Below are 57,671 nucleotides of genomic sequence, written 5' to 3'. Positions count from 1 at the left end.
AAAAGTTACGTTGTATCTTATTTTCAACAAGCGAATGTTAGATTACTGTCGCTCAGCTGCCAGATAAACCACTTAAACAGGCTACTATTTCATGTTTAAATTTTGATCTATCAAACAGTTATATGAATATATTTGGTGATTAGGCAATCAAATGCTATGCATTCAGGTCTCAGCTATGAATTAAAGTGTTAACATCAGGCAATTTTGTAAACTAGGTGTTTGATATGTTGCCTAAACTTTATAAGTTCAGATCCCTCCATGATAGAAACATACAGTCGATTGCCGAGTGTTCGCTGTGGTTCGATTATGCTAAAACTTTCAATAACCCTTTTGAATCTAACCACATATTCAAGAATGAACTTCAAAACAATTTCAAGGTTATGTGTTTTTCTCAATCCAGCGACCACCCTATACTATGGTCTCAGTATGGCGACAACTTTAAAGGTATGTGCATCGAGTATGACCTCAACTGCTATAACGGTGAGGCCAATCTCAACTGTTTCGAAGTCCAATACGAAGATGAGCCAAGCATGTTCCACTCAGTATCGTTGGGGGAATTGCAAGGATCTGAATTGGGATCTGAAATGTTCAAGGTTAAGCACTCTAATTGGTGCTACGAAAAGGAATACCGTTGGGTGCTATCTGATGAGGAAATGATCGGTAATAAGCTCTACCTTAATAGAGAATGCCTAAGCTCGGTGATTCTGTCAGAGCACGCTCCTGCCGACAGGAAGTTGAAAGTTCTGATGACTTGCCAGCGCCTTGGTATACCCGTTAAGCATGCAATTGCCAAGCAGGAGTCGTTTACATTCGAAGTGGTCTGTTAAACGGTATACAGCAAGATTTACAGGCGCTTTCATTACGTTACAGTGCAACAAAAAAGAGAGCCACATTTAATGTGGCTCCCTTTTTACATGTTCGTCGTCAGTTTTCCAGGCACTTGATCTTGCATCTGCTCAATCGTCGCTATAGACATTTGAACAGTTGAAAACCAATAAGGTCGGTGCTTAACGTTAAATAACTCACTATTCTCTAACGCTTCGAAAACAGAATACTTCCTACCTTGAGCCAAAGCTGCCCCATAAACCGTTCGCTCAAGTACAGGAGTGTCATTCACTTCCTCTAGAAGTGCCCTCTTTATGAACTGGTTTCCAGGGCTCCAATCTATAAACTCAACGAGGTTTTTTAGTAGTTTAAGCTCTAACTGCTCGACCATCGCTTCGAGAAACTGTGTATTTGGCATCACCTCAGTACAAGCATAATATTCGTCATGTTTGTCACTTGCTTCACGATAACCAAGCATCGTTTTTACCAATGCGTCTTCAAACGTGGAAGAAAAGTGGTTACAAATTAGAAACAAAGGCAGAACTCGCAACACGCCAAGTAAAATTCCTACGTTTGGATCTTTAACCGACGTTTCTTGAAGTCGAATTCGAGTCGCATTTGACGTCACGACCAAGTGCTGCCAAACCTTAGGTGTGATGTGTTTAATATTGCCATCATTCCACTTGATCAGCTGTTGACTCATTAACAATGGGAACAATAAACGACAATTTTCAATACCTATCTGTCGTGCTGCAATTTTTGGATCGAGAATCACCTTAGATTTCTTTCCATATTTATCTGCAAACTCTTGATTGGAAACAAACTCAATTAAACTTGAGCTCAATGGCCTACTTTTCGCGGATATTTCATGGAGTTTGGAAAAGTTTAAAGATGGCGAATACGCAACACTAGCGAATTGATTGTAATCGGGTAAGTCTGAAAACAACGAACTTATTAAGGTACCTTGAAGCTTCTCAAGCATTAGCGCAGAAGCGGCATTGCTGACATCATCGATAACGTATCGTAAGGTTTGTTGCTTCGCGTCGACTTTCTCGCGATGAGCATTGACTCTATCCTGCTCGCAGCGCAATAAAATACGTTGGTTGTGAGATATGCGGTCAGATTCATCAAATATGACGCTATCACAATACCTATTTTCCAAACTTAGTAACGTGTCTACTGTAGATTGTGCGAGCTTATATTCAGGTGAGATTAACCATCGATTAAAGCGAGCTTCAACATTGATTGAGACCTTCCTTGAGATCTCAACGACTTCAGGGGTATAACTTTTATTTGCTAACAACAACCGTGACTTTCCTTTGCCGTAAATGCTCTTGTATCGGCATATCCTGCCTTTATAACAAAACTAATATTAATAGAAATTAGAGATTGGTTCACGAAATTGTTTCAATAAAATTAAGGATATTTAGTTATAGTGCGTTGAGAGTGGTTAGTGTGTGATATGTAGCCGGATATACTTTTCTGGAAAGCTGTATTTGAACCTTTTCTTCGTCGGTAGATTTTTTTTTGCCTGCTTGCAAACTTTACTATCTCCAGACGTTCTCACCTTTTTGATTCTTGCGTAACCTTTAGAGTGCTTCATCTCAATCATCAGATCGCAATACCCCTCGAAATCAACATTACTCTTGTTGAGCCCTTTCATGACGGTGACTTTTATCTTTTTGGCTACAGGATTAACCAATGCATCGTCGGGAAAAGCGACTGGGGATAAAAAACATAATAGTAATACTAGGTATCTCATACTGCTCTCTCTTTGTTGAGGGTGAGAACAGTATGCGGAGATTTAAGAGAAATGAAGGATTAACTTAGTATGAAGATTGACTAGCTAGCGCGTAACTCTCAACGATTACGCTTTCTTTGAGCCTTTAGACTTAAAACCATTATGCGGGAACACGTTACGAATACGTTGCTGTACGTTTTTAGGCACATCTTTAGTGAACTTGAGATTGTAGCCAGAACGTTTTGCATACACTTTTAGCTCACCTTTAAAGGTATTGTTATGACCAATCTCTTGAAGGTTATGCTTAAAGCTCGGTGGAAGATGCCCTTTAACTTGTTCGATCGCCCCGTCACTAAATTTAATTTTCAACACCGGTCGATCGACTGCTACTAACCAAAAAACTAATACCGCACCGATTAAGATTACGTACATCATAATGTCACCACTACTGTTGATGGTTATTTATCGTCAGAAAGGAGTTTGCTTAAGTCTTCTTTAAGGCTAGTCACCGTCTTGCTGGCCTGTTCACTACGAGACGCTTCGCTAACCAAATACTCGATGGCGTCGGAAAGCGTACAACCTAGCTCGTTCGCTCGTTGAGATAGTTTTTCCCATACACGATAATCAAGGTCGATTGATTTCTTTTTGGTGTGAACTTGTTCAGCATTGAAGTGGCGCTTTCGCTTAGCTCTGATCGCTTGTTTAAGCTTGTTATCGAGCTCAGGAGACATGTTGTTAGAGATCCACTCAAGAACACCCGTAGGCTGGTGTTCCAGCTTCAATAAGGCTTGAACAGCAACATCAGCTTCACTTGAATCAATATGGCAAGTGATCGATTCACCTTCTTTCCATTTTTTGACCAGATAGTTCCATTTCCAACCACATTCCAAGTTTTCAAGTTGCTGATATTTCATGTCTAATCTCGAGAGTTAATCCTAGTGACAGCGTAACCCAAAATAGGCTATTTAACAATTATTGTCTTGAAAGAATAGACCAAGATCATACTTATATTAGCTTAGTGATTAGTAACTACCACATAGAGCTACAAGCGAGATCGGTTTTTCTATATACTCCCTACCTCATTATCATAATCAGAAACTTAAATGACTCAAGTAGATTGGCGACATGTTACGCCTCAGTACGACGAATATAGCGCTCAATTAGAGCAATTCCCTGACATCTCGCCTTTCCCGTTTTCAGATATTCAACATAGATTCAAAGATGCGCTAACCCGCTTTGTCCGTTTGTCTAACCTTTCGCGTGTTTTACTTGTAAACGCTCCGGACAATTCGATCTATCGTCAAATGATTGTTGAATCTCTGGTCACTGCTTTAGATGATCACACTCTACCGGTTATAAAAACTGAATCTTTAAATGCTGCCTCTCTTTTTGACCAAGTTCAATCGAAAGACGGTAAGGTTGTTGCGACAAAACCTGGCCTCCTGGCTAGAGCAAACAACGGTTATCTGATCGTTTCAGCAAACTTGATCTTAGCAAACCCAGGAAGCTGGTTACTGCTTAAATCTGCGCTGCTTGGTGAAGCCGTAGAACCTATCAGTAGCAATCCTGAGCACTTGAACCAATCTCCAACTTTGCCTCTTACCTACAACATTAAGTTGATTGTGGTTGGTGATAGAGCTCAATTAGGTGACCTTGATTATCTAGACAGCGATATTCAAACCGGTTTTTGCCTATTTAGCGAAATTGAGCAAGATATCAAGATCTCTGAAGAGAATTTGACTCAATATCTTGGTTACCTTAAGTGGCTTCAACTACGCTATGAACTGCCAACCATCACGCAACAAGCGTTGACGGGCATTCTTACTGCCGGAGCAAGAGAGACTGAAGATCAAAGCTATACTCCATTATGCCCTATTTGGCACAATGCGTTATTGAACGAAGCTTTGATTGAAGCTAACAATGGTGAGATTGATATTCACCATATCCAACAAGCTCAACAACACAAATACAACCGAGAGTCGTACCTACCAGAACGCGCTCTTGATGATATTCGAGATGGCCAAGTCATTATTGAAACTGAAGGTGAACAAGTTGGTCAGGTTAATGGCCTAACAGTCATCGATGTTCCTGGACACCCGATATCGTATGGTGAACCTGCACGAATTTCCTGTGTTATTCACTTTGGTGATGGTGATATTGCCGATGTTGAGCGCAAAGCCGAACTTGGTGGTAATCTTCATGCAAAAGGTATGATGATCATGCAAGCATTTGTGAGCAGCGCACTCAACCTTGAAGATCCGCTACCTTATGCCGCTTCTGTGGTATTTGAGCAATCGTATTGCGAAGTAGATGGCGATAGTGCTTCTCTTGCAGAGCTTTGCTCTTTGGTGAGTGCTTTGTCTGAATACCCTATCAATCAACAAATTGCGGTTACTGGTGCAGTGGACCAATTTGGTCGTGTACAAGCGGTTGGTGGGCTAAACGAGAAAATCGAAGGCTTTTACCATGTGTGTAAGCACAATGGCTTAACTGGCGAACAAGGTGTGATCCTTCCAAGATCGAATTTAAGGCACCTCGCACTGAAGCCAGACCTTATTGAAAGCATTAAGAATGAAGAATTCCATATTTGGTCTGTGTCTAATGTAGATGAAGCAATTCCTCTCATTATGAACAAACCATTTAGAGACGATGAACAAGAAAGCGTTCTGAGCAAAATCGCGGAACGTATTGAAAACTTTGAAAGACATGAGCACCCTATTGGAATCGTTGGACGCATTAAAAACTGGTTTGTCTAGTACTGATCGGACTTGTTTAGCGTACACCTGTTCACTAATATGCACCTATCAAAAATCGGAGTAATTGATAATGCAAAACAAACGTGATTCTTACACTCGCGAAGAGCTTCTAGCATCAAGCCAAGGCGAACTATGGCCACAAGGTCCTCAACTACCAGCACCGAACATGCTAATGATGGATCGCATCACTAAAATGTCTGAAACTGAAGGTGATTACGGTAAAGGTTTAGTTCTTGCTGAGCTGGATATTACTCCTGACCTATGGTTCTTCGATTGTCACTTCCCAGGTGACCCTGTAATGCCGGGTTGTTTAGGCCTTGACGCAATGTGGCAGCTTGTTGGCTTCTACCTTGGTTGGGTTGGCGGCGAAGGTAAAGGTCGAGCTCTAGGTGTTGGCGAAGTGAAATTCACTGGTCAAATTCTGCCAACAGCGAAAAAAGTAACTTACGAGATCCACATGAAGCGTGTTGTTAACCGTCGCCTAGTTATGGGTCTTGCGGATGGTCGCGTACTTGTTGATGGTAAAGAGATCTACGTTGCTAAAGATTTGAAAGTTGGCCTTTTCCAAGATACGTCAGCATTCTAATCTAACTATTAGATTTTTAATAAAGCAGCCCATGGCTGCTTTATTTTATTGCAATAAATTTAGTTATAGTGCATTAAGGTATCACATATTAACCTTGAAACAGGATAAATCCACCAGCGATACGCTTATGATAGCGAAACTAGAATGCTACATAGCTCTAGGAGTCTTTGTGTTGTTCTGAAACTAACAAGGCTCCAGCCGTTGTAATCAACAGACAATGGAGCCCTGACCTTGAATTCTTTGCGCCCTATCTACTTATAGAGACCTGATTGCTTATCATCTTTGGCATCACGCCAACCACCTAACCAATAAGACCGAGAGTCCATTTGGCTATATGGGCAAGCTTCTTGCGACCTACCATTTAAACCAGCTTTGTAGCCTTGAGATTGTGCTCGTTCTAGTCGATCACGCTTTTGTCTCTTCATAGTGCAGTCCTCATACGGGTGTTCCATTTACTAACATACAATGATTACAACTTTGCGGAGTTTTTGTGACTCCAACTTTAAGAATCGATCAGATTTTCACTTTTCTCAAGGCGAAAAAAAGCCCGAGTTCAGAATTGTGAACTCGGGCCCAAGAGATAAATTATTTAAATTTTCTGCGGAACCCTAACAGACCAAGCACAGTCAAAGTTAACCAACCTAGGCTACCACCTTGACGATCAACTTTCTCTGAGTCGGCACTACGAGTTTGGATATCAGCTTTAGTTGCACCGGCAATTGGTACAAGCTTAACTGCAACAACCTCTTCTACCGCGTTAGATGACGCGCCACCACAGTATGAGTTGTGAGACGTTGTGTCATACGGTTGAGTCGTTCCTCCAACTGTACATTTGATAGCAGTAGCAGAGATCACACCAGCATCGTTAATGTCAGTAGCATCAATAATTCGGAACTTGTTGTTCTCTCCGGAAACATTACCATCATTTGTTAGATCATCTAACCACCAAGCCTGACCGTTAAAGATGTCTACACGACGAGCTTCAGTTGATGAAGACACGTTATAAGGATATATAAAGCCTCTGTGTCTTCTTTCACTACCATCAACCTCACGAGTGGTTTCTGCATCTATTTGGCCAACAAACTCATTAAAGTTGTTAACTGCTTTAGCTTCACCGCTCGAACCACCAAAGAAGATACCACCAGACAAGTACGTTGCTGTTGGGTTTTTGGCATCGGTTACAACGAAAGGCTTATTACCTGCACTACCACTCTCTGGTACATAACCATTACGCTTAGAATAACCAACAGCGAACAAATTATCGTTGATGTCAGTCGCTACAGAGTTACTGTATCTAGCATCGTCGTTAGACGAGCCTGACTTAACCTCTGCACCGCTAATCTGTGTAGTCGTCCATGTTGCACCAGTAAGATCTAATGAGTCACTCACAAAAACACTGGCGTTCATGTCTTGTAGGTCACCATTACCATCTGCAGTATTATAGCCAACACCGTAAAAACCAGAACCTGATTCAACGATTGAACGCATACTGCCTTGAGCAAAGTAATCACCTTGTTTAGCGTCACCGCTGCGAATCCAATCGATTTCTTTGGTCGTAGTACCGTCCCAGATCGCCGCTTTAGAAGCATAGGCCTTATCTGGTTCTGATGTATCAGTCGGAACAAACTCTTCAGAGACACTACCTACATTATAAACAGTACCGTTGCTTGCCTTAATCGCTTTCCATGCACGAGTTTCAGACGTACCAGTAGGCCCAGCCGTCGTCGTAAACATCGCGTTATTGCGAATATCACCTTTAGATTTAACACCTAGTGGTTGAGCATTGTCATCTAGAGAGTTAATTACCGTATTACGAGTGTCAAATGTAGCGCCACCTTCGACAAAGGCTTTAGCATTGACGTGAGTAAGGTCATTTCTTTCCTTGCTCCAAGTATCATTCCAACGGTTTTGCGCCCAGCTTTCACATGTAGAGTATCTTAGCTCTCGGTAGCAATAGTTTTCGAAATCATCGAACTCTTGGATGTATTGGAACGGAGCGTCCATAGCGAAAGGCACTTCTTCACGATAACTTACAGCTTCGACTGTATTGCGAGTTTCACCAGCCAATTTGAAGCTGTCACACGCAACACCACCGACAGTACCAGTAGTAAAACAACTTTCAGTGTCGGTAACTGTAGCTGGCTGAATCGCAACACCAAAGATCTCTGACGCGCCAGTAATCGAAGGAGTAACTTCCACTACCTTATAAAGCGCAGCATTCGCATTAGTTGCAGCAAAAACTAATGCTGCAACTGTTGTTAATTTAAATTTAGTACAAGTCATTATTACTTCTTAACTTTCCTGTTGTAGTGCCTCGAGCTCTTCCCAGCGCTCAAAAGCAACTTCAAGCTCCTGCTCTGCTGCAGATAGCTTATCTAATACTGGTTGTGTCTGCTCTACAGATTTTGAAAAGAAGCTTGGATCGTTGACTTCTTCCTGAAGAGTTTCAATTTGAGTTTCCAATTCTTCTAAACGCATTGGTAGCGCTTCTAGTTCTCGTTGTAGCTTATACGATAACTTCTTAGGTTTAGCTTTAACTGGCGCAGTTTTGGGAGTTTCCTCAACTACTTTCTCAGGCTTTGATGGCTTTTCAACCTGTCGGTACTCTAATGCTTGTTTTCTTTGCTGCTGAGCATCGTGGTAACCACCAACAAATTCTTCAATAACGCCATTACCTTCAAAGATCCAACTTGTCATAACCGTGTTATCAACAAACTGACGATCGTGGCTCACTAAAAGAAGCGTACCCTGATAGTTGGCAAGCAAATCTTCTAAAAGTTCCAAAGTTTCGATATCTAGATCGTTGGTTGGCTCATCGAGAATCAATAAGTTGTTCGACTTAAGGAAGATACGAGCTAGTAACAGACGGTTTTTCTCACCACCAGATAGTGCTTTAACAGGAGTACGAGCACGTTTTGGAGAAAATAAGAAATCTTGTAAGTAGCTTAGTGCATGACGCTCACGGCCACCTACAGTGACTTCTTGCTTACCATCCGCTAAGTTATCGATTACAGACTTCTCAGGATCTAGAATTTCACGATATTGGTCAAAGTAAGCGACTTCAAGCTTAGTACCACAATGTAGACGACCTGAATCAGGCTTAAGCTGATCAAGAAGCAGCTTGAGTACCGTACTCTTACCACAGCCATTCGGGCCAATTAGAGCGATACGATCACCACGCATGATGTTGAAGCTGAAGTCTTTAACAATCTCTTTGCCTTCGAAGCCAAAGTTAATGTTTTCAGCTTCAAATACAATCTTGCCTGAACGCTGGCCATCATCGATTTGGATAACAGCTTTACCCTGCACTTCACGACGGTTCAAACGTTCTTCACGTAGCTTCTTAAGCGCACGTACGCGGCCTTCGTTACGAGTACGACGAGCTTTAATACCCTGACGAATCCATACTTCCTCTTGAGCAAGCTTCTTATCAAATTCAGCGTTTTGCATTTCTTCTACACGAAGCGCTTCTTCTTTTTCAACTAGGTAGTTTTCGTAATCACCAGGGAAAGAGCTCAACTTACCGCGATCAAGATCGACGATACGTGTTGCCATCGATTTAATAAACGCACGGTCGTGCGAGATAAAGATGATTGAACCACGGAAATCTTTCAGGAAGCCTTCTAACCATTCAATGGTAGCAACATCCAGGTGGTTAGTCGGTTCGTCTAGTAGAAGCACGTCAGGGTCACATACAAGCGCACGAGCAAGCGCCGCTTTACGTTGCCAACCACCAGATAAATCAGTCAGCTTTGTTTCAGCTGTCAACTTAAGTGCAGCCAATACGTTGCTTACGCGATCTTCAAAGCGCCATGCATTCGCATGATCCAATTGCTCTTGAACACGAGTAAGACGATTTAGGTTCTTTTCACTAGGGTCAGTACCGATGAGATCCAGAAGATCATGATAGATCTTCAGCTGTTCACCGATTTCCGCTAGGCCACCAGCAACGTAATCATAAACGGTACCTTGCTCATTGCGCGGTGGATCTTGCTCAAGGCGAGATACAACCACATCTTGTGTGATTTGCATCTTGCCGTCGTCCATGATGATGTTCCCAGACAGGATTTTCATCAACGTAGACTTACCAGCGCCATTGCGCCCTACTAAACACACACGTTCGTTTTCTTGCAGTGCGAAGTCCGCACGATCTAATAACGGGTGATCGCCAAACGCTAATTGCCCATTATGAATTGTAAGTAATGCCATTCTTCTTTAACCAATCATTAAGTTCTAACAAGCCAAATGGCCAGTTAAGCTCTGAGCTTTGAGAAAGATCAGAGCTTTCAAGTTTGAGCACCGGAATAGTGACCCCGTAACGGGAAAAGAGCTCATCATCGAATGCAATGTCGACAACGTTGACGTGATGGCTAATATTTAACTGTTCCGTGAGTTGGAATGCCATCTCACATAGATGGCACCCTTCTGTACTGTAGAGAGTCAGCACTATATATCCTTATACAATCTCTTAACTACTTGTGAGTAATCAACCAGCAGTTATGAATGTGCTTATTGCGAGAGAAGTCCAATGGAAGTGTCTTAGCAGAGATGTTCTGAGCCTTAAGACCTAATTCATCCAGAGCTTCCAAGTCCATTTTGAAGTGACGCTTGTTGTTAGAGAACACAATCGTGCCTTCTTCACGAAGAAGACGCTTAAGGTTTTCCATCAATTGAATGTGATCACGCTGAACATCAAAAGATTGATCCATACGCTTAGAGTTTGAGAACGTAGGTGGATCAATAAAGATCAGGTCGTAAGAACCCTGCTCTTTAACCAACCACTGTAAGCAATCAGCTTGCACAAATTGATGTTGACGACCAACACGGCCATTAAGCTCCATGTTCTGTTTTGCCCACTCAAGGTAGGTATTAGACATATCAACCGTTGTTGTAGAACGAGCGCCACCTACAGCAGCATGAACAGATGCACTGCCTGTGTAAGCGAACAGGTTTAGGAAATCTTTACCTGCGGCCATCTCACCGATACGACGACGAGTGATCTTATGATCTAGGAACAAGCCTGTATCTAGGTAATCATGAAGATTAACAATCAGCTTAACGCCGTATTCGTTCACTTCTAGGTTAGATGAGTCTTGAGCCATCTTCTGGTATTGAGAACGGCCTTTCTGCTTCTGACGAACCTTAAGCACGACGTTGTTTGCTTCAACGCCTGTTACTTGAATAGACGCACGAATAATATCGGTTAAACGACGCTTAGCTTTATCTTCCGGAACATCTTTAGGCGCTGCGTATTCTTGAATCACAAGGTGACCTGGGTATACATCAATCGCTACATTGTATTCTGGTAAGTCAGCGTCGTAGATACGGTAACAATCTAATTGCTCTTTCTTAGCCCACTTGCCAATTTTACCGATGTTCTTTTTAAGTCGGTTTGCAAAGTCAGGAGCAATCAGCTGTTCTTGCTCGCCCGTTGGACGTTCTGACATCGGACGATCTGAAATTGAGTAGTTCTTTTGGTGACACGGTAACGCACCGTTATTCAATTTGAACTGTTTGTCTGCACGCATGCGTAAGCAGCTAAGTAGTTCGTCTGAACTAGAGAAGATAGACGCGTTACAACCGCCAAATTCAGCTTTAAGCTGTGCGCCGAATGCCGTGTACAGTGCAATTAGGCCAGGCTCTGTACCCAGACGCTCACCATAAGGTGGGTTAGAAACAATCACACCATCAACAAATTCTGTAGGGCGTTTAAGCTTTGCAGCGTCACCTACTTCGAATTCAATCAACTCTTCAACACCAGCACGACGAGCATTGTCGCGCGCTGTTTTGATCATGCGTTCATCGTTATCGTAACCATAGAACTTACATTCTACTTTCTTAACGCCACGACGACCTTGAACGTTCGCTTCAGCTTTAACTTCAGCCCAAAGCTCTGGTTCGAAATCTTCTAGTGATTCAAAACACCACTTCTGGCGTTTAACACCAGGAGCCATGTTTGCAGCCATCATTGCCGCTTCAATCACTAACGTACCTGAACCACACATAGGGTCTAGGAAAGGCTTAGTTGCATCCCAACCACTACGGAGAAGAATCGCTGCAGCAAGCGTTTCACGCAGAGGTGCGCGACCTGATTCTGGACGGTAACCACGTTGATGAAGACCGCTTCCCACCATATCAACACCAAGAATCGCTTTATCACGGTGTAGACGAACGTGAATACGAACATCTGGGTTCTCTTTGCTGATAGAAGGACGAGGCAAAGACTTCTTCTCGAAGCAATCAACAACGGCATCTTTTACTTTCATCGCACCGTATTGGCTATTACGGATTTCGTTGTTCGTACCATTGAAGTCAACAACAAAACGCTTAGAGCTATGGAATTGATTTACCCAGTTAACCGCAGTGGTTGATAGGTACAAATCCATGTCGTCCATACAAGTGAATTCAGAAAGGACACGTACAAATCGAGAAGCCAAACGGCTCCACAAACAACAACGATAAATTTGCTCATTGGTCGCTTTGAATTTAACACCTGCTTGAACAGGTTTTGCGTTTGTAATCCCTAGTTGGGTTAGTTCTTCAACTAATAAATTCTCAAGGCCGTTTGAGGTAACCGCTAGATATTGATTCATAGTGTTCTTTTATTGATAAAAATGAGTTCGATTATACCTGAATTTGTAACTAGAGCATCACACTAAACACGTCTTTTCATTGAATCTTTCGACTAACTGGCTAGCAAATGCACAGTCTTGAAGCGATCGCTTACCCACATCCCCTTAGAACATAAGACCTATCAAACCAACTTCATTTCTGACCACTTATTAACCAAAGTAGCAATGTGAATTTATATTCATCTCAAATCTGGTATATACCAAATGAGATTTATGGATGAAATTTAGCTACAAAAGACCAAAAACAGGGAATAAAGATGGACAAATTACACTTCTAGCGATGAAAACAGGCTGAAATTAAGGCGAAAAAATAGTCGTAAGTTCACTATTTAAATGGTTAAGCAGTGATGTATTTATCAAGATGAGGTTTTTTAGGCACAAAAAAATCGGCTATTGAGCCGATTTTGGGAAAGGTTTGACAGGTTTACGCGTTGCGATGTGTGTGAGAAATGATGGACTGAATAGAAGGCTAACCGACCATCGCAATGTGCGTTTGATGAAGAATAGCGTTCGCGTCTATCATTCTATCGTGCATGACCTTAATCGAGTCGCCAAAGCGTAACCCTTTTGAAGGTGTAAGCAGAAACTCTTCTAGGTCGACAAATGCACATAGGCTCGCGCACTCTCCCACTTCTAATACAATGAAATACCCTAAGCTATGCTCGTTATTCATTTGTACGATATCCCCTTCTTGAGGATATTCATGCCCAGCGCCCTGTGAGTCGAAGAACCAACTCTTAGGCTGTACAGGCTTATGGAAGCGTTTTGCTGCCACACAATAAAGCGCGAGTTCAGCTTGGCGAGGCTCAGACAGTTCTAAGCCAGAAATTTGTTCTTTGAAGGTTTGGTATGAAGATGCGTCATCAACGGTGAATTCATTATCTCTAAACGCGCAGTCCACCAGCTTATTGCGGACCAGATTCGTTTTGAAAATCATATCCTCTCCGAGGTTTAGCATTAATGAACATTGCTGCTCATCGTAATACCAACTCCATGTATCGCTAGGTTTAAGCATCATTTCGTCTCACACTGTTGAACCATTCCATTAGGTAAAACGCAAAATTACCTTCAATTACAGTAATTTTACTGAGCAATAGGCAAAAAAAAAGAGGAAATGAATTCCTCTTTCTTATCGCTTTTCTCTACAACTCAGTGAGTTACAGTGTCTCTTTTAGTAAGACGATGCCAGATTGTCGCTTTTCAAGAATAAAAGCAATTTTCAGCTTATATTTTTTACAGCTTATAAATTTTTAACGATGTCGCCAACTAGGCCTGGACCTTTGTAGATGAAACCAGAGTAAACTTGTACAAGCTTCGCGCCTGCCATCATTTTCTCTTTTGCAGCAACATACGAGTCAACACCACCTACTCCAATGATCGGCAGTTTGTCACCAAGCTCTTCGTGAAGTTTGCGAACTACTTCAGTGCTGCGAGATTGAACTGGACGTCCACTTAGGCCACCCGCTTCATCGCAATGTTTCATACCTTCAACGATTGAACGATCCAATGTTGTATTTGTTGCGATCACACCATCGATCTTATTTTTGATCAATGATTCACAAATTTGGCTAATTTCGTCGTCACTTAGATCCGGAGCAATCTTAAGAGCAAGAGGAACATATTTACCATGCTTCTCTTCCAGTTCAGATTGTTTGGTTTTAAGTTCAGACAACAGATCGTCTAGAGCTTCGCCGTATTGTAGAGAACGAAGTCCTGGAGTATTTGGTGAAGAGATGTTCACAGCAATGTAACCAGCGTATTGATATACCTTCTCCATACAGATCAAGTAATCTTCAGCGCCCTTTTCAATTGGTGTGTCTTTGTTCTTACCGATGTTAATACCTAAGATGCCATCGTAGTTCGACTTCTTAACATTCTCAACAAGGTTGTCGACGCCTAGGTTGTTAAAGCCCATGCGGTTGATGATACCTTCAGCTTCAACAAGACGGAATAAACGAGGTTTGTCGTTACCCGCTTGTGGACGTGGAGTCACTGTTCCTACTTCTACGAAACCAAAACCCATAGCGCCAAATGCATCAATACATTCGCCGTTTTTATCTAGGCCTGCCGCGAGGCCAACTGGGTTTTTAAAAGTAAGACCCATGCACTCTACAGGTCGATGAGGTAATTGTTGGCGATACAAAAGATCAATTGGTGTGCCTGTAAAGCGTTTGAAATTTTGAATTGCAAGATCATGTGCCTTTTCGGCATCAAGTTGGAAAAAGCCAGTTCTGGCTAGACGGTAAAGCATTGTGCCTCCGATAGAAAAAAGCCCCGTGTAAACGGGGCGATATTATTTACTTATTTACCCAACTATTCAATCTATTACTGTCTGTAAGGGTAAGATAATCGAGTTTGCTAACGAATGAGGTTCATTATTAAGCAAACGTTATCGTTTCTTCAGGTTATTAACCCATTTCTAATCTCAACCTTAGTACAGCCACCAACTCACTTAACAACAAACAACGTGTCCGTCGAGGTTGGTCCTTCAAAAATCGCTAGTTCTATTGATCCCACTTTACCGAAACGAAAAAGGCAGACCTTGTGGCCTGCCCTTATATTTTTCGTTTTATCTAGTGACTAGTCTTTCGACATGCAGTTTAGATTCAACAACATCAATTCACGTAACGCCACTGAGAACTTAGCAAACTCATGAACAGAACCCACTTTGAATTCGTTCAAGATGCTCTCCCAACGATGCAGAGAAACAGAGTTACTTTCCATCCAGTCATCAAGCGCTTTAATCACATCGATGTCTGAAGCACAGCCACAGTTAAGTACTTGGCCAGTTAGCTGACGTTGTTGCCAATCCAGATCTTCTCTGAATGCAGCACGTGCCAGCGCTTGCCAGTTGTTGTCTACAGCTTGGCCATTAATTTGCTTCAAGAACCAATGCAGTGACAAACGGTCGCCAAGGTTGAAGTAAAGCTTAGACGCTTGTTGGACTGTTTTACCTGTTTCACGAGCTACTGTGGATATATCCAGTGCTGAGTACAGGCTAGACAAACGAGCCACTGAATTAGCCAGCTCAGCATTTACACCTTGATCAATCCATAGTTGAGCCATTGCTTGATGCTCTTCTACTTCTGAAGCTACTAAGTTTTCGTCCAGTTTTTCAGTAATCGCAGCCACATCACCTTGGTAAAGCTCAATCAATGCGTTCACTGACTGTTTACCCGTACGGTTTCTTAGCAACCAGCGTGCTAGGCGACGAAGCGTACGACGCACATGGTAAAGCAATTCGTATTGAGCTTCAGAACTTGAGATGTTGTCCAGTTCACGGATGCTCTTTAGTACCTTACCTAGACCGTAGATTTCACGTGATGCCGCGTAAGCATTCGCAATATCAACAATGTTCGCGCCCGTCTCTTCTTGCAAACGAGTCACAAAGTTACAGCCCATCTCGTTAACCATTTGGTTAGCAAGCGCAGTTGCAATGATCTCGGCACGTAGTGGATGGTTATCCATGTGCTGGGAGTAGTTACGGCGTAACTCTGTTGGGAAGTATTGCATCAGTTGTTGAGCATGGAACTCATCATTCGCAATATCATCACTTACAAGATCTTCTTTTAGAACCATTTTACCGTAAGCGATCAATACTGATAGCTCAGGTCTTGTTAATGCTTGGCCTTGCTTCTCACGCTCTAGCAGCGTTTCGTCATCTGGGATGTATTCCAAACCACGGTCTAAATACCCTGCTTTTTCCATTGTGTGGATGAAGCGGATTTGCTCTTTCACTAAGCCAACACCTTGATGCTCAGTCACAGAGATGGACTCAGCTTGGCAGTACGCATCATCTAGTACGATTTCACCAACTTCATCTTCCATTGACTCAAGCACTTGGTTACGTTGCTTAACGGTTAGATCACCATTAGACACTAAGCCATTCAAGAAGATCTTAATGTTAACTTCGTTATCCGAGCAATCTACACCACCAACGTTATCAACAAAGTCAGTATTTACTCGACCGCCCGTTAGAGCGTATTCAATACGACCCAATTGAGTCATACCCAAGTTACCGCCTTCACCAACAACCTTAGCTTTTAGGTCACGTCCATCAATACGTAGCACGTCATTTGCACGGTCACCCACATCAGTATGAGTCTCGCTAGAAGACTTAACGTAAGTACCAATACCGCCATTCCAAAGTAGATCAACCTGCATAGACAAGATCGCTTTGATCAAGTCATTGGGTGCCATAGAAGCTTTCTTGGTACCCAGCATTTTCTGAATTTCAGGTGTTAGGGAAATAGACTTCGCTCGACGAGAGAAGATGCCACCACCTTGAGAAATCAGGTCTTTATTGTAATCTTCCCAGCTTGAACGAGGCAGATTAAACAGACGGTCACGCTCTACCCAGCTTGATGCCGACTCTGGATTCGGGTCAATGAAGATATGCATGTGGTTAAACGCAGCTTGTAAGCGAATATGCTTAGATAGCAGCATACCGTTACCAAATACGTCGCCCGCCATATCACCTACACCAATTGCAGTGAAGTCTGTGCTTTGACAGTTGATGCCCATTTCACGGAAGTGACGTTTAACAGATTCCCAACCACCTTTCGCCGTGATACCCATAGCTTTATGGTCGTAACCGTTAGAACCACCAGAGGCAAACGCGTCACCTAACCAGAAGTTGTACTCTTCAGCTACCGAGTTCGCTAGATCTGAGAATGTCGCGGTACCTTTATCGGCAGCTACAACCAAGTACGGGTCATCTTCATCGTGACGAACAACACTCTTAGGTGGGATAACCTCACCTTCAATGATGTTGTCTGATACGTCTAGTAAGGCACGGATGAAGCGCTTGTAACAACGTTGACCTTCAGCAAAGATCTCATCTCGGCCAGACATAGTGTGTTGACGCTTACAAACAAAACCACCTTTAGCACCAACCGGAACGATAACCGTGTTCTTAACTTGTTGCGCTTTAACTAGACCTAGAATCTCAGTACGGAAGTCCTCTTGACGGTCTGACCAACGTAAACCACCACGTGCTACTTTACCGCCACGTAGATGAACACCCTCAATATCTGGTGCGTATACGAAGATCTCAAACGCAGGAACCGGCGCTGGGATATCTGGAATCTCGCTTGGTCTCATTTTCAGAGCCAACCAAGGTTTAGACTGCTTGTTTTCGTCTACTTGGTAGTAGTTCGTACGAAGCGTTGCAGTGATCATTTCCATGTAGCGACGAATGATACGGTCATCATCCAAGCTCTCTACATGATCCAACTGTTCAGTGATCTTCTTAATAAGATCTTGTTGGCCTTTCACGCTGCCCTTCAGTTTAGGATCGAAACGCTTGCCGAATAAGCTCACTAGCCCTTTTGCTAACTCTGGGTAATGAGACAATGTGTCTTCAATGTATTGTTGGCTGAATGGGAAACCCACTTGACGCATGTAACGAGCATAAGCACGTAAAATTGAGATTTCACGGCCAGAAAGACCAGCGCCAAGTACCAAACGGTTGAAACCATCGCTGTCTAACTCACCCGCCCAAATTGCTGCGAACGCTTGTTGGAAAAGATCGCGCGCTTCGCGAAGATCGATAGTCTTATCGCTCTTGTGCAACATCGAGAAATCAAGGATCCAGTATGTCACACCATTAGTTTTACGCACTTCATAAGGTGATTCACCGATAACGCGTAGGCCGAAGTTTTCAAGCATTGGCATAACATCAGAAAGGTGAATTGGCTCATCGCTGTGGTAGAACAACTTCAAACGAACTGCTTTAGAATCTGCCGCCTCTTCTTGAGGACGGTAGAAAAGCATACCCAATTTATTGTCTTCACTTAGTGCTTCTAAACGTTCAATATCCGCAACTGCAGAACCTGGCATCATGTCTTCTTTGTACGAACGTGGGAATGCACGCATGTACTCTTTCGACAATGGAAGCCCTTTGCTCTCACCGAAGTTTGCAATGATTGATTCAGACAGGCGGTCATCCCACGTAGACGATACTTCCATTAAATTTTGCTCAATTGTTTTCACGTCCACATCCATGTTGTTGTTATCAACACGAACAATATAGTGCGTTCTCGCCAGTGGGCTTTCAGAGAAGTAAGTTGTGAATTCAACCTCTTCTTCACAACCAAAGTACTGCTTCAAGATGCGTTGTGTTTGGCGACGAAGCTCAGTGTTGTAACGATCTTTTGTTACGTAAACCATGCAGCTAAAGAAACGGCCAAACGGGTCTTTGCGAACGAACAGACGCAGAAGATCGCGATCTTGCATTTGTACTACGCCAGTACCCACTTCAAGTAACTCTTCTTCTCGAGCTTGAAGCAGTTCATCACGTGGGTAGTTTTCAAGAATGTTGTGCAGTGCTTTGTAAGAGTATGAACCCTCACGGTAACCACTCGCGTCTAAGATTCGGTCTACTTTCTCACGAACAAGAGGAATCGTTTCAACGGTTTGGTTATAAACAGCAGACGTGTAAAGACCAGTAAAGCGGTGCTCACCAATGACCTTACCGTTCTTATCGAACTTCTTAATACCGATGTAATCGTTGTAAGCTGGGCGGTGAATGCGTGAAGCCGTGTTGCCCTTGGTTACAATAAGTACATAAGGCTTTTTCGCTTCAAGGCGTGCCGAATCAGAAAACTCAGACAACTTAACGTTGCGTACACGATCTGAATTCGCAAACAAACCAAGACCTTGCTCCTTGGTCGGTTGCAGTTCAGTGTCGCCGTTAACTGAAACTAGGTCATATTCCTTATAACCCATGAATGTAAAGTTGTGTTCACCTAACCAACGAAGAAACGCCAACGTTTCATCAAAACGTTGGCCATCTACAGGAATGCTCTCTTTCTGCTTTTCTACTTGATTGGTTACTTCTTCAAGTCTTTCAACCATCTTCAACCAATCGTTCACAACTAAGCTAGTATCGGTAAAGATATCCAGTAGCTCCGTTTTAAGAGCTGTCATTTCAGCTTTACTGCTAAGACGGTCTACTTCGATATGGAAAAGCGATTGGAATGCACCTTCGTTATTGCTAACACCGACAACACTGCCCTTATCTGAGCGAGAGATTTGTGTTGGGTTATGAAGCATCAGGTGAGAAGAAAGGTCTAGGCGAGTAAGTGCCATTTTTACAGAATCAACAAGGAATGGGCTGTCTGGAACGACTATCTCAACGATAGTGTGAGTAGACTGCCAACCTTGACGACTTACCGTCGGGTTGAAAACGCGTACAGAGATTTCGTCGGCTTTCTTTTCATTGATGTGATGCCATAAGCTAACTACAGCACCATATAAATCGGATTCGTTTCTCTGAGTCAGATCGTCGTGAGAAACGTTACTAAACAAGTGTTGAGCAAGTTGAGTTACGAGAGGTCGATGAGCAAGGTCAAGTTTGTCTTGAATCAGCTTGTAAACTTTTTCAAGTAAAACTGGAACCACAGTTTCACGTGCGGTCATAGTCACACTCCACAATTAGAATTATATTTTATTATTAGGGGGATCACTTAAGCTAGTGTTTGAAACGTGCCGCTGAGCGCTTTTCTACTAACGAGTTAAGCAAAGGTAATGCATTCATTTATTGTAAAAGCATTATTGAAAAATAGTTAATTGTTTTGGAGGTGGTAAGAGGTGAAATGTTTGATTATGTGATTAAGATTCCTTTTAACTCACTAGGCACGCCAAGGTTTACAGAGCTTCCAACTTAATAAACTTATTTTTTTGGTCAGTTGTCAGCCTAAACTGCCCTCTAACCCCTATTTGTGTAAGAAATGGTCTGAATCGAGTTGCAGGTAACTGTAAACGTAAACCTGTTGTTGTTATCACTTGAACTTTACTTGCCGCACCAGAATAGCTGGCTAAAAACTGCTGATATGAGATGTTAAGTTGGAAAATATAGCGATTCATACGATACCTGTATAGACACACAGTGCCAGTATTTTTTGGCACTTGACGATGTCTGACTGTGAAACCTAGCTTGAAACTGAACTTGAAACTGCTCTAGCTTATCGAAAATTCGATGAACCAGAAACAAAAAATCAGTGGCAGATATTCTCTACCACTGACGACTTTTCTTGATAAGTAAACAGATTTAAGTAAACCGTTAATTGAGAACGTTTAACTTAAGCTTCTAGTGCCTTCGTTACTTTCTCAAATAAGTCTTTAGCTAGGTTGTCCATCCCCTTTAAAGTCTCAAGTTCTTTCTTGATCAGAGCTTGGCGTTCATCATCGTACTTACGGAATTTAAGAAGCGGGTCAATCAGACGTGAAGCCACTTGCGGGTTACTGCTGTTAAGCTCACGTAAGATCTCGCCAGCAAACTCATAGCCCTGACCAGACTTATCATGGAACTGTACCGGGTTCATGTTTAAGAATGAACCAACCAAGTTGCGAGTTCGATTCGGGTTCTTCAAACTAAACGCTTGATGTGACATTGATGCTTTGATCACTTCAAGAGCATTGGAACTTGGGTTTGTACCTTGTAGAGCAAACCACTTATCCATAACAAGACCATCGTGTTTCCACTTGTCGCTGTAATCCGCCATCAAGGTTTCACGACATGGTAGTTGCGCACTGTTTGCCGCACCCATTGCTGCCATTGTATCGGTCATGTTGTTTGCTTGTTGGTACATTGCAACAACCAAATCGTTACCCTGTTCTGTGTGCGCTAAGTAACTTAGGCAAACTTTACGTAAAGTGCGCTTACCAATCGAATCGTGATCGATTGTGTATTCAGTGAGAGCATTGCTGTGATAAACCGCAGCTAACTCGTCTTCAAGTTCAGCAGCTAATGTTACTTTCATTGAGTTAAGAACAGATGCGACCGCATCAATATCAACACGCTCGTACCAACCTGATACTTCATTATGGCTTGGCAGTGAAAGCATTTCTGCGATAAACGCAGGCTCTAGTGAATCACTCAGCAGTACGCCACGGAATGCATCAACAACAGAACCAGAAAGCTCAAATGCTTGACCCTGTTGAACCTTCTCAACGTTGCTGCGAATGTACTTCGCCAATAGCATTTGACCAGCATCCCAACGAGAGAACTCATTGCGCGCATTCACCATCAAGAAGATAAGCTCTTCATCTGAATAGTCGTACTCCAATTTCACTGGCGCAGAGAATTCACGAAGTAGTGATGGGATTGGTTGTTCAGAAACATTTTCAAACACGAAGGTTTGTTCCGCTTCTTTGACATCTAATACGTTATGAACTGGCTTTCCGTTACATTGTAACTCAACAACATCACCTGAAGCCGTGTACAGCTCGATATCCAGAGGGATATGCAAAGCCTGCTTTTCAGTTTGCTCATGCGTGGGTGCCGTTACTTGGCGAGTTGTTAACGTGTATTGTTTCTTTTCTGCATCGTAATGACTTTCAACAGACAGCGTCGGCGTACCAGACTGGCTGTACCATAAGCGGAACTGAGATAGGTCAACGCCAGATGCATCTTCCATTGCCGCGACGAAGTCTTCACATGTTGCAGCCGTGCCATCATGACGTTCAAAGTAAAGCTTCATGCCTTTTTGGAAACCGTCTTCACCCAACAATGTGTGGATCATTCGGATCACTTCGCTGCCCTTTTCGTAAACAGTCAATGTGTAGAAGTTATTCATTTCTATCACTTTTTCAGGACGAATTGGGTGTGACATTGGGCTTGCGTCTTCAGCGAATTGTGGACCGCGAATCATACGAACGTTGCTGATTCGGTTTACTGCGCGAGAGCCAAGATCAGATGAGAACTCTTGATCGCGGAATACCGTTAGGCCTTCTTTCAAGCTCAGCTGAAACCAGTCGCGACAAGTCACTCGGTTGCCGGTCCAGTTATGGAAATATTCATGACCGATTACTGCTTCAATACCAAGGTAATCTGTATCCGTTGCAGTTTGGTCGTTTGCTAGAACAAACTTAGAGTTAAATACGTTCAGGCCTTTGTTTTCCATCGCACCCATGTTGAAGAAATCAACGGCTACGATCATGTAGATGTCTAAGTCGTATTCAAGATTGAAACGCTCTTCGTCCCACTTCATTGAGTTAATCAAAGAAACCATCGCGTGGTTTGCACGGTCTAGATTGCCTTTATCAACAAAGATTTCTAGGTCAACTTTGCGACCCGATTGTGTAGTGTATACGTCACGAAGTACATCGAAGTCACCCGCAACTAAAGCAAATAGGTATGCCGGCTTGGGATGTGGGTCTTGCCACTTAACCCAATGACGACCGTTTTCAGCTTCGCCTTCATCTACACGGTTACCATTGCTTAATAAGAATGGGTTTTCTGCTTTGTCTGCGATTACTGTGGTGGTGAATTTCGCCAACACATCTGGGCGATCCATGTAATAAGTAATACGACGGAAACCTTCGGCTTCACACTGAGTACAGAACGCACCACCCGACTTATACAAGCCTTCAAGTGCGCTATTCCCTTCAGGATTCACTTCAGTAACGATGGTTAGAGTAAATTCTTTTGGAAGGTCATTCAGCGTCAGTTGAGTTTCAGACTGCTCGTACTGAGTCCATTCGTTGCCTTCAACCGAAACAGAAACCAACTTCAAGCCTTCACCATCAAGTACTAATGTCGCGCTGTCTTTCTCCTGCTTAACACTAGAAACAGCCGTAACAATGGATGCTGAATCGTATAAATCGAAAGTAAGATCGATATCAGAAATAGTGTGAGATGGTGATTGATAATCTTTACGATACTTGGCTTGAGGTGTATGTGCCATGACGGGTTCCTTTTGATCGTTATACGTAATTATTTGTTAACTGTATATATCTAAAGGTTGAACGCCAAGAACACAAGAGGAATATTAAAAAAAGGAGGCATTGTAGGAAAATGCCTCCATGTTTTGCTATTTTATCAATCAAATCAGAAAGGAACGGCTAAGAAATGAACTGTGTACCATATTTTCAACAAGCCGATGTTATGGCTAAAACTCTTACTTAACGTATGCGATTAAGCACTGCGAACATGTCTCCCTCTTCACCTTGCAGCGTCAAGACATCGCTATTCAGTGTATATCGAGTACCGTGTTCACCGTTCTCATAAAGTAACACTAGCTGGTCGCCTTCGGTGTAATACACACCGCGACGAATGACTTCACCGCCTTCTTCATCTGATACTCGAAACATGAAGATAAAATCAGGTTGAAGCACTAAATCCATTTTTTGAATGTTACTCGCACGCAAATCGCTTCCAGACAGTTCGGCGCTTGACCAAATTCCAGCCAGGGCGTTGGGCAAGGCTTTGGTGAACATAACACCATTAAGATTCAGCATATTATGGTTGCTGCTGTACGCGTAAACCTGGGGCTCAGAAGTATTCAAACCCAAAATAATCGTATCTTCATTGGCGTTATACAAACCTTCCCAATGATCAACACTATAGTCTTTCTTTTGGATATCGATAGTGAATGAGTAATTTGAATCGAGAGTGAGTTTGATTGCTCTAAAGTTTTCAGTACCTTGCTCAGGATCTGGATTCATCAAATACCAATCGCCAAGCAACAAAGGAAGGTCAAAATGAGATAGATTACTATCACTTTTTGATTGTTGACTGTTCGAAGCAACCTCGCTCCCAAAAGCAACAAAACTTAAACAAGATAAAATTAGTAGAATCCATTTCATACGCGCCCCCTCGTTTTCTTTAAGCTTAGGCTCGTAATGATTAGAAAGCGAAAAATATGATCCAAGTCACTAAATTTTAAGTGCGAAGTAACTTAAATGTCATTATTCAACGAAAAACAGAGCTAAATGCCCCTTAATATTGCGTGTTCTTTACGACAATCTCAACGGTTACAATCAGATATTCCTGTCAAATCATAGACACAAAAAAAGCGAGCCTAAGCTCGCTTTTTAAAATAGTACGTCTTTAAACAATCACCTTTTAACAGGCATTCTGTTTATTTCTTGATCATATCCAGCATGATAGCAACTGATTCATCAAGATAAGCATCCGGGGCTTCGTAGTCTTTTGGAATATCATCCAACGTTTTAAATGCCTCTAATTTAGCGGCTTTTTGACGTTGGTTAATACGCTCTAGACGAAGCGCATCCGCATCATCACTCTCTTGTTGACGAAACTTTTCATTAAGAGAAAGGTCGTTGTCGTCTTTATCTGCCTTATATTTTTCAATATCTTGCGCGATAAAGCCAAATTCCATGTCTGTTGCGATACGAGCTTGGTGTTTAGCCGTCAACGCTGCGATTTGCTCATCGTTACTCTGTAACACTGAGTACTTCGCTTTGTCGATGCTGTCCCAAGGAAGAGCATTGTCTTCAACACTTTCACCAGTATCGGCAGGATCAATTGGCGTTGGGTAAGCAATATCAGGCACTACGCCCTTGTTTTGCGTACTACCACCATTGATTCGGTAGAATTTCTGGATTGTGTATTGAACGTAACCCAACTCTTTATCGAACAAATCATAAATATGATTCAAAGAGCGATGCTGTTGCACCGTACCTTTACCGAAAGAGTTTTCACCCAAGATAATTGCACGACCGTAATCTTGCATCGCTGCTGCAAAGATTTCAGATGCTGAAGCACTATAGCGATTCACCAATACCGTTAACGGACCTCGGTAACTGATTTGGCCATCGGTATCACTGTTCACTTTGACACGACCGTAGCTATCACGAACCTGAACAACAGGTCCCTCTTTGATAAACAAACCAGAGAGTTCGGTTGCTTCAGTCAGTGCACCACCACCGTTGTTTCGAAGGTCAACAATAATACCTTCAACACCTTGCTCTTTAAGCTCGGTGATCAGTTTATCGGTATCTTTAGAAAGGCCAACATAGAAACTTGGTACTTCTAGTACACCAATCTTCTTGCCATCTTTCTCGATAACTTCTGACTTAACAGCGCGGTCTTCTAAACGAATCTTATCGCGTACAATTGTGACAACGTGACTTTTTGCATCTTTACCGTCTGGCAAGATCTGTAGCTTAACTTTAGTCCCTTTCGGTCCTTTAATTAATTGCACTACATCGTCTAAACGCCAGCCGATAACATCAACAATCTCTTCACCATCTTGACCAACTCCAACAATACGGTCGCCATCGCTCAATTGTTTGCTATTTGACGCAGGGCCACCAGCAACTAAAGATCGAATAACGGTGTAGTCGTCTGTCATCTGAAGTACAGCACCAATACCTTCTAGAGATAGATTCATCTCGGATTGGAATTGCTCTGCATTTCTTGGAGAAAGGTAACTGGTGTGCGGATCAACTTCTCGCGCGAATGCGTTCATGTAGATTTGGAAAGCATCTTCGTTGTGCGATTGCGTAATACGCTTCATCGCATTGTTGTAACGCTTTTCCAAAACTTCTTGAATCTCTGGCCACTCTTTACCAGTAAGTTTTAGATTCAACGCATCGTATTTAACGCGTTTTCTCCAAAGCTCATTCACTTCAGCGATATCTTTTGGCCATTCCGCTTCGCTACGATTTAGCTCAATACTTTCATCGGTATCAAACTTAATCTCTGTATCTAGCAAAGACAATGCATATTGAAAACGTTCAAAACGCTTCTGCATAGACAAATTATAAACATCGAATGCAATCTGGTTATTACCCGCTTTCAGTTGATCATCAATTTGTGTAGATGACGCAGCGAAAGAGTCAATATCAGCTTGAGTGAAGATATTACGATTATAATCCAGCATCTCTAAGTAACGATTAAAGATAGCTTGAGAGAAATCATCGTTGAGATTGAAGTGTTTATAGTGAGAACGAGTAAATCGAGAAGTAACACGTTTACTAGCAGTTTCGTGTTGGACCTCAGGAGCGAGTAGAGGTAAATCGTCCTGATCTAATTTGGCTTCGAGAGCCTGAGCTGAAGCTGCTAGCCAAAAGCTAGCAGCAATCAGTGTCAATTTTGAACGGCATTTCATGCGTAGGAGTATCTCCTTTAAGCGCGCAAGTGCTCCGCTTTAACAACCATTTGTAGGCCGTTTGCTAACTGAACACGCACATCTTCCTTATTGATTTCAACAATGGTCGCAGCCATGTTTCCTTTACCCATGTTCACATTTACTTCTTTGCCAGCGATGAATTCATCAGCGTTCAAAGCGCGTGTTTCTACAGGCTTTTCTACTTTTGGTGCTTTAGGCGCTTTAGGCGCTTGACGACGAGGCTGTTGAGCTTTCTTCGCCTTAGGTTTCGCTTTGCCTTCTTCACGAGCTTTTTGTGCTTGTTCTTTACGACGAGCCTGAACTTTCGCTTTGCTTTCTGCAAGTGTAGCTTTAGCGTGTTCAACGTGCTCTTCTTCTAGAGTGCCACACGCGTTGCCGTCTAAGTCAACACGTTCTGCGCCAGCTTTTACGCCGTGCAGGTAACGCCATGATGATGTGTACTGTCTTAACGCTGCACGAAGCTGAGTCTTACTTACTTTTTCATCTTCATTAAGACGTTCAGCAAGATCTTGAAAAATACCAATTTTAAGTGGCTTCGCTTCACCTTCTAGAGTAAAGCATTTAGGGAAACATTCAGCAATATATGCGATAACTTCTTTGCTGTTTTTTAACTTTTCAGTGTTTTCCATGTGGGTTCCTGGTTTTTGCGGTTTTCCGCGAGCATTAAGAAAATATTTTTACGTATTATAGAGAGATGCTTGGGAAAAACCACAGTAAGAGAATAATTTATGCCTTGTTCGCGTGCGAATTAAGCAGCTTTTCCACTTCTGCCATGAAAAATGTCAATCCGTCCTCGTCAATTTGAGAAAAACGGCCAACATTTGGGCTATCGATATCAAGAACACCCGCTATTTTTCCACCAATAGAGAACGGAATTACGATTTCTGAGTTACTTGCAGCGTCACAAGCGATATGACCTTCGAACTCATGAACATCATGAATGCGCTGAACTGTATTCGTCGCAACCGCAGTTCCACACACACCACGCCCTACCGGAATTCGCACACAAGCAGGTTGACCTTGAAAGGGACCCAGTACAAGTTCGTCTTTTTCCTTAGCTTGATCTTGCTTCATTAAATAGAAACCCGCCCAATTCAAGTCATCCAATTCCATGAATAATAATGAACTGATATTAGCAAGATTAGCAGTTAGATCGATTTCTGATTCAATTAATGCAACGGCTTGTTTGGTTAAGCGTTGGTAATGTTCTATTTTCATATTAACTTCCAATTAAATTGAGACTTCCATTATCAAGAGAACGCAGTAGAATGCGACCATAAAACTAAATAGGACTTATTCTCATTACAATGAACGATTCAGAAGACACTATTAGCCGTTCTTGGTTAATAACTCAAGTAAAAAAACACAAGTCCAAATTACTGTTTGCTAACATTATTGCCATACTTGCAACTCTCATCAGTGTCCCTATCCCGTTGCTCATGCCATTAATGGTTGATGAAGTATTACTTGATAAGCCGGCTTCTGGCTTAGATATGATGAACCACCTACTTCCAACATCGTTGCAGACACCCACTGGCTATATTGCACTGACTTTACTGTTAGTCATTATCATGCGTACCGTTAGCCAAGCGTTGAACATTCTACAAGGGCGTCAATTCACGCTCGTCTCCAAAACAATTACCTATCAAATGCGTAGCAAGATGATAGATAAACTTGGCCGTATTAGTATTCGACAATACGAGACCAAAGGCAGCGGCGGCATTAATGCTCACCTAATAACAGACATAGAGACAATCGATAAGTTCATTGGCTCAACGCTCTCTAAGTTCCTCATCAGCTTCTTAACTGTGTTCGGTACCGCGATCGTGTTGTTATGGTTAGAGTGGCGTTTAGGGTTGTTCATTCTACTGGTCAATCCTGTTGTTATTTATTTCTCTCGTAAACTAGGCAGCAAGGTTAAGCACCTTAAAAAGTACGAGAACCAATCTTTCGAACGTTTTCAGAATCGCTTGGTGGAAACCTTAGATGGTATTTACCAACTGCGTGCAGCGAATAAAGAACGCATTTTTCTCAATGAGCTTAAGATTCAAGCAAACCAAGTAAGAATCGATGCCGACAAATACGCTTGGCAATCTGAAGCTGCTGGCCGCGTTTCGTTTCTCCTCTTCTTGTTAGGTTTCGAGCTTTTCCGCGCTGTCGCTATGCTAATGGTTCTATTCAGTGACTTAACCATTGGTCAGATTTTTGCGGTATTTGGTTACTTATGGTTCATGTTGGGCCCGGTTCAAGAGCTGCTAGGGATTCAATTCTCTTGGTATAGTGCAAAAGCGGCACTGCAACGCATCAACGATCTACTTCAATTAGAAGAAGAGAAGCGCCCGATTAGCAAAGTAAACCCGTTTTATGAAGATCAAGAAGTGACAGTCGACATCGAAGACGTTACATTCTCTTACACATTAGAAAACACTGTTTTAAATAGGCTATCACTACACATCCCTGCAGGTAAGAAAGTCGCTTTGGTGGGTGCGAGTGGTGGTGGTAAATCTACCTTAATCCAGTTGCTAATTGGGGTTTACCAAGCGGACTCAGGTTGCATTCGCTATAACGGTGAAACAACCGACGACATCAGCTTTGATGTAATACGTAATCAAATTGCCGTTGTTTTACAACAACCTATACTCTTTAACGATACATTGAGGCATAATCTGACCCTTGGTGCTGAATACGATGAAATGTCGTTGTGGCGTGCGCTTGAAGTCTCTCAAATGCAAGATGTCATCAAGCAACTCAGCAATGGCTTAGATACACAGATTGGTAGGAATGGCGTCCGACTGTCTGGCGGTCAACGACAACGCTTAGCAATAGCTCGTATGGTGCTGAGCAATCCTAAGTTTGTTATTCTTGATGAAGCGACATCTGCACTCGATACAGCAACAGAGTCAGCACTGCATAAAGCGTTGAGCGAGTTTTTGAAAGATCGCACAACTTTGATAGTGGCTCATCGATTATCAGCGGTGAAACAAGCCGATCTAATCTATGTTTTAGAAGATGGGCAAGTCACACAAACGGGAACACATGGTGAATTGGTTGAACAACAAGGACTTTATCAAACACTCTACGGCAGTGTGCAATCGCACGCCTGATGTTTGTAGTCCTAAGCATTTAAGTCGGGCATCGAGCCTAACTGACGTTTCAACTTGGGAGGTCGCGTGACCTCCCCATTCCCCACCAACCCTTTATCAACTCAGCATCAATGCGTTAGTAGCTCAGTGCGCCTTTGTCAGGGCTGCGAACTCCCCGTTGATAAAATGGACATCCCTTTAGGGAAATCCGCTTACTGCCCAAGGTGTGGCACTCAGCTTTATAGAGGCGGCACCCCTAGCCTGTCTGGAAACCTAGCAATCGCTGTCACTTGTTTATTGCTATTTATCCCATCGCACTTTTTCGAATTCATCAGTATTCGCTTGATTGGTGTCATGATACCCGCGACTTTACCATCCGGCGTCTTTACCTTAATGGGCGAAGGTTTCCCTTTGCTTGGTTTGCTGATTCTGTTCTGCAGTTCGATCGCTCCGTTGCTTGTATGTAGCTCGGTGCTCATCACCCATGTATCACTGCGTTTTAAGATCTTCACACCCTTTCGCTATGCATTAGCCATTATTCAGACCCTCAAACATTGGATGATGTTGGATGTGTTTCTGGTAAGTTTGGCGGTCTCATGTTTCAAACTGCAAGATTACTCAGATATTTTTGTAGGCCCAGGATTGGTTGGCCTGATTCTTCTGCAACTTTTCAGCGTATTATTGGTAAGCCGTATCAGTGTGCGTCGCTACTGGGAAGCTTGGGCAAAAGAATCTGACTACTCTTTTGCTGAAAGTAAGAACATACACTGTCACAACTGCCACCTATCTCAACCGGATGGACATACTTGCGTGCGTTGTCACCATGACTTATACCACCGCAAGCCCTACTCTATACAGAAGACATGGGCTCTGCTGTTTGCCGCATCCGTGGCTATTGTGCCAGCCAACGTTATTCCGATTTCTATCCTTATAACAAACGGACAAAGGCTAGAAGACACAATAATTTCTGGTGTCGCGTCGCTGATAAATAGCGATATGTACGGCATTGCAGCGATCATTTTCATTGCCAGTATCGTCGTGCCCGTCGCGAAAATACTCGGCCTCGCGTACATCTTAATCTGTATCAAGATGAAGCGCGCCGTTTACCACAGACAACGCATGACCATCTATTTCATTGTGAAATGGGTAGGGAAATGGTCGGTGATGGACCTGTTTGTTATTTCGATCATGATGACCTTGGTCGACCGTGGACAGATTTTAAACTTTACACCAGGTTATGGTGCAGTCGCTTTTGGCGTCGTAGTTGTTCTCACGATGCTGGCAGCGGAAAGCTTAGATCCTAGGCTAATTTGGGATAACTACACCTCTAAAGATGAGTCAGTGAATGAACAACGATAACCAATCACAAACGTCATATTCACCAGAAGTAAGGAAAAACAAAGGCATCTCACCTTTGTGGATTCTACCGATATTAACCGTTGCATTAGCCGGTTGGTTGGTCATGAAATCGATACACGATGCTGGGCAACGTGTGCAGATATACTTCTCAGATGCCGCAGGTTTAGTCGCAGGTCGAACAACGATTCGTTACCAAGGCTTAGAGGTGGGTATGGTGCGTGACATCACGCTGTCCAAAGACCTGTCCAATATTTACGTTGATGCTGATATCTATCCTGAAGCTAAGAAACTACTTTCAAAAGGTACACGCTTCTGGCTGGTTAAACCGACAGCAAGCTTATCGGGTATCTCTGGTTTAGATGCGCTTGTTTCAGGTAACTACATTGCTATTCATCCAAGTGAAACGAAACAAGAGCCAGAAACAGTCTTCCAAGCCTTGAAATCATCTCCTTCTGACTTACTCGCTTCTGAAGGTTTGAATATCTCACTGACGACCAAAGACCTAGGCGGTGTGTCTGTTGGTTCTCAAATCGTTTACCGCAAAATTCCAATTGGTGAGGTTTACAACTACCAACTAAACGACAACGCTAAATCCGTTACGATTCAAGCATCGATTAAAGACGAATACAGCCATATCATCACCGACCAAAGCCGCTTTTGGAATGTCAGTGGTTTGGGTGCAAGTATTGGTTTTTCTGGTGTTGATGTTCGCTTAGAAAGCCTAAGTGCATTGCTTGGCGGTTCAATTGCGGTCGACTCTCCGGGAGAAGGCCAACCGGTTGAGATGAATACCAAGTTCAAGCTCTACCCAGATTTGAAAACAGCGGGTCGTGGTATCTCTATCAAGATCGCCGTTCCCGATGATAACAAGATCAGTGCAACGGGTGCTCCGATCATGTATCGCGGCATCGAAATCGGTCAAATTACCGATTTATCGTTAAGCGAAGGTCGCGAAAACGTCGTTGCATCTGCCGCTATCCAACCGGCATTCAGTGACTTTTTGAATAGCGGCAGTAAATTCGTTCTAGAAGAAGCAGAACTATCGCTTACAGGCATGAAAAATATTGCCAACTTAGTGACAGGTAACTTTTTAACCTTGGTACCGGGTGAAGGTGAAAAAGCACGTCGATTTACTGCGATCCGTAAAAACGAGTTCAGTCAGGAACAAGAAAAGTCGGTCGCGATTCGCTTAACCTCAAACAATTCATTCGGGCTGGATGTCGGTACACAGCTTCTTTACAAAGGTATTGCTGTTGGCTCTATCATCCATGTGGGATTGGTTGATGGTGTTGGGACGGGCTCTGATAAGCACGAAGTGTTCATGGATGCACTTATCGATAATGAATACGCGCACCTTATCAAAAGCCACAACCGTTTCTTTGTGACAGGCAGTGCGACGGCAGAGCTAACCGAGTCAGGCTTGAGTGTTACGGTCCCACCGGCGAAGCAGCTTCTTACTGGCTCAATTAGCTTTGTGAGTGAAGGAAAATCTGAGGCTAGAACGAATTACCAGCTTTTCCAAAGTAAATCGTTAGCAGAAATCGCCAAGTTTAATCAGTCTGGTTCAAAGACGCTTTCGTTGTTTGCGAGTGAACTGCCATCAATTTCTAAAGGCAGCCCACTACTCTACCGCAACCTACAAGTGGGTAGTATTTCTGATTTTCAGCTTGCAGACGGTGGCGTAAGAATTAAGGTCACGATCGAAAATCGTTACACGCACTTACTCAATAAACATACCGTTTTCTGGAACCGTTCAGGCGTTGAGGTTGATGCGTCGCTATCGGGTATAAGTATTAAAGCTGCACCGGTTAAAACCCTTATCCAAGGCGGTATTGCTTTTGACTCTCTGCCGGGAATCGACAACAAACTCGGCGATGTGTGGAAGCTTTATAAAGATTCGAAATCCGCTCGAAAATTTGGCCGCGCGATTACCATCACCTCTTCCGGCGATCAAGAAGTCAGCAAGGGCATGGCGATCAAATATCAAGGTGTCACTGTTGGTGAGGTTACTTTGGTGATTCCGAACTTCAACAAGGGCGGTATTGAAATTACTGCGCGTATTTTACCAGAGTACGTCGACAAGATTGCCGTGGCGAACAGTCACTTCTGGTTAGCTGAACCTGAGATTGGCCTTAACGGCATCAAAAACGTCTCTGCGCTGCTCTCTAAGCACATAAATGTAGATCCTGGCAAAGGCGAAAGAAACACGAAATTTAAGCTCAGCAAAGGACCAGAGCAGCCTGAAGGTAAGATATTCCAGCTACAAAGCGAAACGCGAGGCTCGGTATCTGAAGGCACACCTATCCTATTCCGTGAGCTAGAAATCGGCAGTGTTATCGATGTTCAGCTAGGCGAGTTTGCTGACCGTATCATCTCTACAATTCAAATCGAGCCAGACTATGCCTACCTAATCCGCGCAAACACTGTGTTCTGGAACGTATCGGGCGTCGATGTCTCTATCGGTCTGTCAGGCGCAAACATCAAAGCTGGAACGGTAGACAGTTTATTACGAGGTGGTATTACATTCTCAACGCCACCGACGAATGAACTTCAACCAGTGGCAAGCGAAGATCAGTCTTTCTACCTCTATCCTAAAGCCGAAGATGAGTGGAAGTCATGGAGAACTGCGATTCCTCGCCCATAGTGAATCCCCTGACATTCCAGGAAGATTAATTCTTCATCAAAATGCAGCCATTAGGCTGCATTTTTGTTGTTTGCTGTAAATATGGTTTAGGGCGGCCTCATTTTGCTTTAAACTCCACGTATTAATGCAATAAATCGAGATACTCTTTTGCACGCTAACGTATATATTCCTGAAGAATTCCTAACGCACATCGAAGCAATCATGCCTAGTCATCTAGATATGGCTTCTTTTGTCGCATCATGCCAAAAACCACTTCGTAAAAGTATTCGAGTCAACACATTGAAAATCAGTGTTGAAGACTTCCTAGTACGAGCAAAAGAGAAAGGCTGGGAACTGGAACCTGTACCTTGGTGCGAAACGGGCTTTTGGATTACAGCGGACGAAAGTGAAGCGCCACTAGGTAATACGGCAGAACACATGTCTGGTCTTTTCTACATCCAAGAAGCCAGCTCGATGATGCCACCTTCGGCACTTTTCCAAGGCGAAGCTGATTACCAAGCGGTGTTAGACACGGCGGCTGCACCCGGTTCTAAAACAACGCAAATCGCTGCGCTAATGAATAATCGCGGCGTATTGGTTGCCAACGAATACGCAGCAAGCCGTGTGAAAGTCCTTCACGCTAACATTGAACGTTGTGGCGTTCGTAATGCCGCTCTAAGTAACTTTGACGGTCGAGTTTTCGGTGGTTGGTTACCAGAACAATTTGATGCTGTACTGCTTGATGCACCTTGCTCTGGCGAAGGTACCATTCGTAAAGACGCTGATGCGATGAAGAACTGGACGTATCAATCTGTGGTCGACATTGCCGACACGCAAAAAGATCTGATTGAAAGTGCATTCCACGCGCTTAAACCTAATGGTGTGTTGGTTTACTCAACGTGTACGCTTAGCACCGAAGAGAACCAACAAGTGTGTCATCACTTAAAAGAGACCTTTGGTGATGCGGTTGAATTCGAATCTCTGGAGTCACTGTTCGACAACGCAAAAGCAACCACGACAGAGGAAGGTTTCCTTCATATCTTCCCACAGGTGTATGACTCAGAAGGTTTCTTCGTTGCACGTATCCGCAAACTAGCGTCTGTTACTCCACCAGAAGTTAAAAAACGTATGGGTAAATTCCCATTTGAAAAAGCATCAAAGAAAACTCAGCAAGAAGTCGCTGAACAACTAATAAGTGCTCTCGATATCGAACTGCCAAGTGACACTCAAGTTTGGATTCGTGACAAAGACGTTTGGCTATTCCCAGAAGCGCTCGAGCCAATGATCGGTGAATTCCGCTTCTCTCGTATGGGCATCAAGATCGCAGAAACTCATAAAAAGGGTTACCGCTGGCAACACCAAGTGGCAACGACGCTAGCCACAGGCAATGAAGCCAACATTGTAGACCTGAGCATCCAAGACGCTCGTGAGTGGTTCATGGGACGAGATGTTCGCCCGGAAGGCTTGTCAGGTAAAGGCGAAGTACTAGTGAAGTACAATGGTGCAATCATCGGCCTTGGTAAGTGGGTTGGCAACCGAGTGAAGAATGGTTTACCACGCGAACTCGTCCGCGATAAGAACCTTTTCTAGTCGCTCGATAAAAGCTCACACTGTAATGAAACAACAAAAAGCCCAAACAGGAAGGTTTGGGCTTTTTTTGGTTCATCGCGGCTTTCCGGGGAAAGCCGCTTTTATCTTCAAGAAGAAGTAGTCTGTATCTCGATACCCATATCCCATTCGCTTGATTAACTTTATTTTGTTGTTTATCCCTTCCAATGTGCAGGTGTTGAGCGGATAACTTGCCGATGCGAGAATACCGTGAAGATAAGGACTCAGTTTTCGTGCGAACTCTTTTAATGGCTTAATCCCACTCTCTTGTACTTGTGCCCACCACGTCTCCCAGAGCCCTTTGGCATGTGCTTCTGATTCACAATACCAAAGCTCTTTGAGTTGTGCTCCGAGGATGTAAGTGGTCATTAAGTCCTTATTGATATTCAATATTTCTGTAAGATAGCTGTCTTGCTGTGTATTTAAGTTGCCCCTATTTTTCAACAACACCCAGCGTGAACGCTTGACCCATTGCCTCGCTTTTTTATCCTGCTTGAGTTTGTTGGCTTGGTCGACTCTGACTCTATCCATGACCTCACGACCGAACTTAGCAACAACATGGAATAAGTCGTAAACGATTTTTGCGTTCGGGCAATGCGCTTGAACTTCAAGGTCAAAAGCCGTATTCATGTCCATCGCGACCGCTTCGATATTATTGCCATACTTGCCTAACAGCTCGAAGAACGGTCGTATGTCCTTGCGGCTACGGCCTAACCCTATCCAAATGACTTGGTGAGTCTTAGCGTCAGCAATGACCGTGGCATACCGATGTCCTTTAAAGATAGCGAACTCATCCATGACGAGTTGCCTTAGCCCTTCCCATTTCACTGACGGTACCACTTGTCGAAGTCGGCGTTTATCTATCTCTTTAATGGTGTGCCAATGTACGCTCGTTAACTGGGAGATATGCTTAATGGGAAGAAGAGGCAGCAGTTGTTCTATATAGCTTTTTAAGCGCTTCGTTATACGAGCATAAGGCTCCAACCAAGATAGAGACTCTGTTTTTATGCCGCAGTCACGACACTTAATTCTTCGTGTTTGAACGGAAAGTTCAACAGGAACACCGAGCAACATAGCCTCTTTTACATGACGCCATTGATACTCATGAATAGCCTCGGCCTCGAGACCACAAAGGCACTTAGCCTCAGAGTTAGGTTTAAGAGTCAGTGTAATAAGGGATGCTGTCTGGTGAGACTTTACTATTTGAAAGCCTTCCCAGAATGAAGATAGGAAAGTATGATTCGGCATGAAAACGGTAGTTTGTGTATGATTTTTGTTTGGCGACTAAACCATATCACTTACTACCGTTTTTGTTTTTAGTTCCCGCTAATCCGCGATGAACCTTTTTTTTGACCAAGAGGATCGCTTATTTAACTAAGCTGATGCCTTCTTTGTCGATCGTGATCTTGCCAGATTTGTACAAACCACCAATCGTCTTCTTGAACGTACCTTTGCTGGTTCTGAATGCAGAGAAAATAACCTCGGGTGAAGACTTATCATTCAAAGGCAGGTAACCGCCTTTCTTCTCAAGCAGGTCAAGAACCTTAGTGCTTAGGTCATCCATCTTAGCGACGCCAATTTTCTGAAGAGACAGATCAATCTTACCGTCTTCTTCACGAACGTTTTTAATGTAGCCTTTTAGCGTTTTACCAATGAATAGCTTGCCGATGATGTCTGACGGGAAAATCATGCCCCAGTGTTCACCGTTCACAATCGCTTTGTAACCCAATTGGCTGCGCTCAGCGATAATTAGATCGACTTGTTCATTTTGCTTATAAGTCGCTGGCGTTTTGTCTAACCATTTGTTGAACTTCGTGGTACCAACAATACGGCTCGATGCTTTATCAATGTAGACATATACTAAGATTGACTGACCTTCGTTTAAACGGCCGCGCTGCTCGCTGAAAGGAACAAGAAGGTCTTTACCTTTCACGCCCCAGCTCATGAATGCACCAGTGCTGTTAACACCTTCAACCGTCATTAAACCAAACTGGCCTACTTGAGCGATCGGTTTTTCAGTGGTTGCAGCGATCTGGTTGTCAGAATCAATGTATAAGAAAACATCTAGCTTTTGACCAATTTCAACACCTTCAGGAGTAAATCGTTTCGGCAGCAACACGGTTCCATAGTCGCTAGCGTCAAGGAATACACCGAAGTCTGCTTGTTTTACCACTTCTAAGTTGTTTATTTGACCAATATTAATCATCAAGATTGTCTCTACTTTAAATTTGGCGGAGATTATACGTGATCTCTGATATGCTTTCGCTAGTTTCATTCATATTTTTACATTCTAGGAGACATCGTTGATCACCGTTGATAAACAAGATGCGATAACACTTAAAATTAACCATGCCATGGCTAAGACAAAAATGCTCGACATGGACGTTTATCTATTCATTCCCGGTGAACTTGGACTGACTCCTGAAGTGCTTTCTGAAAGTGCCTTTTTCTACAGCTCAATCACTCAAAAACGTGCCTACTACAGTGACAAAACACTTTTACCTTTGGTGCACAGTCGCTTAGCTAAGCGTGGACGATTGTCGATTACGCAGTATCGTGTCAGTTTGAGTTTGTTCGCCTACCAATATGTTATCGCGTTAGATAAAGCGGTAAGTAGCCTGAACAAGAATGATAGTGACGACGTAACGGCTGACGAAGTAGATGAAGTCATTGAACTGGCGTTAGATATCCTCAAGAAACTTCGTCGTAGTATTCCTTACGAAGAGAACCTTAAGCGCTACTACGCCAACATTGATAACTACCTTTCGTGGTACACAGAGCAAAAGTTCTTATCGTTGGTATCTCATATGCCACGTGGCAGCGAATACTCGACGATAAAAGAGCGACTCTTGACGCTTTGTGATAAGGAAACCGCTCACCGCAAGCTCAACCGTTACAACTCAGCTAAGGTACGTGAAGACGTCACCCGCCTGAGTAACAAGATGCGACTGCTGCGACGTTTGATAGAACACCCTATCGTCCTCAAGGAGAAGACCACTTCCATGGGTAAAAACGTCAAACGTGCCGTTAAAGGTATTGCGACAGGTTTGGTGATGGTTGTCGTGACCACTACCGTAATCTTGGCTCGTGACTTTCTTGGTGAGATTACCGCCTCCTTCATCGTGGCGATGTCATTCATCTATGCGTTGCGTGAAATCTTCAAAGATGACTTGAGAGACATCCTGTGGCGATGGCTGCGTAAAGGCAAGCCGAAATGGAAGCGTCGTTACTATGACCCAACGACCAATAAGTCTGTCGGCCATAAACTGGAATGGTTGGACTACGCGAACTTTTCGAAGCTTGCAGATCGTATTCAATCAATTCGTAAGAAGCGTGTAGTGCAACGTGAAGAGCAGATCTTGCATTATCGCTCTCATACTGAGATGTCGACATCGACGTTCATGAGTGGTTATGAAGAGACCCGTGAAACTTTATCCATCAGCTTAAGAGCGCTGACACGATTAATGGATAAGGGTTCAAATAAGGTATATCGCTTGAATGAAGGGCAAGTCAGCCGTGAATCAGTAGAAAAGCGCCACTTACTCAACCTGATCATTAAAGAAAATAATCACGATAACGAACCGACCTATTACCGTTGGAAAATCGTGATGAACCGTTCAAAGATCGTCGACATCGAGCAAATCACTCAAGAATCTTAATCTTGTTACGGTATGTGGATATTCAATTCACATACCGTTCTTGTCACTAATTCAACGGTTACCTTTTACTTTCAAACTATTTTCGAGACGGGACTTTCTTAATCGAAAGCGTTAGCGTGAACTCGGCCATCGGCTCGTCGCCATGCAAAGATGGGCAAGTCGCGATAATAGTTACGGGTTGATTCACTCGCTCCCCAGTGGACATGGTTTCTGCAAGCATAGTGTTGATCAACTCACCGTCGTTACAAGTGAAATGCACATCGCCTTCTGGACGCTTTAAGAAGTTACCCGTCACCTCTTTAAATGCCAACGAAATCTTTTCACCTTGCTGCTGAGATTTGCTCATCGCAAGAAAGCCCCCTGCCACATCAGCACCCACAGCCAATACGCCAAAGTACATGCTATTAAGATGGTTCTTCGTTCGCCTTTTAAGAGGGATTTTGACCTCAACATGTTGGTTATCCAGTGCGAGCAATTTTGGCCTGCACAGCCAGATCAGAGGCACTTTGAAAAAACCAAACATGCTCAAGTAGAAATTTGCTTTTTGTAGAGGGGTCAACATTCGGATTACCTAGTCAAATCAGTCATCAGACCAGTTAATCGATTAGCGATAGGGATGTCAAAAAAATGTTACAAAAAAGAGATATCATCGCATAATGATACCTCTTTCATTATCAAAGCTTTAGCGCTTCAAGCAAGTTGATTTAACTTAAACAGCAAGCCGATTTATGCAGTCACGACCGTTTCTACGCCTTCAAGATCGGCAATGTAACCTTGTAGACGCGGGTAATCCACCAAGCCTTGAGTCACCAGCAGTACAGGCTTCTTCGCATGCAGCGTCGCTTTAACAATCATATCTAACAAGGTAATAACGGCCTCGTTTTGTGGATCGAAAGCGTGTTTCTGAGCTTCATTGTCCTTATCTACACCTAAAGTGAAAGACGCTAAGCTATCAACGTTTACCACAACACCATCAAAGTAATGCAATAGACGTTCGCTCAGTAACACTGCAGACGGCACATCACATGAGAACAGTACTTTCAAACCATTCAGGCCGCGTGGTAAGCCTTGCTCTGCAAGCAGATCAATAATCTTAGCTGCATCGCTTAATGCTCGTACATACGGTACAACCACTTCAACGTTAATGCCCTGCTCTCGCAACGTTTTAATGACCTGACACTCTAAAGCGAAAGCCTTGCTGTACTCTGGTGTCGCGTAACGAGCAACGCCACGAACGCCTAGTGCTGGGTTAATCTCTTCAACTTCACAGTTACCGCCAAGCAGCGAACGGAAGCCATAACTGTCTGCACTGCTTAATGCGATACGAACAGAAGTGTGATTTGGCTGAACGGCAGCTTGAATCGCAATCACCAAGGTCGAAACAAAATGCTCATCAACTGTTTTATCACCAAGGATCGCATTTAAAGACGTTTTTTCGATATCAGTAAGTGTATCTAAATGACTTTCAATACTTGGGTGGTAGAAGACGCGGTCCATTACCAATTCGGATAATGAAACGTATAAGTGGTTGGAATTATTATTATCGTTGTAAGAAGGCAGCACATCACCTAAAACAAGTTCTGGGTGCAAAGTGCTTTGATTTTCTTGAGTCATTGCTGCTCCAGCATTTTTATGTTGTGTTCAAACGAAAATACCGATAGCTGCCTGTTAATACAAGTGAAAATCCCTTATTTGACGCTGGCCTGCTGATAAAAATAAGAATATTAGCAATAACTGAGATAACTTTGACTCAATAGAGTTTATTCCTCTGTTCAATTCCGTTATCTTAACCACTTCGCAATAGAATAAAAAAGCTATCACATGCCATTAAAAACTGATGAGTTGAGAACCCAAGCTCTGGGTCCTATGCCAACTCCTGCCGAACTAGGCAATGCACACCCTATTACTGACGACGTTGCTGAGCGCATTAAAAATTCTCGCCGCCAAATCGAAGACATCCTAACTGGTCGTGATAACCGCCTATTAGTTATCGTAGGCCCTTGCTCTGTTCACGATACAGATGCGGCACTTGATTACGCTGAGCGCCTAAGCCAGATTCAAGACCAGTACAAAGATGAACTGTTCGTTGTAATGAGAACCTACTTCGAGAAGCCTCGTACGGTTGTAGGTTGGAAGGGTTTGATTACCGATCCAAACCTTGATGGTTCATACGCACTTGAAACGGGCTTAAACAAAGCTCGTAAGCTTCTGTTAGACATCAACAAGCTTGGCTTAGCAACAGCAACTGAATTCCTTGATATGATCACAGGTCAGTACATTGCAGACCTTATCACTTGGGGCGCGATTGGCGCTCGTACAACTGAATCTCAGATTCACCGTGAAATGGCTTCTGCACTGTCTTGCCCAGTTGGCTTCAAGAACGCGACCAACGGCAATATCAAGATTGCTATCGATGCAATTCGTGCAGCGCATGCGTCACACTACTTCTACTCTCCAGATAAGAATGGCCGCATGACGGTTTACCGTACTTCTGGCAACCCATACGGTCACGTTATTCTACGCGGTGGTGATAAAGGCCCTAACTTCGACGCTGAATCTGTAGATACCGCATGTAAGCAACTGGCTGAATTCGACCTGCCTCAACGTTTGGTTGTAGACTTCAGCCACGCTAACTGTCAGAAACAGCACCGTAAGCAGTTAGAAGTTGCACAAGACATTTGTGAGCAAATTAAATCTAACAAGAACCAAATTGCAGGCATCATGGCAGAAAGCTTCATTGTTGAAGGTAACCAACCAATGACCGACATCAACAACCTAGAATATGGCAAGTCAATTACTGACCCATGCCTAAGCTGGGAAGATACGGCAACAATGCTAGACATGCTTGCAACAGCAATTAAAGATAGAAACTTAGCTTAAGGAAACAACACAATGCCATCATTTGACATTATCTCTGAAGTAGAAGCAGTAGAACTGCGTAACGCGGTAGACAACGCAAACCGTGAACTATCGACTCGTTTCGATTTCCGCGGCGTTGAAGCAAGCTTTGATTACAAAGATGAATCAGTAAAATTGACTGCTCAAGACGATTTTCAACTGAAGCAAATGCGCGATATCCTTCGTAGCAACCTAACAAAGCGTAATGTTGATCCTAACGCGATGGAAGCAAAAGCGGCAGACCAAACAGGTCGCACTTGGCACCAAACGGTTATCTTTAAGCAAGGCATTGAAACTGATGTAGCGAAGAAGATCGTTAAACTAATCAAAGATAACAAAGTTAAAGTTCAAGCTTCTATCCAAGGCGACAAAGTTCGTGTAACAGGTAAGAAACGTGATGATCTACAAGCTGTTATGGCTCTAGTTCGCAACGGTGAGCTTGGTCAACCATTCCAGTTTGACAACTTCCGCGACTAATTTTTGAGTATGAGCGACCGCTTGTTTCAGTTGCTCATTCATCATCACAATGTCGTGTATGAAATAGCAGAAAGCCACTTCTTTATCGGAAGTGGCTTTTTATTTATCAGGTCCAGTTTTAGTTTTATTCCGAGCCTCTAGCCGATTTAAAACAACCAGAAAGCTCTTATTTCAACTAGAAACAACTACCTCAACTGAGTACTTGGGCTGCTGACAATTTTAGGTCTTTACCGACCAACAGATTAAACTCTACGCTTGCTGGTGGAATAAAGACACACACTCGTAATTTCTCAGCTCTTGCCTGCTCAAGCTTGGTTGATAGCTCTCCGCTGTTAGCATAGCTCTCTCTTTCTGCGTCTCGACGGCATAGGTCGATAAATTCAAATGGACAATCGCTCGGTGAAAGTACGAGTTCTGCCTCTTGCATCAAACGTAAAGCCTTCATAGACAGCAACTCAACGTCCTGCTCGAATTCAATCCAAGTCACCTGTCCTTCGCTATCAATGCCTTCCGTTAGCGCTTGCTGATAGTAAGACTCTAACTGCTCTCTGTCAGTCACCTGCTCGATAAAACTGGATGACAAGAAACGCTCCCAAAACTTACGACGCTCGTCGACGGTTGGGAATGACTCTTTGATCGAATTGCGTTTTGATGCACCGAAATCTGCTATCAAACCTATATTTTGTGGCAATACCGTTTCGAGTTTTTCTCTAATATTTCTCACCAAAACAGGTGATGCACCGCCACTAGAGATGGCAATTTGGATCCTTCCGCGATTAATCATTGATGGCGTAATGAAGTCACAATAAGGTAAATCATCAACCACATTGACAAGAATACCCATTTTTTTTGCATCATTATGTACTTGATGATTCAAGCTTGGGTTGTCTGTCGTCGCCCACACCTGCAGGTAATTATTCGATATGATCTGTGACGAGTAAAAATTTTGCACCCAGTGAAGTTTATTTTCATCAACAAGCTGCTTTAAGTAAGGTGCGACCTTGGGAGATACCAAAGTCACATCAGCCCCAGCGCGTAACAAGCTGTCGACTTTACGGCAAGCAACCTCACCTCCACCAACCACTAAGATTGGCTTATTTTCTACATCCAAAAACATTGGGAAATAACGCATGTTCTTCCTTGAGATTACTTCAATAACTATTCAGCCATGCTACCAAATTTGGAGCATATTCATAACTATCGAAGTGCAATAAAAATATTTATTGACCAAATTTCAATCTTTTTTAAGGTTAATGCTCCACAACTGTGACATTCATTCAGAATATTTATCTAGTCAATTATCAATATAAAACTCTAAATCTCGTTGCACCAACAGTGTGAACTGTTGCACTATTTACATTCAGTTAACATTTGGTCATTCTAATTGTGTTCGGATTTGTGATTTCATTCAAAATTCTTTTTAAATTATACATTTGTGAAACTACGGATCCTTTCCTAACCTTATAAACAGTTGCTTAAATCGCACACAGTTTCATTTGCAAAATGCAACTCTTGTAATTTGAGCAACAAGGTCATAGAAAACGCAACACATAAGAGACACTCAAACGAGCACGAGTATCAGGTGTCACCTGGTTAACAAGGAAGGATACAAATGACAAATAAACTAACACTTCTTGCTTCAGTAGTAGCTGCATCAACTGCGATGATGGCAACATCAGCATCAGCGGCAGAAAGCACTCTGGACAAAGTCACATCTCAAGGTTTTCTAACTTGTGGTGTAAGTACAGGTCTTCCAGGGTTCTCTAACCCTAACTCAAAAGGTGAATGGGAAGGAATTGATGTTGAGTATTGTCAAGCTCTTGCAGCGGCTGTACTCGGTGACAAGACTAAAGTTAAGTATGTACCTCTAACCGCAAAAGAGCGTTTTACTGCGCTTCAATCTGGCGAAATCGACGTACTATCTCGTAACACAACATGGACACTACATCGTGACACTGCTTTAGGTCTGAACTTCGTAGGCGTTAACTACTACGATGGTCAAGGCTTCATGGTTAAGAAAGAGCTTGGACTAACAAGTGCTCAAGAGCTTGATGGCGCTTCTGTATGTGTTCAATCAGGCACAACAACTGAACTCAACCTAGCCGATTACTTCCGTAACAGTGGCATGTCTTACAAGCCAGTGGTATTCGATACAGCGGCACAAACATCTAAAGGTTTCGACGCAGGTCGTTGTGACGTGCTAACGACCGACCAATCTGGTCTATACGCACTTCGCCTAAACCTCGCTGACCCTAAATCTGCACAAGTACTTCCTGAAATCATCTCTAAGGAGCCTCTAGGTCCTGTTGTTCGTCAAGATGATGACAAATGGTTTAACGTTGCTAAGTGGACACTTTCAGCAATGATTAACGCGGAAGAATACGGCATATCTTCTAAGAATGCAGACGAAATGCTTAAGTCAAAAGATCCAAACATCAAACGTATTCTTGGTGTAGACGGCCCTAAAGGTAAAGGCCTTGGCATTCGTGACGACTGGGGTTACCAAGTAATTAAGCAAGTTGGTAACTACGGTGAGAGTTTTGAGCGTACTGTTGGTACAGGTTCTCCACTTCAAATCTCTCGTGGTGTAAATGCATTATGGAATGCGGGCGGCTTTATGTACGCTCCACCAATCCGTTAATAAATTTTCAAGCATCAATTAGGGCGGAGTTTTCCGCCCTATTTATTAAATGGATTTGAGGTTATAGTAGTATGAAACCTAATGAAACTATTTCTCCAGCGCAGGCAAAGCCACAGCCCAAAAGTGCCAACTTATTTTACAACCCCACTTTTCGCTCCATCATTTTCCAAATTATCGCCGTCGGGGCGCTTTGTGCTTTCTTTTACACGATTGTAAATAATGCGCTCACTAACTTAGATTCCCGTGGTATAGCCACTGGTTTTGATTTTCTCTCCCAAGAAGCTGGTTTTGGCATCGGCTTAACACTGATTGAATACGACGAGACCTTCTCATACGGTCGTACATTCTTTATCGGTCTTCTCAATACCGCTTTAGTTTCAGTACTAGGCATCATGCTAGCCACGATACTGGGCTTTAGTATGGGTATCGCTAGACTCTCTTCAAACTGGCTAGTTAGCCGATTTGCAGCTGTCTACATTGAGATATTCCGAAATATCCCCCTTCTTTTGCAAATCTTTTTCTGGTACTTCGCCGTACTGCAAGCCTTGCCTTCTGCTCGTCAAAGCATGAGCCTAGGTGAAGCAATTTTCTTGAACGTACGTGGATTGTACTTCCCTGCTCCAGTGTTAGAGCAAGGCAGTAGCATTGTTATCGCATCATTGATTGTTGGTATTATCGCTACGTTTATTATCAACATTTGGGCTAATAACAAACAGAAACTTACCGGCCAACAAACACCGATGTTTCGAATTGCTGCAGCGTTGATTTTAGGCTTGCCGTTGGTGACTTACTTTGTTATGGGTATGCCTATCTCTGCGGATTACCCTGTTTTAAAAGGGTTTAACTTCAAGGGTGGTATTAGCATAATCCCGGAGCTTGCTGCATTGATGCTTGCTTTAAGTATCTACACAGCAGCGTTCATTGCCGAGATTGTTCGTTCAGGTATTAACGCCGTAAACCATGGGCAAACAGAGGCTGCTATGTCTCTAGGAATCCCACGGTCTAGAACCCTTAAGCTTGTCATTATCCCACAGGCATTAAGAATTATTATCCCACCACTAACCAGTCAGTACCTAAACCTGACCAAAAACTCATCACTTGCGATGGCCATTGGTTACCCTGATCTTGTCTCTGTATTTGCAGGAACAACATTAAACCAAACTGGACAAGCTATCGAAGTAATCGCGATGACAATGGGCGTCTACCTGACCTTGAGCCTATTAACATCTGCTCTAATGAACATATACAACCGCAAAGTAGCGTTGGTGGAGAGATAAGATGAGTACACATCAATTTCAACCTGATCTTCCGCCTCCAGCGAATACCGTTGGGCCAGTCGGTTGGTTAAGAAAAAATCTATTTAATGGACCAATTAACAGCGTCGTCACTGTGGTTCTTGCTTACTTTGCTTTTACCCTTATATGGGCAGTAGCGGATTGGGCATTCATCAGTGCCGACTGGATAGGAACCACACGCGATGCCTGCACTAGCGAAGGCGCTTGTTGGGTCTTTATTAGCGTTCGTTGGGAGCAATTCATGTATGGCTTCTACCCAGAAGCTGAACTGTGGCGACCTCGCCTCTTCTACGCTACGTTAGCCATTTTTGTGGCCTTACTGGCCTACGAAAAAACACCTAAACGTACGTGGATCTGGTTGTTCTTCGTAAACATCTACCCATTTATCATTGCTGGCTTGCTATACGGTGGTGTCTTTGGGTTAGAAGTTGTCGATACCCATAAATGGGGTGGTCTACTGGTCACACTGATCATCGCACTTGTTGGTATTGTAGTGTCACTCCCTATTGGTGTTGCACTTGCGCTTGGGCGTCGTTCAGAGATGCCAATCATTCGTAGTATGTGTACCGTATACATCGAAATTTGGCGTGGCGTACCGCTCATTACCGTTCTATTCATGGCCTCAGTTATGCTCCCGCTCTTTTTATCAGAAGGAACAGAAACCGATAAGCTGATTAGAGCACTTGTTGGGGTAGTACTATTCAGTGCAGCCTACATGGCAGAAGTAATTCGTGGTGGTTTACAAGCAATACCAAAAGGCCAATACGAAGCGGCTGATGCTCTGGGACTAAGCTACTGGAAAAAGACAGGGCTTATCATTCTTCCTCAAGCTCTTAAAATCACGATTCCTTCAATTGTGAACACCTTCATTGGTTTGTTCAAAGATACCAGTCTTGTTTTGATTATTGGTATGTTTGATGTGTTAGGAATTGGCCAAGCCGCGAATACCGACCCTGAATGGCTTGGGTATTCAACAGAAAGTTATGTATTTGTCGCGTTAGTGTTCTGGGTGTTCTGTTTTGGCATGTCGAGATATTCGATATGGCTAGAAAACAGACTTCACACCGGTCACAAACGATAATTAACAAGATCAAGGACGTATTATGACGCAGCAGACAGAAAACAACTCTCAAGGTCTTATGATCGAGTTGAAGGACATGAACAAATGGTACGGTGAATTCCACGTACTTAAGAACATCAACCTAGAAGTTAAAAAAGGCGAGAAAATCGTTATCTGTGGCCCTTCCGGCTCAGGTAAATCAACGATGATCCGCTGTATCAACCGATTAGAAGAGCACCAAAAGGGTCATATCTTTGTTTCAGGTAATGAATTGACGGAAGATCTCAAGAACATCGAAGCCGTTCGCCGAGATGTAGGCATGTGTTTCCAGCACTTCAATCTGTTCCCACATCTGACGGTATTAGAGAACTGTACTTTGGCCCCTATCTGGGTCAAAAAGATGCCGAAAGAAGAAGCTGAAGCGATTGCGATGAAATACCTAGAGCGTGTGAAAATTCCTGAGCAAGCAGACAAGTTCCCAGGTCAACTTTCAGGTGGTCAACAACAGCGTGTAGCTATCGCTCGCTCTTTGTGTATGAACCCTCAAGTGATGCTGTTTGATGAGCCAACGTCGGCACTCGATCCAGAAATGGTTCGTGAAGTATTAGACGTAATGGTTGAGCTAGCGGAAGAAGGCATGACAATGCTTTGTGTGACGCACGAGATGGGCTTTGCTAAAGAGGTAGCAGATCGCGTTATCTTCATGGATGCCGGTGAAATCATAGAAGAGAACAACCCTGTCGACTTCTTTGAAAACCCACAATCAGACAGAACGCAGAACTTCTTAAGTCAAATCTTACACCATTAATGTGTTATGATGCATAAACTATAGAGGCGGCTTAGGTCGCCTCTTTATTTTTCAAGGTTATAGATGGTTTTCTAAAGTTCTAAATAACTGGCTATGACGACTAAAGGTTGAAGATCGTATTTTAGCTATACTTAATTACAGCCTAAAGAAATACTTTGTTACACCTTCAGAAACACTTAACCGACTATTTTTATTATTATTTTATGTATACAGGAGGAATGAAAGACTTGATTTTTCGAACTTTCACCCCCATAAATGTACTAATAACTATTGAAGTCACCTTACGAGGAAGATTATGAACAGCCCTATGTTTTCACGCACAGCATCTCAAGAAAGTGCTCTGCAAACCAATAAAGTGTTGCGTAACACCTACGCATTACTGTCTATGACACTACTTTGGTCTGCTGTTGTAGCAGGCGTATCCATGGCGATGAACCTTCCTCGCCCGGGTCTTATTATCATGCTTGTTGGCTTCTACGGCCTACTTTTCCTAACAGAGAAGAACCGTGACAACAGCATGGGTCTAGTCTTCACATTCCTATTTACAGGTTTCTTAGGCTACACCATTGGTCCAATTCTTAATATGTACGTTGGCGCAGGCATGGGTGATGTAATCCTAACTGCACTTGGCGGTACAGCACTGGCGTTTATGGGCGCATCAGCTTACGCGCTAACAACTAAGCGTGACCTGTCGTTCCTTAACGGCATGCTATTAGCTGGTTTTGTAGTACTGCTTGTAGGTATGGTTGCAAATATCTTCCTACAGATGCCTCTACTATCATTGGCAATGAGCGGTATGTTCATCCTATTCTCGACTGGTGTTATCTTGCTTACAACGCAAAACATCATTCGTGGCGGTGAAACAAACTACATCTCTGCAACGATCAGCTTGTACGTATCAATCTACAACATCTTCATCAGCCTGCTAAGCATCCTAGGCATCATGGGCAACGACGACTAATCGTTCCCATCATTGAAGAATATCTAGCCCAAGAGCCTACCTCTTGGGCTTTTTTGTATCTATAAGTACGATATTTCTATGGATAGCTACAATTTCAGTTGAGAAAGATAAACTTGGTCATGTACCCTACCCGCATAGTTAATTGGATTCTGGATTAAACATGTTTGAATATAACGGCAAGCAAATCGAAACCGACGCTCAAGGCTACCTATTGGATTACACGCAATGGGAAGAAGGTATGATTGAAATACTTGCTCAAGATGAAGCTATTGAACTTACGGATGCACACTTAGAAGTCGTCCATTTTGTAAGGAGCTTTTACGAAGAGTTCAATACCTCACCAGCGGTTCGTATGCTAGTTAAAGCGATGGAAAAAGCGCACGGCCCAGAAAAAGGTAACAGCAAGTACCTATTCAAGTTATTCAAAAAAGGGCCGGCAAAACAAGCAACCAAGCTCGCCGGTTTACCTAAACCAGCAAAGTGCTTGTAAAAACCTAACCCGCTTTAAGTTATTTAATTACGCTCGATATAAATACTGTAGTGCCATAACTACAGTATTTTAAACGTCCCTACACGTACGTCTTGGCGCTCACTATCTTTAACTTGATGCATCTCTACGTTGTCTACGATTGCACTCGAAGGGCCTATGTTGAGCCAAGCATGCAACTTCTCTATTTGCTGACTCTCTCCGACAGCTAATACTTCAACTCGACCATCATTTAAGTTCTTCGCATAGCCTGAGAGACCCATAGCTTGCGCCTGCCTACTGGTGTGGTAACGAAACCCAACACATTGAACTACGCCTGACACGACAAAAATATATTGTGAACTTTCCATAACGTTGCCTCATAATTTATATGAATGATATAGTTGAGCTTCTATTCATTCACCACTTATTGGTGGACTTACTTCGAGTATAACGATTATGAAAGAAATCCCATTTCGTTGGATTGACAAATATCTCATTCACCTAAAAATCCAAGAAAAGTTCTATCTACTCTTCTTATTACCTCTTCTCGCCCTAGTTATATTAACTCTCGTTTTAGATAGCGCCGCGGACTCTTTGCTTGCTCACCTTTATCAAGAAGAAATGCTCTTGATGAAAGGACTTATCGAAGCAGGTCAACTCACTAAAGATCAAGTCGCTCAACTTGTCAGCAGCTCTGAAACCATCTCTTTGGGCTACGGTGCTGGTTCTGTTTCGGTAATGAATGGTGCATTCAGCCTAGTTGCTAACCATGACCAAAACCTTTGGTCTGCTCTGTCTACGACTCAGGTTTCTATCATCGCTGTAACCCTAACGCTTATCGCGCTGGGTGTTTACTACATCATGACCTTCATCGGTGGTGCGATGTTCTCTATGAACAAAGCTTTAAACACACTGGCTAATGGTGACCTAACTTGCCGCATGAACTACTTCTTAGTTCGTGATGAGTTTAGTGAAATCGCTATTACGATCGACAAAGTAGCAGAGCGTGAACAAAACATGGTTCTGTCAATCCAAGAGTCTGTCGCTCTAATGCAGCAGATCAGCTCGGACTTAAACCAGTCAACACAACAAAGTTCAGACATCTCTGGTAACCAACAAGAACACCTGAATAGCTTAGCAAGTGCAACGGAGCAAATGGCTGCTACGATTCGCGAAGTAGCTACCCTTGCTCATGAGTCTAGTTCACAAACGATGGACGCTCGCGGCGTTGCGCAGAGTGGTCAAGTCAAGGTTTCAAATACATTGGAGTCTATCTCTAACCTATCTCAAGAGATCCAATCCGCTTCACAAGCAGTAGAAGAACTTGATGCCAACGCGGCGCAGATCGATGAAGTGGTCGCAACCATCAATGGCATTTCAGAGCAGACTAACCTATTGGCACTGAATGCTGCCATAGAGGCTGCACGTGCAGGCGAGCAAGGACGTGGATTCGCTGTTGTTGCCGATGAAGTTCGTGCCCTTGCTGGTCGTACTCAACAAGCAACGGTTGAAATCCAAAGTATGATTGAGTCATTACAACGTAACAGCCAATCACTGACCAAACTGATGGAAGTAACGGTAAACAATGCTGGTGAAGGCCAAACACTGATGTCGGAAGTGAACGTTGAGATCGGTTCATTAGCTGAAAAGAACCAGTCTATTTCAGATAGCAGCACTCAAATTGCTACCGCGGCTGAAGAACAAGGCGTAGTCGCTGACAACATTGCACAAAGTGTTGAAGAGATTCGTCATCAATCAGACAGTATCTGCGAGATGATCAGTAAGAGTAATTCCAATGTCGACCAACTTCGTAAACAAAGCGATACGATGGAAGGTTTGCTGACAGGTCTTAAAGCTTAATACTGATATCCAACCACTAAGTGTTGATTAATCATACTAGGGCTGCTTCTGCAGCCCTTTCTTATTTGCTTTTCACCTGTACTTCCCCGACAATACCCCTCCTTCAAATTCAACAAACAGAGTAAATTATGACTCCTTCAATTCATCTAGCTAAAGGCCGAGATAAATCACTACGCCGCAAACACCCTTGGGTATTTTCTCGCGGTATCGATAAGGTCGAAGGCGAACCAAAACAAGGTGAAACTGTAGACGTATATGCTCAAAATGGTCAGTGGCTTGCAAAAGCGGCTTACTCACCAGAATCTCAAATTCGAGCTCGTGTTTGGACATTTGAAAAAGAAGAAATCAACAAGGCGTTCTTTGTAAAACGAATTCAAGATGCACAGTCTTTACGTGAAGACATCATCGAACGTGACGGCCTAACGGGTTACCGTCTAACAGCTGCAGAGTCTGATGGCCTGCCTGGCATCACAATCGACAAATACCAAGACTTCCTTGTTTGCCAACTGCTAAGTGCTGGCGCTGAGTTTAACAAAAGCGTGTTGGTTGAAGCGTTAATTGAATGCTTCCCTGACTGTAACATCTACGAGCGTTCAGACGTGGCAGTTCGTAAGAAAGAAGGCTTAGAACAGGTTGTTGGCGTTCTTCACGGTGAAGAACCACCGAAGTCTATCGTGATTGAAGAAAACGGCGTTAAGATCAGCGTGAACATTATGGAAGGCCACAAAACGGGCTTCTACATGGACCAACGTGATAGCCGCAAAGAATCGATGAAGTACGTTAAAGGCAAAGATGTCCTTAACTGTTTCTCATACACAGGTGGCTTTGGCCTTTACGCACTCAAAGGCGACGCGAAGCGTGTTATCAACGCTGACGTATCTCAACTTGCTCTTGATACGGCTAAATTCAACGCTGAACTTAACGAGTTTGATATCTCGAAAAAGCGCGCTGTGTTCCTTAACGCTGACGTTTTCAAACTGCTTCGTGAGTACCGTGACCAAGGCACTAAGTTTGACGTAGTGATCATGGACCCACCAAAGTTTGTTTCAAGCAAGAACAACCTAACTTCAGGCGCTAACGGCTACAAAGACGTTAACATGCTTGCAATGCAAATCCTGAAACCAGGCGGCACCCTACTCACCTACTCTTGCTCTGGCTTAATGGGTACAGACCTATTCCAAAAGATCATCGCTGATGCAGCATTAGACGCAGGCCGCACTGTTAAGTTCGTAGAGCGCTTCGAGCAAGCAGCCGACCACCTAACTGACACTGCTTACCCAGAAGGCTTCTACCTAAAAGGCTTTGCTTGTAAAGTTCTGTAGACAGTTAAGCTTTAGATAACGAGTTAATAAAAAAGGGCCTTTCGGCCCTTTTTTAGTATTGGTCAGGTAAGTTCACGAACAACTGACTCACCAAGTTGGTCAAATCACCATTAACAACAGAGCCATCACCTTGTGAATTTACCGAGTCGAACTGATTACCTACGTTGTCGAGAACAATCGTTTGACTTTGGCCTGTATTATCTGTGTTTTCTGAAATGGTAATCACGAGGTCTTTATCACCGCCGCCATTATCAACCTTTTCAATAGTGATATGATCAAGAAGATCAAACATTGAACTTTCGTTTGGTAACAACTCAGAGATATCAAGATGGTCTTCCCCTAGAGCAAAATCGGTTATCGTATCGACATCACCTTGGAAAGGTTCGTCGACCCACTTGAACAGATCATCACCATCACCACCAGTTAAGATATCATCACCAAGACCACCGATAAGTGTATCTTCACCACCTTGACCGTAGAGGATATCATCGCCTAGTCCACCTGTAATGGTATCATCGCCACCACGCGTATCACTGTCTGCATTAAACAACTCATGGTTATCTTTAACATATTCGTAGATTTCCATGTCTGTAGGTTCTGCACCATTCAACATCTGTAAGAACGTTGTTAGAGCTTCCATACCCGAACCATCAGCTAACGCATCTGGACGAACAAGGCCATTATCACCCCATGGCAAGTTATCTGTATTGATAACATCACCAAACAAAATATCGTTACCGGCACCGCCGCTTAGATCATCACTACCTACAGGCAGTAGCGTAATTTCGTTGCTACCTTCCTCAAGTGCTGCATCTAAGCCTTGACTTGACTGAACGATTTCAACATCGCCTGTCGTACTTGTTACTGTCTTGATTATAAAGTTGTCTAAGTATACGTCTGCTGTGTATCCGCTTTGGTCTTCATAAACAGAGAGTACTAACTGGTACTTACCTTCATGAAGTAGATCTGTTTCAATCGAGCCAGTACTACTTCCAGATGATACACTTACCCATGTTTGAGTTTGTTCATCAAATTTCTGAACACTCCAGCCAAACACATCACCGCCACCAAAATAGTTACCCTGTGATGCATCAAATGTCAGTACTGACGCTTCGCCGCTAGCAACAACAAACTCGGGGCTGGTCATCGAAGCTGAGCTATTAATATCACCCGTATCGGTTAGCAAGATGCTTGAGTTAGTCAGTACTGCTGTACCACCGGAAACCGCAAAGTTCTCAAGGCTCCAAGATTCACCTGTACTAGAGCTGAAGTTTGCAAGTTGCGTTGTAGTTGATGAATAAATGTACGAAGAACCATTGTCACTCACGAAGTGCTCTAATATTTCAGAATCAATGCCATCTCCGATACCTATCGTTCTAACTTTTGATACATCCGCTAGCTCATCGAAAGCAGTAACAGAGTCAGCAAACTCATCAAACTGGGTAGTAGAGCCGCTGCTGTTTGAACTGTTCGACACAGTTGGTTTTCCATCAGTTAAGAAGAACGTTAAGTTTTCATAACTCGATGATTGGTCACCATCAGCAAACCAATCTTTAGTAGAATCAAACGCAGCCTCGTAGTTAGTTGCGCCATCCGCAGTCAAATCATTGATCGCTGAGTTGACTGTCTGCTCTAAGTCTGACTCTTCTAAGTTTTGTAAATCTATTTGTATGCTCGCACTAGCCTCAAAACCAATCAACGCCAGATTTATAATACCCGGATGAGATGCAATATCAGCCAACATAGCAATAAGTGATGCTTTAACCACATCTAACTTAGACTGGCTACTGTTACTATTGAGTGCGTCTTTCATACTGCCTGACGTATCAACAACTAAAGCAATATTGTAATTCGTCGGTGCGACCGAGTTATCCACAACACCGCCAGTATCTCCAAACAGTACGTCGTCACCATCAAAGCCAATGATCGTGTTATCGCCATTTTCATTACCTAAGCTAGGCGCTATAACAATACCGGTTTGAGTATCAGCAAGTACTTCTGAATCTACAGGTTGACCTTGACCATCGACCTCGTAAGCGCCTGCTGTAACAGTCAGAACTGGTGCCGTATTAACTGGTGCTTCAACAATGACTGTTAACTTCCCTACACTATCTAACTCAGCCGGATCAATCACCCAGGTTCCATCAGCTTGTTTAGTACCTGTCGAGAGCGTTACATCGGAAGGTACATCACTCACGACCAATGAACTTACTTGCTCGCTACCGTCGTTGTCATTCAGAACGATATCAATGTTAAGTTCATAAACCTCAGCAACTTTAACTAGGGTACCGCTCTGAACTTCAAACTTGCCGTCAGAGAAATACAACGACTCGATACTATAAAAGTCATGATTTGCATTCCCTGTTCCAGTATGAGTTAAGCGAAAATCTGGAGCTCCTGCTGTACTAAAGGTGTAGTCTGTTCTTTGGCCTGTTAGATATGCTGCATCATTGCCTGAACCACCATAGTATGCTGTGCTCGTTGTTGGGCTACGAGAAATGAGAACATCATTGCCAAATTCTCCAGTATCATCACCCAACAAATTAATGCTTGTTGATGCATCTATACCGCCAACCAAAATGTCACTACCGTCGCCGCCTTGTAGGTTTTCAGAAACAACGCCAAGACCGCCGTCATTGCCGACAATAATGTCATCGCCTTCTCGGCCAAGTACCTGCATATGATCGCCATTGTTGTATACAACAGTATCATTGCCACCAAGGGCATCTAGCCAAGCACCACTTGTAGTCTGAAGATGGTTGTCGTCGCCATCAGCATTTGGGTCTACTGTCTTATTCGCCAAGCTAGATTCTATGCTTGCAACAATAGAGTCAGCAACATTTCCACTAACACTGGTTAAGTTGGCGGAAACCGCCAATCCATTACTAATTGGCGCAACTGTTGTTGTTACCGTTGCACTACTGGTCAGGCCTGAACTATCAACAATGGTATATGTGAACGACGCACTACCCGTCACATTACTATTTGGCGTGAAGGAGATCTCACCACTGTTTTGATCGTATAAGACCGTTCCGTCAACTGAGCTAAATCCATCCGCGACAATCGTAAAGGTGTCACCGGTATTTGGATCGTAATCGTTAGCAAGAAGCAGTGACGAATCTACAATTAAAGTTTCACCCTCTTGCACAGACAGAATATCACCGATCAACGGGAAATCGTTTAAGTCATGCTCGCCATTGTTGTAATTACCATTGCCATCAACCGTACCAAGATTGATGTCTAGGTTAGCAGCACCACCTTGGTCCCAATAAACGATTTCAATAGAATGATAACCATCACTATCAATCACAAATGCGTCATGTAAGGTAGTTGTAGACGACTGGTTCTGGTCAACAGTAGCAACTTCAACCCCATCAATTAATATCGTGTAGCCATCATCAGCGGTCACTTTAAATGCATAATCACCAGCTTCTAGATAGACTGAACCACTAATTTGAACAACACCGTCAGTATGAGCACCAACGGTACCTTCAACAGAGCTAGAGTCATCATTTAAGAAGTCTTCAAACTGACTTTGGGAGCTCAAGCCATTGTTATTTCCATTTAGCGTATAGTTGATATCTTTGGCGTCAAAGGTTAGGTCTGCTTCTTTGCTAGCAATAACATCCAACGCACCTTGAATCGAATCAATATTGCCATTAACACTATCATTTGAGCTGTAATAGTATCCAGATAGTCCACCAAATACTGATACCGTATCATCTTGAGCAACTGGAGCCTGATTGGTCGCATTGGACGTAATAGTCAGTTGAGCCACTTCATCACTAAGTAAACCGCTAGAATCGCCTGACTGATAATCAATTTCTTCAGAGAGATCAGCACTAACTACATCAACGCCTTTAAGCGTGATATTGGAGTTTCTATTAGGATTATCAGAACCGTCTTGAGTAGTGAATACTCTTAATTCAGTAAACCCTCCATCGACTTGGATGTTAACTGTCGCATTCCCGTTGCTATCGATGGACAGTCCGTTCTCGCCTGATTCATCGCTATCGAAGAAGAACGTCCCAACAACATTACCATCTTCATCGAGAGCGAGTACCTCAATACGACCGCCAGCATTATTTCCCGCATTGTAGTTTCCGAATACGCTACCAAATTCAATATTAGCCTCTGTAATGGTTGCACCAGATTGAGAATAATCAACAGAGATATATTCCTGGTTGCCACCGCTAACTACATCCAACTCTCCGCTAGTTGAATTCGCATTAGTTGACACACCAAAACCATCCTCTTGGTTTTGACTGTCGTAAACCAAATAAGAATTTGTATCGATTACATTAGCGTCGGTTGGGGAGCTACCATCGTAAATCCCCGAGCTTATTAATACATTGCCCTGTAAGTAACTTACGCTGCTAGACCCATTGTTGACTTGGCCTGCAAAAGTACTTGCTACAAAATCAAGCTTATCCACAGCATTGGAATCTTGTTCATATTCGACTTGAGCGTCACTACTGATTATATCTCCAGCTTCAATGAGTACTTTGCCACCACCACTAACGTCGTAAAGGTTACCGAACAATGGTTCTTCGAGAATTTTGACATCAACCGGAGTACCAGCAGCATCATCTTCAATGTCGCCCACGTTATCTTGACTGCCCGATTGACCACCATCAAACGTAAAGAATGCTTCATCTTGGTTGTCTAAGGTTACTGAGAAGTCGGTGGCTGTAGGTCTGTTGTCATCGTTTTCGATGGTGCCCGTCGCGGTCTTATCACCAACGGTCAGCGTGAACGTTTCATCGCTTTCCAGAACCGTATCTTCCGCACCCGCTACCGTTACCGTGAAGCTCGCCGTATTCGCTGGGACGGTGATCAGGCCTGTGACCGCATCGTACGTCACGCCGTTGCTGAACGACACTGTGCCGTAGTCGGTGTTATCCGTTTCGTTATCCGTCAGGCTGAACGCGTACGTTTGTGCCGTGTCGGCCGTATTGCTTAGGGTCACGTCGAACGCCAGTGCGTCGCCTTCTTCCTCGCTCACATCCGCGATGTCATTGATCGTCGGTTTCGCGTCATCGTTTTCGATGGTGCCCGTCGCGGTCTTATCACCAACGGTCAGCGTGAACGTTTCATCGCTTTCCAGAACCGTATCTTCCGCACC

43 protein-coding genes are annotated in these 57,671 nt (G+C 43.3%); 18 read left to right on the top strand and 25 right to left on the bottom strand.

What is annotated here, in order from left to right; all coding sequences use genetic code 11:
• The first annotated feature begins 224 nt into the window (after positions 1 to 224).
• Positions 225 to 827, top strand: a complete 603-nt coding sequence (locus CWO08_RS14655; protein ID WP_102432707.1) for a DUF2971 domain-containing protein — start codon at positions 225 to 227, stop codon at positions 825 to 827.
• Between the two features lie 83 nt (positions 828 to 910).
• Here CWO08_RS14655 and CWO08_RS14650 read toward each other — a convergent pair whose 3' ends face one another.
• The 4 genes from CWO08_RS14650 to matP form a co-directional block, all read right to left on the bottom strand.
• Positions 911 to 2,131, bottom strand: a complete 1,221-nt coding sequence (locus CWO08_RS14650; protein WP_048661960.1) for a hypothetical protein — start codon at positions 2,129 to 2,131, stop codon at positions 911 to 913.
• A gap of 144 nt (positions 2,132 to 2,275) precedes the next feature.
• A complete protein-coding gene (locus CWO08_RS24240) occupies positions 2,276 to 2,587 on the bottom strand; it encodes a hypothetical protein (protein WP_055318438.1) in 312 nt (103 codons plus the stop codon).
• A 105-nt stretch (positions 2,588 to 2,692) separates the two neighbouring features.
• Positions 2,693 to 3,001 carry a DUF3634 family protein gene (locus CWO08_RS14640; RefSeq protein ID WP_017059672.1) on the bottom strand — a complete coding sequence of 103 codons (309 nt, stop codon included), beginning with the start codon at positions 2,999 to 3,001 and terminating at the stop codon, positions 2,693 to 2,695.
• Between the two features lie 23 nt (positions 3,002 to 3,024).
• On the bottom strand, positions 3,025 to 3,480 hold the full coding sequence (gene matP / locus CWO08_RS14635; protein WP_010440786.1) for a macrodomain Ter protein MatP: 456 nt from the start codon (positions 3,478 to 3,480) through the stop codon (positions 3,025 to 3,027).
• Positions 3,481 to 3,669: 189 nt separating this feature from the next.
• Here matP and CWO08_RS14630 point away from each other — a divergent pair, with 189 nt between their 5' ends.
• Positions 3,670 to 5,322, top strand: coding sequence for a Lon protease family protein (locus tag CWO08_RS14630; RefSeq protein WP_048660791.1), 1,653 nt, complete (start codon positions 3,670 to 3,672; stop codon positions 5,320 to 5,322).
• 70 nt (positions 5,323 to 5,392) lie between these two features.
• Positions 5,393 to 5,908 carry a bifunctional 3-hydroxydecanoyl-ACP dehydratase/trans-2-decenoyl-ACP isomerase gene (fabA, locus tag CWO08_RS14625; RefSeq protein WP_017059675.1) on the top strand — a complete coding sequence of 172 codons (516 nt, stop codon included), beginning with the start codon at positions 5,393 to 5,395 and terminating at the stop codon, positions 5,906 to 5,908.
• 251 nt (positions 5,909 to 6,159) lie between these two features.
• Here fabA and rmf read toward each other — a convergent pair whose 3' ends face one another.
• From rmf to CWO08_RS14555, 14 genes are all read right to left on the bottom strand, one after another.
• Positions 6,160 to 6,333 carry a ribosome modulation factor gene (gene rmf / locus CWO08_RS14620; protein ID WP_017059676.1) on the bottom strand — a complete coding sequence of 58 codons (174 nt, stop codon included), beginning with the start codon at positions 6,331 to 6,333 and terminating at the stop codon, positions 6,160 to 6,162.
• A 160-nt stretch (positions 6,334 to 6,493) separates the two neighbouring features.
• Entirely contained in the window at positions 6,494 to 8,191 is a 1,698-nt protein-coding gene (locus CWO08_RS14615; protein ID WP_108020680.1) for a DUF3466 family protein, read from the bottom strand.
• 9 nt (positions 8,192 to 8,200) lie between these two features.
• Positions 8,201 to 10,117, bottom strand: a complete 1,917-nt coding sequence (locus CWO08_RS14610; protein ID WP_108020679.1) for an ABC transporter ATP-binding protein — start codon at positions 10,115 to 10,117, stop codon at positions 8,201 to 8,203.
• Positions 10,095 to 10,355 (bottom strand): glutaredoxin family protein, encoded by a 261-nt coding sequence (locus CWO08_RS14605; protein WP_108020678.1) that lies wholly within the window; start codon positions 10,353 to 10,355, stop codon positions 10,095 to 10,097. Before CWO08_RS14605 ends, CWO08_RS14610 begins: the two co-directional genes overlap by 23 nt.
• Before the next feature lie 25 nt (positions 10,356 to 10,380).
• A complete protein-coding gene (gene rlmKL / locus CWO08_RS14600; protein ID WP_108020677.1) occupies positions 10,381 to 12,501 on the bottom strand; it encodes a bifunctional 23S rRNA (guanine(2069)-N(7))-methyltransferase RlmK/23S rRNA (guanine(2445)-N(2))-methyltransferase RlmL in 2,121 nt (706 codons plus the stop codon).
• 508 nt (positions 12,502 to 13,009) lie between these two features.
• Positions 13,010 to 13,558 (bottom strand): cell division protein ZapC, encoded by a 549-nt coding sequence (locus tag CWO08_RS14595; protein WP_017059680.1) that lies wholly within the window; start codon positions 13,556 to 13,558, stop codon positions 13,010 to 13,012.
• A gap of 222 nt (positions 13,559 to 13,780) precedes the next feature.
• A complete protein-coding gene (gene pyrD, locus CWO08_RS14590) occupies positions 13,781 to 14,791 on the bottom strand; it encodes a quinone-dependent dihydroorotate dehydrogenase (protein ID WP_017059681.1) in 1,011 nt (336 codons plus the stop codon).
• A gap of 329 nt (positions 14,792 to 15,120) precedes the next feature.
• Complete coding sequence (locus CWO08_RS14585; protein ID WP_048661954.1) at positions 15,121 to 19,962, bottom strand: NAD-glutamate dehydrogenase; 4,842 nt, start codon at positions 19,960 to 19,962, stop codon at positions 15,121 to 15,123.
• Between the two features lie 228 nt (positions 19,963 to 20,190).
• Entirely contained in the window at positions 20,191 to 20,409 is a 219-nt protein-coding gene (locus CWO08_RS14580; RefSeq protein ID WP_004733645.1) for a DUF2835 domain-containing protein, read from the bottom strand.
• Positions 20,410 to 20,624: 215 nt separating this feature from the next.
• Complete coding sequence (gene pepN, locus CWO08_RS14575; protein ID WP_108020676.1) at positions 20,625 to 23,231, bottom strand: aminopeptidase N; 2,607 nt, start codon at positions 23,229 to 23,231, stop codon at positions 20,625 to 20,627.
• Positions 23,232 to 23,448: 217 nt separating this feature from the next.
• A complete protein-coding gene (locus CWO08_RS14570; protein WP_048660785.1) occupies positions 23,449 to 24,132 on the bottom strand; it encodes a hypothetical protein in 684 nt (227 codons plus the stop codon).
• 275 nt (positions 24,133 to 24,407) lie between these two features.
• Entirely contained in the window at positions 24,408 to 26,402 is a 1,995-nt protein-coding gene (prc, locus tag CWO08_RS14565) for a carboxy terminal-processing peptidase (RefSeq protein ID WP_108020675.1), read from the bottom strand.
• Positions 26,403 to 26,419: 17 nt separating this feature from the next.
• Positions 26,420 to 27,052 carry an RNA chaperone ProQ gene (proQ, locus tag CWO08_RS14560; RefSeq protein ID WP_050653522.1) on the bottom strand — a complete coding sequence of 211 codons (633 nt, stop codon included), beginning with the start codon at positions 27,050 to 27,052 and terminating at the stop codon, positions 26,420 to 26,422.
• Between the two features lie 97 nt (positions 27,053 to 27,149).
• Positions 27,150 to 27,641, bottom strand: coding sequence for a GAF domain-containing protein (locus CWO08_RS14555; protein WP_057622357.1), 492 nt, complete (start codon positions 27,639 to 27,641; stop codon positions 27,150 to 27,152).
• A gap of 89 nt (positions 27,642 to 27,730) precedes the next feature.
• On the opposite strand from CWO08_RS14555, the gene CWO08_RS14550 reads away from it, so the two are divergent.
• From CWO08_RS14550 to rsmF, 4 genes are all read left to right on the top strand, one after another.
• Positions 27,731 to 29,527, top strand: a complete 1,797-nt coding sequence (locus CWO08_RS14550; RefSeq protein WP_108020674.1) for an ABC transporter ATP-binding protein — start codon at positions 27,731 to 27,733, stop codon at positions 29,525 to 29,527.
• Between the two features lie 54 nt (positions 29,528 to 29,581).
• Positions 29,582 to 30,865 carry a paraquat-inducible protein A gene (locus CWO08_RS14545; protein ID WP_108020673.1) on the top strand — a complete coding sequence of 428 codons (1,284 nt, stop codon included), beginning with the start codon at positions 29,582 to 29,584 and terminating at the stop codon, positions 30,863 to 30,865.
• On the top strand, positions 30,852 to 33,509 hold the full coding sequence (locus CWO08_RS14540) for an MlaD family protein (RefSeq protein ID WP_108020672.1): 2,658 nt from the start codon (positions 30,852 to 30,854) through the stop codon (positions 33,507 to 33,509). Before CWO08_RS14545 ends, CWO08_RS14540 begins: the two co-directional genes overlap by 14 nt.
• Positions 33,510 to 33,656: 147 nt before the next feature.
• Entirely contained in the window at positions 33,657 to 35,078 is a 1,422-nt protein-coding gene (rsmF, locus tag CWO08_RS14535; protein ID WP_108020671.1) for a 16S rRNA (cytosine(1407)-C(5))-methyltransferase RsmF, read from the top strand.
• A 72-nt stretch (positions 35,079 to 35,150) separates the two neighbouring features.
• Here rsmF and CWO08_RS14530 read toward each other — a convergent pair whose 3' ends face one another.
• Entirely contained in the window at positions 35,151 to 36,344 is a 1,194-nt protein-coding gene (locus tag CWO08_RS14530; protein ID WP_108020670.1) for an ISL3 family transposase, read from the bottom strand.
• A 118-nt stretch (positions 36,345 to 36,462) separates the two neighbouring features.
• A complete protein-coding gene (locus CWO08_RS14525) occupies positions 36,463 to 37,371 on the bottom strand; it encodes a S1 RNA-binding domain-containing protein (protein WP_170960793.1) in 909 nt (302 codons plus the stop codon).
• Positions 37,372 to 37,399: 28 nt separating this feature from the next.
• Between CWO08_RS14525 and CWO08_RS14520 the strand changes: the two genes are divergently transcribed.
• Positions 37,400 to 38,755 carry a hypothetical protein gene (locus CWO08_RS14520; RefSeq protein ID WP_102479749.1) on the top strand — a complete coding sequence of 452 codons (1,356 nt, stop codon included), beginning with the start codon at positions 37,400 to 37,402 and terminating at the stop codon, positions 38,753 to 38,755.
• 76 nt (positions 38,756 to 38,831) lie between these two features.
• Here the strand turns inward: CWO08_RS14520 and CWO08_RS14515 are convergent, their stop codons facing one another.
• Complete coding sequence (locus CWO08_RS14515) at positions 38,832 to 39,317, bottom strand: PaaI family thioesterase (protein WP_017082222.1); 486 nt, start codon at positions 39,315 to 39,317, stop codon at positions 38,832 to 38,834.
• Between the two features lie 164 nt (positions 39,318 to 39,481).
• Positions 39,482 to 40,369: a putative PEP-binding protein gene (locus CWO08_RS14510; RefSeq protein ID WP_102479748.1), complete on the bottom strand. Its 888-nt coding sequence runs from the start codon at positions 40,367 to 40,369 to the stop codon at positions 39,482 to 39,484.
• Between the two features lie 207 nt (positions 40,370 to 40,576).
• Between CWO08_RS14510 and CWO08_RS14505 the strand changes: the two genes are divergently transcribed.
• Positions 40,577 to 41,635 carry a 3-deoxy-7-phosphoheptulonate synthase gene (locus CWO08_RS14505; protein ID WP_048661946.1) on the top strand — a complete coding sequence of 353 codons (1,059 nt, stop codon included), beginning with the start codon at positions 40,577 to 40,579 and terminating at the stop codon, positions 41,633 to 41,635.
• Between the two features lie 12 nt (positions 41,636 to 41,647).
• A complete protein-coding gene (locus tag CWO08_RS14500; RefSeq protein WP_076652627.1) occupies positions 41,648 to 42,130 on the top strand; it encodes a YajQ family cyclic di-GMP-binding protein in 483 nt (160 codons plus the stop codon).
• 190 nt (positions 42,131 to 42,320) lie between these two features.
• On the opposite strand, the gene CWO08_RS14495 is transcribed toward CWO08_RS14500, so the two are convergent.
• Entirely contained in the window at positions 42,321 to 43,262 is a 942-nt protein-coding gene (locus CWO08_RS14495) for a bifunctional precorrin-2 dehydrogenase/sirohydrochlorin ferrochelatase (protein ID WP_102479747.1), read from the bottom strand.
• A gap of 480 nt (positions 43,263 to 43,742) precedes the next feature.
• On the opposite strand from CWO08_RS14495, the gene CWO08_RS14490 reads away from it, so the two are divergent.
• The 6 genes from CWO08_RS14490 (at position 43,743) to CWO08_RS14465 (ending at position 49,385) form a co-directional block, all read left to right on the top strand.
• Positions 43,743 to 44,771 carry an amino acid ABC transporter substrate-binding protein gene (locus tag CWO08_RS14490; protein WP_004733634.1) on the top strand — a complete coding sequence of 343 codons (1,029 nt, stop codon included), beginning with the start codon at positions 43,743 to 43,745 and terminating at the stop codon, positions 44,769 to 44,771.
• A 71-nt stretch (positions 44,772 to 44,842) separates the two neighbouring features.
• Complete coding sequence (locus CWO08_RS14485; protein WP_048660775.1) at positions 44,843 to 46,048, top strand: amino acid ABC transporter permease; 1,206 nt, start codon at positions 44,843 to 44,845, stop codon at positions 46,046 to 46,048.
• 1 nt (position 46,049) lies between these two features.
• The gene (locus CWO08_RS14480; protein ID WP_048660774.1) at positions 46,050 to 47,147 is read left to right on the top strand and encodes an amino acid ABC transporter permease; all 1,098 of its coding nucleotides are present in this window, start codon (positions 46,050 to 46,052) and stop codon (positions 47,145 to 47,147) included.
• 22 nt (positions 47,148 to 47,169) lie between these two features.
• Positions 47,170 to 47,934, top strand: a complete 765-nt coding sequence (locus tag CWO08_RS14475; RefSeq protein ID WP_017059704.1) for an amino acid ABC transporter ATP-binding protein — start codon at positions 47,170 to 47,172, stop codon at positions 47,932 to 47,934.
• A 295-nt stretch (positions 47,935 to 48,229) separates the two neighbouring features.
• The gene (locus tag CWO08_RS14470) at positions 48,230 to 48,895 is read left to right on the top strand and encodes a Bax inhibitor-1/YccA family protein (protein ID WP_102432721.1); all 666 of its coding nucleotides are present in this window, start codon (positions 48,230 to 48,232) and stop codon (positions 48,893 to 48,895) included.
• A gap of 160 nt (positions 48,896 to 49,055) precedes the next feature.
• Positions 49,056 to 49,385, top strand: a complete 330-nt coding sequence (locus tag CWO08_RS14465; protein WP_017057205.1) for a TusE/DsrC/DsvC family sulfur relay protein — start codon at positions 49,056 to 49,058, stop codon at positions 49,383 to 49,385.
• A gap of 59 nt (positions 49,386 to 49,444) precedes the next feature.
• On the opposite strand, the gene yccX is transcribed toward CWO08_RS14465, so the two are convergent.
• The gene (yccX, locus tag CWO08_RS14460) at positions 49,445 to 49,732 is read right to left on the bottom strand and encodes an acylphosphatase (protein WP_048660773.1); all 288 of its coding nucleotides are present in this window, start codon (positions 49,730 to 49,732) and stop codon (positions 49,445 to 49,447) included.
• A gap of 88 nt (positions 49,733 to 49,820) precedes the next feature.
• Here yccX and CWO08_RS14455 point away from each other — a divergent pair, with 88 nt between their 5' ends.
• Both CWO08_RS14455 and CWO08_RS14450 read left to right on the top strand, forming a co-directional pair.
• Complete coding sequence (locus CWO08_RS14455; RefSeq protein WP_102432723.1) at positions 49,821 to 51,224, top strand: methyl-accepting chemotaxis protein; 1,404 nt, start codon at positions 49,821 to 49,823, stop codon at positions 51,222 to 51,224.
• Positions 51,225 to 51,352: 128 nt separating this feature from the next.
• Complete coding sequence (locus CWO08_RS14450) at positions 51,353 to 52,546, top strand: class I SAM-dependent methyltransferase (protein ID WP_017059708.1); 1,194 nt, start codon at positions 51,353 to 51,355, stop codon at positions 52,544 to 52,546.
• Positions 52,547 to 52,598: 52 nt separating this feature from the next.
• On the opposite strand, the gene CWO08_RS14445 is transcribed toward CWO08_RS14450, so the two are convergent.
• Positions 52,599 to 57,671 (bottom strand): Ig-like domain-containing protein (locus CWO08_RS14445; protein WP_108020669.1); only part of this gene is annotated, 5,073 nt, incomplete at its 5' end.

It is taken from the genome of Vibrio sp. 10N.286.48.B8 (assembly GCF_003050085.1).
GTDB lineage: Bacteria > Pseudomonadota > Gammaproteobacteria > Enterobacterales > Vibrionaceae > Vibrio > Vibrio crassostreae.
Note: the sequence above shows the minus strand (reverse complement) of the source record. Positions and strands in the feature narration are given on the sequence as shown.

Excerpts from the sequence above, each read along its gene's own strand:
- CWO08_RS14470 (WP_102432721.1), top strand. The coding sequence starts at position 48,230 with ATGAACAGCCCTATGTTTTCACGCACAGCATCTCAAGAAAGTGCTCTG.
- CWO08_RS14610 (WP_108020679.1), bottom strand. The coding sequence starts at position 10,117 with ATGGCATTACTTACAATTCATAATGGGCAATTAGCGTTTGGCGATCAC.
- CWO08_RS14490 (WP_004733634.1), top strand. The coding sequence starts at position 43,743 with ATGACAAATAAACTAACACTTCTTGCTTCAGTAGTAGCTGCATCAACT.
- CWO08_RS14475 (WP_017059704.1), top strand. The coding sequence starts at position 47,170 with ATGACGCAGCAGACAGAAAACAACTCTCAAGGTCTTATGATCGAGTTG.
- CWO08_RS24240 (WP_055318438.1), bottom strand. The coding sequence starts at position 2,587 with ATGAGATACCTAGTATTACTATTATGTTTTTTATCCCCAGTCGCTTTT.
- CWO08_RS14525 (WP_170960793.1), bottom strand. The coding sequence starts at position 37,371 with ATGAAACTAGCGAAAGCATATCAGAGATCACGTATAATCTCCGCCAAA.
- CWO08_RS14585 (WP_048661954.1), bottom strand. The coding sequence starts at position 19,962 with ATGACCGCACGTGAAACTGTGGTTCCAGTTTTACTTGAAAAAGTTTAC.
- CWO08_RS14530 (WP_108020670.1), bottom strand. The coding sequence starts at position 36,344 with ATGCCGAATCATACTTTCCTATCTTCATTCTGGGAAGGCTTTCAAATA.
- CWO08_RS14570 (WP_048660785.1), bottom strand. The coding sequence starts at position 24,132 with ATGAAATGGATTCTACTAATTTTATCTTGTTTAAGTTTTGTTGCTTTT.
- CWO08_RS14500 (WP_076652627.1), top strand. The coding sequence starts at position 41,648 with ATGCCATCATTTGACATTATCTCTGAAGTAGAAGCAGTAGAACTGCGT.
- pepN (WP_108020676.1), bottom strand. The coding sequence starts at position 23,231 with ATGGCACATACACCTCAAGCCAAGTATCGTAAAGATTATCAATCACCA.
- CWO08_RS14540 (WP_108020672.1), top strand. The coding sequence starts at position 30,852 with ATGAACAACGATAACCAATCACAAACGTCATATTCACCAGAAGTAAGG.
- prc (WP_108020675.1), bottom strand. The coding sequence starts at position 26,402 with ATGAAATGCCGTTCAAAATTGACACTGATTGCTGCTAGCTTTTGGCTA.
- CWO08_RS14505 (WP_048661946.1), top strand. The coding sequence starts at position 40,577 with ATGCCATTAAAAACTGATGAGTTGAGAACCCAAGCTCTGGGTCCTATG.
- rmf (WP_017059676.1), bottom strand. The coding sequence starts at position 6,333 with ATGAAGAGACAAAAGCGTGATCGACTAGAACGAGCACAATCTCAAGGC.
- CWO08_RS14580 (WP_004733645.1), bottom strand. The coding sequence starts at position 20,409 with ATGAATCGCTATATTTTCCAACTTAACATCTCATATCAGCAGTTTTTA.
- proQ (WP_050653522.1), bottom strand. The coding sequence starts at position 27,052 with ATGGAAAACACTGAAAAGTTAAAAAACAGCAAAGAAGTTATCGCATAT.
- CWO08_RS14495 (WP_102479747.1), bottom strand. The coding sequence starts at position 43,262 with ATGCGTTATTTCCCAATGTTTTTGGATGTAGAAAATAAGCCAATCTTA.
- CWO08_RS14480 (WP_048660774.1), top strand. The coding sequence starts at position 46,050 with ATGAGTACACATCAATTTCAACCTGATCTTCCGCCTCCAGCGAATACC.
- pyrD (WP_017059681.1), bottom strand. The coding sequence starts at position 14,791 with ATGCTTTACCGTCTAGCCAGAACTGGCTTTTTCCAACTTGATGCCGAA.
- CWO08_RS14555 (WP_057622357.1), bottom strand. The coding sequence starts at position 27,641 with ATGAAAATAGAACATTACCAACGCTTAACCAAACAAGCCGTTGCATTA.
- CWO08_RS14640 (WP_017059672.1), bottom strand. The coding sequence starts at position 3,001 with ATGATGTACGTAATCTTAATCGGTGCGGTATTAGTTTTTTGGTTAGTA.
- CWO08_RS14595 (WP_017059680.1), bottom strand. The coding sequence starts at position 13,558 with ATGATGCTTAAACCTAGCGATACATGGAGTTGGTATTACGATGAGCAG.
- CWO08_RS14615 (WP_108020680.1), bottom strand. The coding sequence starts at position 8,191 with ATGACTTGTACTAAATTTAAATTAACAACAGTTGCAGCATTAGTTTTT.
- CWO08_RS14630 (WP_048660791.1), top strand. The coding sequence starts at position 3,670 with ATGACTCAAGTAGATTGGCGACATGTTACGCCTCAGTACGACGAATAT.
- CWO08_RS14550 (WP_108020674.1), top strand. The coding sequence starts at position 27,731 with ATGAACGATTCAGAAGACACTATTAGCCGTTCTTGGTTAATAACTCAA.
- CWO08_RS14455 (WP_102432723.1), top strand. The coding sequence starts at position 49,821 with ATGAAAGAAATCCCATTTCGTTGGATTGACAAATATCTCATTCACCTA.
- fabA (WP_017059675.1), top strand. The coding sequence starts at position 5,393 with ATGCAAAACAAACGTGATTCTTACACTCGCGAAGAGCTTCTAGCATCA.
- matP (WP_010440786.1), bottom strand. The coding sequence starts at position 3,480 with ATGAAATATCAGCAACTTGAAAACTTGGAATGTGGTTGGAAATGGAAC.
- CWO08_RS14450 (WP_017059708.1), top strand. The coding sequence starts at position 51,353 with ATGACTCCTTCAATTCATCTAGCTAAAGGCCGAGATAAATCACTACGC.
- yccX (WP_048660773.1), bottom strand. The coding sequence starts at position 49,732 with ATGGAAAGTTCACAATATATTTTTGTCGTGTCAGGCGTAGTTCAATGT.
- CWO08_RS14465 (WP_017057205.1), top strand. The coding sequence starts at position 49,056 with ATGTTTGAATATAACGGCAAGCAAATCGAAACCGACGCTCAAGGCTAC.
- CWO08_RS14515 (WP_017082222.1), bottom strand. The coding sequence starts at position 39,317 with ATGTTGACCCCTCTACAAAAAGCAAATTTCTACTTGAGCATGTTTGGT.
- CWO08_RS14510 (WP_102479748.1), bottom strand. The coding sequence starts at position 40,369 with ATGACTCAAGAAAATCAAAGCACTTTGCACCCAGAACTTGTTTTAGGT.
- CWO08_RS14655 (WP_102432707.1), top strand. The coding sequence starts at position 225 with ATGTTGCCTAAACTTTATAAGTTCAGATCCCTCCATGATAGAAACATA.
- rlmKL (WP_108020677.1), bottom strand. The coding sequence starts at position 12,501 with ATGAATCAATATCTAGCGGTTACCTCAAACGGCCTTGAGAATTTATTA.
- CWO08_RS14485 (WP_048660775.1), top strand. The coding sequence starts at position 44,843 with ATGAAACCTAATGAAACTATTTCTCCAGCGCAGGCAAAGCCACAGCCC.